This is a genomic window from Bacillus tequilensis KCTC 13622 (assembly GCF_000507145.1).
In the GTDB taxonomy this organism is placed as follows: domain Bacteria; phylum Bacillota; class Bacilli; order Bacillales; family Bacillaceae; genus Bacillus; species Bacillus tequilensis.
This window is the reverse complement of the sequence record NZ_AYTO01000001.1, coordinates 115,344-173,014: the sequence shown is the minus strand read 5'-3', so window position 1 is coordinate 173,014 and position 57,671 is coordinate 115,344. Positions and strand designations below refer to the sequence as shown.

Here is a 57,671-nt window from a genome sequence, read left to right as displayed (position 1 = left end):
GCTTGTTTATCTGCGGATTCTGTTAACATTTTTTCCAATCATCACAAATTGATTCTTTGTTCTGTTGGAAGTTTCTCTTTATTCTACTATAATCAACACATAAGTTAAATGTTATGGAGGTTTTCATATGGCAAAAGAAAGTTCATTTGATATTGTATCCAAGGTGGAATTGCCTGAAGTGCAAAATGCGATCCAAATCGCTCTGAAGGAAATCAGCACACGCTATGACTTTAAAGGAAGCAAAAGTGATATTTCTTTAGATAAAGAGGAGCTTGTCCTCGTTTCTGATGATGAATTCAAATTAAGCCAGCTGAAAGATGTGCTTGTCGGTAAATTGATCAAACGAAACGTGCCGACAAAAAACATTGAATACGGCAAGATTGAAAACGCTTCTGGCGGAACGGTGCGCCAGCGTGCAAAGCTTGTTCAGGGCATTGACAAGGACAACGCCAAAAAAATCAATACGATCATCAAAAACTCCGGACTGAAAGTAAAGTCTCAAGTTCAAGATGATCAAGTGCGCGTCACCGGAAAAAACAAGGATGACCTGCAGCAGATTATCACAGCGGTCCGAGGAGCAGATCTGCCGATTGACGTCCAATTTATAAATTTCAGATAAATTTTCTGAATCCTATTGATTATTGTCTTTATTTTCGGTAAATTTGGAGAAAGGGAAAACGTCAGGAAGCTTTTGGCACTTCCCGAACACAAAAACTTCATATCCGTTCTTATCAAGAGAAGCAGAGGGACTGGCCCGACGAAGCTTCAGCAACCGGTGTAATGGCGATCAGCCATGACCAAGGTGCTAAATCCAGCAAGCTCGAACAGCTTGGAAGATAAGAAGAGACAAAATCATTGACAAAGTCTTCTTCTTAAGAGGACTTTTTTTATTTCTCTTTTTTCCTTGCTGAATGTGAATAAAGGAGGCAGACAATGGGACTTTTAGAAGATTTGCAGAAACAGGTGTTAATCGGCGACGGCGCCATGGGGACACTCCTCTACTCCTATGGCATTGACAGGTGCTTTGAGGAGCTCAATATTTCAAAGCCGGAGGAAATTCAGCGCATACATAAAGCGTACGTTGAGGCGGGAGCCAACATCATTCAAACGAATACGTACGGGGCTAATTATATTAAATTATCCAGACACGGCCTTGAGGATGACATTAAAAAAATGAATCAGGAGGCAGTCAAGATTGCGCGGGCTTCAGCAGGCGATGCGTACGTGCTTGGAACGATGGGCGGCATCCGCACCTTTAATAAAAATGCGTACAGTCTTGACGAAATCAAACGCAGCTTTCGCGAGCAGCTGTACCTGCTGCTGCACGAAGAGCCGGATGGCTTGCTGCTGGAAACATATTATGATTTGGAAGAAGCCCGTGAAGTCCTGAAAATCGCCCGAAAAGAGACTGGACTTCCGATTATGCTCAATGTCTCCATGCATGAGCAAGGCGTGCTGCAGGACGGAACGCCGCTTTCTGACGCATTGCGGTCGATTGCGGATCTCGGGGCTGATATCGTCGGCATTAACTGCCGGCTAGGCCCTTATCACATGATTGAAGCGCTCAGCGAAGTGCCGATTTTTGATGACGTGTTTTTATCAGTTTATCCGAACAGCAGTCTTCCTTCGCTCGAAGAAGGCCGGCTCGTCTATGAAACAGACGACACGTATTTTCAAAACAGCGCGTCAGAATTCCGCAAGCAAGGCGCGCGAGTTATCGGCGGCTGCTGCGGCACTACGCCGAATCACATCCGGGCGATGGCGGAAGCGGTTGGCGGGCTTGCACCGATTACGGAAAAAGAAGTCAAAACCCGGGCGAAGGAATTCATTTCTGTTCAGCACGAGCGGACAGAGCCCGGCTTGAACGAGATCGCGGCGGAAAAACGCTCCATCATCGTAGAGCTGGACCCGCCGAAAAAATTGAGCTTTGATAAATTTCTGTCCGCCGCTGCTGAACTAAAGGAAGCGGGAGTCGAAGCCCTGACACTCGCCGACAATTCCCTTGCGACCCCGCGAATCAGCAATGTTGCCTGCGGCGCCCTCGTGAAGCAGCAGCTCGATATACGCTCCCTTGTCCATATTACGTGCCGTGACCGAAATATTATCGGCTTGCAGTCCCATTTAATGGGCCTTGATACATTGGGGCTGAATGACGTGCTGGCTATTACGGGGGACCCTTCTAAAATCGGGGATTTTCCGGGTGCGACGTCTGTATATGATTTAACATCCTTTGATTTAATCAGGCTGATCAAACAGTTCAATGAAGGGCTGTCCCTGTCTGGAAAGCCGCTTGGCAAGAAAACGAATTTCTCAGTTGCCGCCGCATTTAATCCTAACGTCCGCCATCTGGATAAAGCGGTAAAACGGCTGGAGAAAAAAATAGATTGCGGCGCCGATTACTTTGTTTCACAGCCTGTCTACTCCGAGCAGCAGCTTGTCGATATCCATAACGAAACAAAGCATTTGAAGACGCCGATCTATATTGGCATTATGCCGCTCACAAGCAGTAGAAATGCTGAATTCATTCACAATGAAATTCCCGGAATAAAGCTGTCTGACTCAATTCGTGAAAAAATGGCCCTCGCCGGCGAAGACAAAGAGAAACAAAAAGCGGAAGGCCTTGCGATTGCACGTTCCTTATTGGATACGGCATGCGAGCTGTTTAACGGCATCTATTTGATTACGCCTTTTCTCAGATCAGACTTAACCGCTGAGCTCACTTCGTATATCCAGCAAAAAGATGAACAGCGCCAAAATATATCCTTGCATTAACACCTGAAAAACCGCCTGAACCAATCGGGCGGTCCTTATTTGACTGATCCGTGTTACGATAAAGAAAATCAGTTTATAAGGAGGAACATCATGCTCGAAGTTAAAACCATTCCTGCGGAAGATACATACGACATCCTGCGTCCCCATCAATCCATCGAACAATGTAAATTTGAGCAGGATCACGCGGAAGGCGCCTTTCATCTCGGTGCGTTTTATGAAGGAACACTAATCAGCATCGCTTCTTTTTCCCCACAGAATCAGCCATTATTAACAGAATCTCCTTCATATCGGCTGCGAGGCATGGCAACACTTGAAGAATATCGTGATCAAAAAGCGGGCAGCACGCTGATCAAATACGCTGAGCAGAACCTGGCAGATAGAGGTGTGCAGGCGGTCTGGTGCAATGCGAGACACCACGTCAAAGGCTACTACGCGAAGCTTGGCTGGGAGGAGCTTGGCGAGCCATTTGACATTCCCGGCATTGGCACTCATATCGCCATGTACAAAACACTCGGAACAAGCAGGTGATCTGATGGGCGTAATGGATGAGCTGATTGAGCTTCATGAAGAACATGTCCCCGGATTATTGCGGCTTTGCAGGCAAGCCGATTGGCCTGATTATGGCGAACAAGAACTGACACTGCTTGTCCGGCAAGGACGCTTTTTCGGTTATCAAAATATCAGCGGAGACATCATTTCCTGCATCGGCTTATTTTTGTTTGGCGGCCTTTCTTCTATCGGCCTCGTTATCGTGGACAAAGATTACAAACGGCTCGGTCTCGGGCGACGGATGGTCCGCGCGTGCCTCAGCAGAACCGACGAAAACACGGCCATCAGGCTTTGCGCCACAACAGAAGGTTTGCCTCTTTATGAAAAAGCAGGTTTTCATACGGCGGGTTCAGTGCGAAAGTATGGCTGTCACAGCTTTCATCAGATCGAAAAACAAGAGGATCTTGACGCTGAACTGTCGTCCTTTAGAAAACAAGACTTTCAAGAATTGGCCGCGGCCGATTTGGCAGCCTTTGGCGGAGATCGATCAAACCTTTTACAGCAGCTTATTTCCGCCTCAGAGGAATGCGTCATCGCCAGAAACAATGACGGACATCTGATTGGCTACGGTTTGTCCGTACAGACACCAGCTAATTTGAAATTCGGCCCCATCATCGCCTCTTCATCAGACATTGCTGCACAAATCGTGAACAGGTTGGCCGCTGGCACTCAAGATCCGATGCGCATCGATATACCGGCTGAACACACATCTTTTCATGACAGGCTGACAGAAATGGGATTTCACGCAGTCGGAGCGCAGCCGCTTATGCTGTACCAGAAAAAGATGCTTCCCAGCCAAAATGGACACTTATACGCATTGATTTCCCAGGCGCTCGGTTAACCCTCCTTTTTCCCGAACAGGCATTTTCTGTTCGGTTTTTTGCTGTCTGAACGTTGAATAAACGAAGCTATCAGGGACATTCTAAACAGAAGAAAAGGAGTGTGCTCTGAGATGGAATCATCAAAACAAAATAACGGAATGACGATTGTTGCAATTGGTTCAATCCCTTTAATCTTAACCCTTGGGAACTCAATGCTTATTCCAATTTTGCCAAAAATGAAATCTGAACTTCATTTATCACAATTTCAAGTCAGTCTCGTGATCACCGTTTTTTCCTTGATTGCAGCGTTTGCGATTCCGATTGTCGGTTATCTCGCAGACCGATTCTCAAGGAAAATCATCATTATTCCCTGCTTAATATTGTATGGTGCCGGCGGTTTGCTAGCCGGGTTTGCGGCAGGTTTTTTTGACAATGCATACCCTTGGGTCATGGCAGGACGGGCGCTCCAGGGAATCGGGGCGGCGGGGACCGGCCCAATTGCCATGGCACTGACGGGGGATCTGTTTAAAGGCGCCCAGGAAAGCAAGGTACTCGGCCTCGTTGAAGCTTCAAACGGCATGGGGAAAGTGCTTTCTCCGATCATCGGCTCGCTGATCGCTCTGCTTGTCTGGTATGGCGCGTTTTTTGCCTTCCCGGTGTTTTGTATCATTTCGATCGTGCTGACTTGGATTTTTATTAAAGAAAAGAAAAAGGAAAAAGAACCGCCCCCGATCGGAAAATATGTGAAAGGGCTGTTAAGTGTTTTTAAACATGAAGGCAGATGGCTATTTACCGCTTATTTAGCGGGAGCGACCTGTCTGTTTACTTTATTCGGCATCCTCTTTTACCTGTCAGATGTCCTTGAAAAAACATACGATACCGACGGCGTCAAAAAGGGCTTGATTTTGGCGATCCCGCTTTTGGTCATGTGTGTGACGTCTTATACAACCGGCAGCAAAATCGGGCAAAAGCAATCGTTAATGAAAAAGCTGATCGTACTCGGGTTGGCATTTATGACCGTTTCTTATGCGGCATTGTCTTTCATTGAGAATCTTGTGCTTTTTATTAGTGTCCTTGTGCTGAGCAGTATCGGATCAGGACTGGTTCTTCCTTGTGTGAACAGCTTTATTACCGGAGCTGTCGGCAAAGAAAGACGGGGATTTGTGACATCGCTGTACGGATCGGTTCGTTTCTTAGGGGTGGCGATTGGGCCCCCGATTTTCGGCCGCCTGATGCAATGGTCCAGACCCGGCATGTTTTTAAGCATTGCGGGTTTGACGCTTGTTGTCGGCATTCTCGTGATCTTGCTGATCCATGTGAAGCAAAACAAAGAAGAAACAAAAGAAAAAGAAGAACCTAAAATGGCTGGCAATCGCCTTCAGCCTGCTGAGGAAAGGTAGATTCCAGTTTGAAAATTGTACAGGTTGAGACCTTTCCGCTTTTACACCGTTTAGAAAAGCCCTACGGAGACGCGAACGGGGTTAAACGATATCGAACTTGCTATCTCATCAGAGTTGTCACAGAAAGCGGGATTGACGGCTGGGGCGAATGCGTTGATTGGCTCCCGGCTCTCCATGTCGGCTTTACCAAACGGATCATCCCGTATCTTCTAGGAAAACAGGCTGGCAGCCGCCTGCCGTTAGTGCGCACAATTCAAAAATGGCATCAGCGGGCGGCCTCCGCTGTGAGCATGGCGCTGACAGAAATCGCGGCCAAAGCGGCGGATTGTTCAGTTTGCGAACTTTGGGGCGGGCGGTACAGAGAAGAAATCCCTGTATACGCCTCATTTCAATCGTATTCAGACGAGCCGCAATGGATCAGCCGTTCTGTTTCCAATGTTGAAGCTCAATTAAAAAAGGGCTTTAAGCAAATCAAAGTCAAAATCGGCGGGATGTCGTTCGAAGAGGATGTCCGGCACATCAATGCGCTGCAGCACGCAGGCGCAAGCTCCGTTATGTTGATTCTGGACGCAAACCAAAGCTACGACGCCGCAACAGCTATGAAATGGGAACGCTATTTCACTGAATGGACGAACATCAGCTGGCTTGAAGAGCCTTTGCCCTTTGATCAGCCAAAGGATTACGTTTTGCTGCGCAGCCGTTTGTCTGTTCCTGTTGCCGGCGGAGAAAATATGAAAGGTGCGGCCCAATTTGCCCCCCTCCTTTCACAGCGCTGTTTGGATATCATTCAGCCTGATGTCATGCATGCCAACGGAATCGATGAGTTTCGGGACTGCCTCCAGCTCGCGCGTTATTTCGGTGTCAGAGCGTCCGCTCACGCATATGACGGGTCGCTTTCACGGCTCTATGCTCTATTTGCGCAAGCCTGTCTGCCTCCATGGTCTAAAATGGCGAACAATCAAATTGAACCAATCGAGTGGGACGTCATGAAGAATCCTTTTACAGATATCATCAGCCTTCAGCCTTCAAAGGGAAAAGTGCACATCCCGAAAGGAAAGGGCATCGGCTCAGAAATCAATATGGAGATCGTCAATCGCTACAAGTGGGATGGCTCAGCATATTAGGCTGGGCCATTTCTTTTATTTACAGACATAAATGATGGACAGCCTCATAAAATGGAAACAGCGGACAAGTCTTTTCATAAAGGAGCAAATGACGTAATGGCTGAACTGCTGATGAAAGCAAAACTTACGTTTATGATTGTCGTAGGCGGCGTATTACAGGGACTCGGCATGTCCTTGTTTTTATTTCCGCACGATATTCCGACTGGCGGGGCAGCAGGTATTGCGGTGCTGCTGCATTTTCTGTTTCACATTCCCCACGGTTTTTCCGTATGGGCTGTGAATGTGTCGATGCTTTTTACCGCTTTAAAATGGCTGGAGATGAGAACTTTCACCGGCACCCTCGCTTCGATTACGGTTACATCCGTCTCGGTCTTGATCTTTGATGCGATTTTTCCTGATATCACATCAAACCTGTGGCTTGATCTGGCTAGCGGCGCTGTGTTATTAGGACTCGGCATCGGGCTTTTATACAAATACAAAATTTCAAACGGAGGATTCGGGGCCCTTGCTCTGATGATTTCCATTTACCGCGGCGGGAATCCCGGAACGATCCTGCTGATCATGAATTGCATTATTTTTATGGTGACCGCGTCTATTATCGCTTGGGGCATTGTGATTCAAGCCTTGATATGTCAAGTGATATCAACAAGAGTCATCGACTTCATCTATAACATCCGTCTGACCTCCCTCCCCTATCTCACGCCTATGTACCGCCATAAAAAATAATAAACAGAGGCTCTCTTCACGGCGAGAGCCCCGCAGCCGCAGTGTTACAAATAAAACGTATCGGATCTCAGCCCTAAGCGCAGCGTCTCCAACGCAATCGCATCATGAAATGGGATATTGGCCAGATTCACATTCGACCCGATCCTTTGAATAAATCCTTGCTGGAGCGTTTTATTCGGCGCTTCAAAAATCAGCCTGGTGATATCAATATCCGAGGACATGATGTCATCGACAATTTGAAACCTGACATCCCCGCTGCTGGAACAGATCCCTCCTGTCCCGCTTTCTCTCGCCTCCGTAATCACTTTTTCCGCCCCCGCTTCCATATCCTCAACGATATACTCAAGCCATTCCTCAGAGCTTTGCCGGCTTGATAATTCCGCATCCTTGCTGCCCACCTCGCTGAGTACAATAAATTCATCGGAAAAATCCGCGATGTAAGCCGCTTTTTCCTTATTCGTCATCGGGAGCGTACCGTTTGAAATCTCAATATATTCACAGCCGAAATAGGTGCAGTACCGATGAAATTCATTCACTTTTTTCTGGCTTACATACTTCTCAAACAATGTGCCGCCAAAGAAATATTTAATGTCATGCTCTTTCAGCGCGCTGATTTTTGTTTCAAGTTCTTTCGTAAGTAATGATGTGCCCCAGCCAAATTTCACAAAATCAATATAGTCGGATGCTCCAGCTATCACATCCTTGAAAAATTGCAAGGGATAGCCGTTATCAATTAAAATGGTCTGACCGGCTTCTCTCGGCTTGCTTGTTCTCACTGGCAATTCTAGTGAAAAATCATTCATATTCTGACCCTCTCAATCGTTGGAACTTCTCTGTCTTGTTTCACTTTCATCACAAAATCGCCCGGCAATTCTTTTGTACAGTATGCTATGTCTTCCGGATCAAACAATGGCTGGCGGCGGTCAAAAAACTTCTCCGCAACAGAGGAGCGTTTGATTCTTTCAATCGCCCCCGCGGCCGTTACCTCGTTCGTCCCTTCAATAATGCCCTTTATATACTCCGCACACGCCGCGTCGTCATCGCCTGACGGATGGGAAGCGACAATGTTCATGATACAATCCTCACCAGCCAGCGTTTTCACATACTCTGCCGTTGTTCTGGCGTTGGAAAATCCGGTCACGAACAGATGCTTGGCGTTCAGCGCTCCTAATGCTGCTGTGACGCCGTTGGTTGTTTTCTGGATCAGGCGCTTATTCCCCATATCCTGCTTCGCCATGCGTTTTGGCGAATTGTCTAAATCAAATCCGCTGATACCGACCCCCTTTTCCTCCCCCGTCAATACGTAATCAGGATAAGTGTCTTTCAGCCTAAAAGCTTCCTTTGCTGTTCCGGCCAATAAAATCTCTTTCGCCCCGCCGATAAAGGCATAATGGGCGACTGTAAAAGCTCTGATGACATCAATGACGATGTTAATATCCGCCGGGGCAAGCGAATGATGACGCCCCTGGTAAATGGCAATCGGCATACTACCTCTCCTTGGGCAAAAAACCATTTTGCTTAAAAGCATATTCAGCCGGTTTCTTAATGGTTCCGCTCCTCATTTTAGCCGGGTGCCGCATCCAAAAATCTGAACCTTTATGCAAAAAATGAATAGTCTGCCTATAACTCGATCAATAGATCATAAAAGCAGATGCAAACGGGGGGAAAACGTTGAACGAACAAATCATCACATATGACACATGGAACGACAAACTGTCCAAACAGATAACGGACCAATTGATCGATGAGCTCGACGTGCTGAAATGGGCTTACCGAACATACGGGGAAAAGATTGTGTACGCGTGCAGCTTTGGCGCAGAAGGGATGGTGCTTCTCGACCTTATATCAAAAATCAGCAAAAACGCCCACATCATCTTTTTGGATACAGGGCTGCATTTTCAGGAAACATACGAGCTGATCGAAACCGTCAAAGAGCGATATCCGGGATTTACAATCCAGCTTCTCGAACCTGAGCTAAGCTTAAAAGAACAGGAGACGCAATACGGAGGAGAGCTTTGGAAGCATAACCCGAACCTCTGCTGCCAATTACGGAAAATCGAGCCGCTGAAAAAGCACCTGTCCGGCATGACAGCTTGGATTTCAGGGCTGCGCCGGGAACAGTCATCTACGAGAAAGCATATTCAATATGTGAATCTGGATCAGAAGTTTAAGCTCATCAAAATTTGCCCGCTCATCCACTGGACATGGGATGACGTTTGGACGTACATCCGCCTGCACAATTTGCCTTATAACAAACTGCACGACCAACATTATCCGAGCATAGGCTGTGAAATGTGCACATTGCCTTCCTCGGACCCGAACGATGAAAGGGCTGGAAGGTGGGCCGGACGTGAGAAAACAGAATGCGGCCTGCATCAAGAATAATGGCCTTTGTGCCTGTTTAAAAGCTTTCAGCAGACGCAGAAAAACAAAGGAAACGTAAAAATGGAGGTTGAACGCGTTGAATGGAAATGAGCCCCATGGAGGGGTGTTAATCAACCGCTGCGATCCCGCATGCCATTTTGAGGGGTGCACGTGCGAAGCAGAGCTGGATCAGCTTGCACTGAGCGACCTGGAGCTTATCGCGATCGGCGGCTACAGCCCGTTAACAGGCTTTTTGGGAGAAAAGGATTATCATTCCGTTGTGAAAGAGATGAGGCTGGCAAACGGCTTGCCATGGAGCCTGCCGATTACGCTGCCTGTCGGAGAAAAAACAGCAAAACAGCTGTCTGCCGGCGATTGCGTCAAGCTTGTGAAAGACGGCATCACCTACGGCATGATCACAGTCACTGATATCTATCAGCCTGATAAAACACAAGAAGCACTGTCTGTTTTTAAAACAAACGACACTGCCCATCCCGGCGTAAAAAAACTGCTGGCGCGTCCGGATTACTATATCGGAGGGCCTATCACGGTCAGCCGCCTTCCCGACAAATCCTTCGAACAATTTTATGCAGCACCCGAAGAAACAAGAGCGGCCTTTAAAAGACTCGGGTGGAAAACGATTGTCGGCTTTCAAACCAGAAACCCCGTTCACAGAGCGCACGAATACATTCAAAAAACAGCGTTAGAAACGGTCGACGGTCTGCTGCTTCATCCGCTTGTGGGTGAAACGAAGTCAGACGATATCCCGAGCGATATCAGAATGGAGAGCTACCAGGTTTTGCTTGATCACTATTATCCAAAGGATCGTGTCATGCTGTCAGTTTTCCCTGCCGCCATGCGATATGCAGGTCCGCGGGAAGCGATTTTCCATGCCCTCGTCCGCAAAAATTACGGCTGCACCCATTTTATTGTAGGCCGTGATCATGCGGGGGTCGGCAGCTATTACGGAACCTATGACGCGCAAAATATTTTTCAAGCATTCACTGAGGAGGAGCTCGGCATCAAGCCATTGTTTTTCGAGCACAGCTTTTACTGCCGGAAATGCGGAAACATGGGCACTTCAAAAACATGTCCGCACAGCCAAAGAGACCATATCCACTTATCAGGCACAAAAGTAAGGGAGCTTCTCCGCCAAGGCAAAAAGCCCCCTAAAGAATTCAGCCGGCCAGAAGTCGCAAACGTGCTGATCAAGGGGCTTCATCAACAGCCCGTCGCCATCCAGCAAAACAGCGGGGGATTACAGTGACACACAATCCAAACATCATTTGGCATACCGCTTCCATCTCAAAGTCTGACAGACAATCCTTAAACGGACATAAAAGCTGCGCCCTCTGGTTTACCGGGCTGTCCGGTTCAGGAAAATCAGTGCTGGCCAACGCTGTTGATGAAAAGCTTTACCGCATGGGCATTCAAAGCTATGTGCTGGACGGTGATAATATCCGCCACGGATTAAACAAAGATCTTGGTTTCCAGACTGAAGACAGGATTGAAAACATCCGCCGCATCGGAGAAGTGGCGAAGCTGTTTGTTGACAGCGGGCAAATGATTTTAACGGCTTTTATTTCTCCATTCAGAGAGGACCGCAACATGGTCAGAGCCCTCTTTCCTGAAGGGGAATTCTTCGAAATTTATGTGAAGTGCCCGCTGCATGTGTGTGAAGAGCGCGATCCGAAAGGACTTTATCAAAAAGCGCGAAACGGAGAGATCAAACATTTCACCGGGATCGATTCCCCGTACGAACAGCCGCTTTCACCCGATTTCATCATTGAGTCAGACCAGACATCTATTTCGGCTGGAGCTGATTTGATCATTAGTGAACTGCAAAGCAAAGGAATCATATAAAAAACCCGAGCCATATCGGGTTTTTTCTTATGATCCGGCAAACTGCGCAATCAAACTGCTGATCTTCTCTTTTTCTTCATAAAAAGCCCCGTGCCCGCTGCTTACAAATGGAACCAATTCCGAGTGTTTGATGCCGCGCCTTAATTCTTTCGCAAAATCAAACGGCGCAATTTTATCCTTTCTTCCGTGGAGAATCAGCGCCGGAACCTTGATTGACGCAAGATCCTTTCTGAGATCCTCGTCTCTTAATGCAATGCCCGAGTGGATCGTCCCGTAAGAGGAAGCCTCCAGCATCAGATTAAGAAACCATAGCCTGAGCTCCGGAGACACTTTTTTCTCAAAAAACTGTGTCCCTAGATCAGCCAGTGTTTTCGGCCGATCCGTTTTAAATTGTTCAATCATATCGTCAATATCCTGCTTCCTCATTCCGTACGGATAACCCGGGCGTTTTGTAAATGCGGGCGCCGCTGCAGACAATAAAATGAGCTTGCCAATATCGGCTCCTTCATGTCTTGCCATATAACGGATGGCAATAGCGCCGCCCATTGAAAACCCGGCAAGAACCGCGTTCTCAAGCTGCAGCGTATAAATGACAGCCTTCACGTCATCGGCCATCGTGTCATAATCGTAGCCTTCCCACGGGCGGTCAGATTGCCCATATCCACGTAAATCAACGCCAATGAAACGGAAACCTCTTTTCGGAAGCTCATTCATTTGATATTCAAACATCTTATGATTCAGCGGCCACCCGTGCAAAAAGATGATCGGCCTTCCGTGTCCGATATCCTCTACAAACAGTGTCACATGCTCCTCGGTTTTGACGTAATGCCCCATTCCGCATTCCTCCTGTTCCCTTTTCTTTCCCGGCTTAAAACGTCTTGACGTACAGGAATCTTTCCATTTATGCTTACAAAACAAGCGGGCTGCTGTCTCAAGAAAAGGTTCTTTACGATTTACTATATGTATCAATCTCTATAACGATTTATTAAATTGTTCCCGGAAGCTTTTGGTTTTCGGGCAGTAAAGGATGTCATCATATGAATAAAATAGCCATTCAAAAACCGAGCATACCTGAAAATCTGCAAACCGCAGATTTTCAGGAAACCGCGACGCAGGACGATGTGGTCAGCATGTGTTTGTTTGAAAATTGTACAATCTTCAGCGAAGATATCGACAGACTTTGTGTGGAAAAAACGGTTTTCAAAAATGTCATGTTTATCGATGTGTCTTTCCGGCATATGGAGCTGACTGATGTGATCTTTGAAAAATGTGATCTGTCAAACGCAGATTTCAGCGGGGCTGTCATTCACAGAACTTCAGTTAAACAGTCAAAAATGGTTGGAATGAATTTGGCGGAATCAACGCTGCGGAATGTTTCATTCGAGGAATGCCACGGACATTTCAGTTCATTTTCATACTCAAATATGAAACAAGTTCGCTTTGAGCACTGTGCTCTTATGCAAAGTGAGTGCAGCAATATGGCGCTCCAGCACACACACTTTGACGGGTGCGAGCTGGAAGGCGCGAACTTTTCCGGAACGTCTCTTCAAAACATGGACATCAGCACGTGCCGCTTTGAACAGCTACATGTCTCCCTCGACAAATTGAAAGGCTGCAAAATCGCACCGGAGCATGCGATTGCTTTCGCCAGAGCGCTGGGAGCTGTCATTGTATAACAAATGCTTAGGACATCAGGCGGCGTGCTGTCTCGGCTGCCGCTTTAATGCCCGTTTCCAAATCGCCAAGAGATGCATAGGAATATGAGAGCCTGATGCTGTTTCGGTCTTCACCGTCATAAATGGAACCGGGATTCACAAGCACCTGCCGTTTCAGCAATTCATAAAAGAAACGGCTGACAGGCAAGGTTTTATGAAATGTCACCCAAATATAAAAGCCGCCGGCGGGAATTCGCCACGAGGCGATGTCACCCGCATACCGCTCGAGAAAATGAACAGCGGCGTCTCTCCTTTGTTGGAGCACCCTGCGTACCCAAGTCAGATGCTCTTCATAATACCCCTGTGACAGCCACTCGGCAGCCGCCCATTGGGACAGGCCGCTTGATCCGTAGTCTGTCTGCATTTTAATGTCCGCCAGCCTCTCAATAACCGGTTCCGGACCGGCAAGCCAGCCGATTCGCAGGCCTGGGCTGACCGTTTTTGAAAACGTACCCAGATACAGAATATTGCCCTCATGATCCATTGCTTTCAACGGCTGCGGCGGTTTTTCTTCAAACCATAAATCACCGTACGCATCATCCTCAATGATGGGCAGCTGCTCTTTTTTTGACAGGCTGATGATCTCTTTCCTTCGCTGCTCTGACATAACGGTGCCTGTCGGATTATGAAACGACGGATTCGTGTAAAGCAGCTGTCCTCCGTATTGTTTTCGGTAAGAAGAAACAAGCCCCGCCTTCATTCCTTCTTCATCCATCGGCAAGCCGCGAAGCCGCATACCCGCTGATTGAAACACATACAAAGATTGAAGATAAGAGGGTTTTTCAGTCAAAATGACAGATCCCCGTTTCAAAAGTCCGATTGAGATGAGCTGAAGCGCCTGAAGTGCACCGGACACAATTAAAATCGATGACGGTGATACATGGACCTGCTTGCCTTTTAAATGGTCCGCCACCGCCTCCCTCAGCTTAAGATTTCCTTTCGGCTGCTCATATCCTAAAGACAGGTCGGGCGGATTGATCTGCTGAAACATCCGGAGTATTTTTTCAGCAGGCAGCAGATCCGGCGAAAGCTCTCCTGTGCCTAATCTGATGATATCCGCTCTTGGTTCGTTTTGATTAATAGCTTGAATGATTGAAGAATTAGGGTGATGAATGCCTGCATGGACGTAATCGCTCCAGTCAAGGGGAGGCTCAGCTGCCAGCATGCTCCACGTACTGTTTACAACCTTCGTGCCGCCTCCTCTTCTCCCCTCTAACAGGCCTTGAGACGTGAGTTCATCAATGGCTGCAGTCACTGTGCTGCGGTTGACTTGAAAGATGTCGGCCAGCGTTCTCTGTGAAGGGATTTTCGTCCCCACAGCCCACTCTCCGTGAAGGATTTTGTCTTTTATGTATTGTTCGATCTGCCGATGGAGCGGAACATCCGACCTTCGGCTTGGCTGCCACTGCGACATGGTCATGCCTCCTTTTTTCACATTATACATTTGGCTGGGTCTAATCCCAACCAAATGGCTGGAGACTTAGGAAACAATCTCCCTTATGATTGAAAAAAACAGATATGAAGGGAGTTTTTTCAGCATGAATGCAATCATTCATGGAGCTGTGCTTGCGTTTGGCTTAATTTTGCCGCTGGGGGTGCAGAATGTATTTATTTTTCAGCAAGGCGCGTGGCAAAGGCATATTTGGCTGGCACTCCCCGCCGTGATCAGCGCTTCCGTCTGCGATACCCTATTAATCGTTTTAGCCGTTTCGAGTGTATCAGTCATTGTGCAGCAAACGCCTATTTTTGAAACGATAATGATGGCCGGGGGATTTTTGTTTTTGCTTTATATGGGCTGGATAACTTGGAACAGCCGTCCGAAAGCAAATCAAAATGAGAAAAATACGTTCACAGCTAAAAAGCAAGCTGCGTTTGCGGCCGCCGTTTCTCTTTTAAACCCGCACGCTATTCTGGACACGATCGGCGTCATCGGCACGAGCTCGCTCCACTATTCCGGGCTTGAGAAATGGCTCTTTATGGCTGCCTGCATCGCTGTCTCTTGGATTTGGTTTATCAGTCTAGCGATAGCGGGGCGGCTGTTTCAGACAATAGATACGAGCGGCAGGCTTATGCAGATCGTAAACAAATGCTCTGCGGTGGTGATGTGGGCTGCAGCAGGGTATTTCGCGGTGTCTCTTTTCAGCAATTGAAGGAATAACAATTGAGACAGCGAATGTCTTAGAAAAGGAGGCAATGCTGATGACTGATGCAAAACAGTTATATGACTATCATTCTTGGGCAAACGAGCGAATCTTTCACCATATCGAAAACCTGCCGGAAGAAACGGCTTATCAAGAAGTAAAGAGCGTATTTTCTTCTGTCAGTGACGTGCTGCTTCATATGTGCAGAGCTGACTACTTTTGGCTGAACATTCTTTCCGGATCAGCCTACCAAGAGATTATAGACAGCACAGGCAAATTTGAGTCCGCGAAAGGTAATATGGCAGCGATTAAACAGCACGCCGCCGAGTTGGTGCCACAGTATCATGATTTCTTCAGCCGCCAGACGGACTTAGAGCAGACCTTCTCCATGCAGCATCCGAAACTCGGGACACTTGAATCAACCTATGCAGACACCATCCAGCATGTCGTCAATCACGGCACTTATCACAGAGGGAATGTGACCGCCATGCTGAGGCAGCTTGGCCATTCAGGCGTGCCTACTGATTATGTATTTTATTTATATGAAAAGAATGAAAGCAAAGGCTGACCTGCCCTTGCTTTCATCGATTAGCATGTTTGCAGGAGTGCAGAAGGCGCATTGATGATGCTGACCGCTCCGATAAACAATCATAGGCACTCGTCAATTCTATTTACTGTGTTGTTGTTTTATCCATTCCTTCTTTAGCAGTGCGTATTGGAAAGTGTTTTCATATTTAGGTGTTCCATCCTCGTATTTCGTAAATGAAATAAATTCAAGAAAATAACCTTCTTTACGCATACCCGCTCTCTCACATAATTTTTGTGACCTGTAGTTGTCATCCTCAACATATGCATAAAGCCTTCTTGCTCCTTTTTGTATAAAGAGATACTTAAAAAAAGCCTTCACACTTTCACTTGCATACCCCTTCCCTTCAAACCGAGCATTGAAGTTCCAGCAAACAGCATAGGTATCTTGTTCTTCTTTCACATAATATAGTTCTCCGATTAGAGCATTGCTGTCTTTTAAGCACACTGCAATATAAGAGTCATCATTGCTTCTTTCTTGAACTCTCAAGGCAGCTTCTTCTAGCGTAGATATTTTGTCATCAAGAAAGCAATTCACTCTTGGATGAGCCGAATATTCTAACAACCCTTGAGCATCTGTTACGGAAAAATTTCTTAATATTAATCGATCGGTTTCAATTTTTTTCATATAGACCTCCTCATTTACATGTAGCCGACTCATTTCTATGAACAGATTGCACCATATCCTGTTAATGGTCAATAAGAAAACAACGTCTATTTTCCGAAAAAAAGAGCCCGCTCATTAGCAGGCCTTTGTGCAGGACAAGTTTTATTGGATCTTTCGTGTTTTCTTCGATAGCTTCTCGCACTCCGCCCCATAAAACGCCCGCCGCCCTAGATTGTTGTTTTCATATCCGCCTCTCGTCCGGTTATTGAACTTTTCGGCTGGCAATTTTCCGGTATTCAATTGGTGAAATGCCTTCTATCTGCTTAAAAAGCTTTGAAAAGTACGTCGGGTCTTCCATTCCGACCGTTTCCGCAATGACGCCCATTTTATCATTTGTAGAGGATAGCAGGCGCTTCGCTTCCGTCATTCTCACACGATTCGTATATTGTGCCGGCGTGACACCGAGCACCTGCTGCATGCAGCGGCTCACATAATCCTGGTTATAATGAAGGGCGAGCGATAGGTCTTTGATTGTTGTTTTTTCTTTATAATGCTCCTGTAAGTACTGGGCCGCCTCCCAGGCTACCCGCTCTTTCGCGGACGGTATTTGAAACGCCTCCTTTTGAAGATGCAGCATCAGCTCCTCAAATAAGATTTGTTTTCTTAGCGGCAAATCGGAGTTTTCCGCCGAGTAATCAATCAGTCTTTTAAACTGCTGCGCCATGAACTGCGGGCGCTGCACCTTGCCTTTTCTCGGCAAAGCCAGTCCGTAGCGGGACGGCTGCTCAAAGCTCCCTTTTTCCTGCTGAAGCTCAGACCAATTGCTTCCTCCCTTTGCCGTAAATTCATATCGATGTTCATCAAAGTGAAGCCAATAATAGAAGGTTGCTTCATCACTGCCCTTCGTCCCATAGTGTTCAAGGCCGGGAGAAAGCAAGATGTACTCGCCGCCTTCAACAGAGAACGATTTTTCATTTTCCGTGATATAAAGCGTCCCCTGCTTGACGTAAATCAGATCAAACACAGAAAAAACGCGCTTCACATGGGTTTCTCCCTTTTTAAACATCCCTTCTCCGGCTGCGATAAATACAGGAAAAGGCGGGACTGTAAACAGGATGCGAGGCATGTTGATCATCCTCCTTTTTAAGTCGGATTTTTGCAAGAAGTTTCGTTTCTCTCCCTTTTTATTATAAGGAAATGGAGGTACACTTTAAAACGTTGATTTTATTTACGAAAGGGGTTAGACACAATGAAACAAGCTGTCTTCAAATCAACCGCTTTGAAAAAACCCGCTGACAAAACGTTCTCATTATTTTCGCTTACTTGGCCAATCTTTATTGAGGTCTCATTATATATGTTTATGGGGAATGCCGATACACTGATGCTCAGCCAATACTCGGATAACAGCGTGGCAGCAGTCGGCGTCAGCAACCAGATTTTGAATTTAATTATCGTGATGTTCAGCTTTATTGCAACAGGAACGACCGTTATCATTTCACAATTTCTAGGGTCACGGAAAAAGAAAGAAGCCGTGGAAGTCGCTTATGTATCAATCGGCGCCAATTTCTTCATCAGCCTTGCCATCAGCGCCGCCATCTTTTTTGCAGCCGTCCCTCTGCTTCATATGATGGGATTATCAAACGAGCTGATGCCTGATGCGAAAGTCTTTTTACAAGTTGTCGGAGGTCTGTCCTTTATTCAGGCTTTAATCATGACATTCAGCGCGATCTTAAAAAGCTACGGCTACACAAAAGATACAATGTTTGTCACGATCGGCATGAACATTTTAAACATCGCCGGAAACTTTGTTGTTATTTTCGGTTTGTTCGGCTTTCCTGTTCTCGGCGTTGCCGGTGTGGCGATGTCTACGTCTATCGCCCGCGTCATCGGATTAATTGCGATGATTGTGATTGTCAACAAACGCATTCAACTGAAGCTGTCGTTGAAAAAAGTCTTTCATATGCATAAAGACCACTTGCGCAAGCTGCTGAAAATCGGCATCCCTTCTGCCGGAGAACAGCTTTCATACAACCTGTCACAAATGATTGTTACGTATTTTATCGCCATCATGGGTGCGCAGGCGCTTACAACAAAAGTGTATACGCAAAATATTACGATGTTTATTTTGCTGTTCGGCACTGCCATCAGCCAGGGCACACAAATTTTAATCGGCCGCTTTATCGGCGGCAAACAGTTTGATGCCGCGTATGAGCGCTGCATGAAGAGTTTATATTGGGCCCTCGGAATTGCTGCGGCTACATCAATTTTAATGACGATCTTTTCAAAAGACCTGATCGGCATCTTTACACAAAGCCCTGACATTATTGCGACTGCGAGCCTTTTGATAGCCATGACGATTATCCTTGAACCGGGCCGCTCGTTTAATGTCATTATCATTAACTCCCTGCGTGCTGCCGGGGATGCGAAATTCCCGGTTTACATGGCAATGATTTCGATGTGGGGCATCGGCCTCCCGCTTGCTTATCTGTTCGGCATCCACCTTGGTTTCGGCCTTGCCGGCATTTGGATTTCCTTTATCGCGGACGAATGGGTCCGGGGAATCTTAATGTACAGAAGATGGCGCTCCCGTATCTGGATTCAAAAAGGTATGGCGTAACACCCGGCTCAACAAAGCCGGGTGTTTTTTTATCGTTCAGACAGAATTCGCTCTGCTTCGCTGCGCCTGTTCAAACACATTGTACTGCTCAGTCCTGATTTTTTCTAAAACAGCTCGGTACAGGTGAGCTGCCGTTTCCACCGCCTTTTGCGAATACTTAGGGAAAAGCGGCAAGGCATCCAGGCACTCTTCAAGATAGGCTTCCGCTTCAAAAGCGATATACTCCCACGTCATCGTGAACGCTTTATTTACAGTGCCTTTTTGGAGATCAGCCTCTGTATAGCCGAATTGCTGCATGACCTGGCGGGGAATGCGGTTTTTTTGCTGATCTGAGCCAAGATCACTTAAGAAGCGAATCAGCTGTATGGCCAAGCCGAGAGAGACGGCTGCTTGTTTGAGCTGATCTTGTTTGCGGCGTGTCAGTATCGGCAGCAGCATCAATCCGGCAGCACCGCCCGTCTGATATGCGTACATGAGCAGTTCATCAAGGCCATCATACGGCTTGGCATCTTCTTTTTGTGCGGCAATAAACTCCCGAAAAGGTTCGCTGTCCAATGTAAAGGTCTGATACGCATGATCAAAAGCCTTCCATATATGGTGATTACCGTTATTTGTCCTTTTGTAAACATGATCAGCCTCAGCTTCAAATGAGGGCAATGCCTTTTCGTCTGCACTGGCCGCCGTGTGGCAAAACGACAATACTGCCCAAGCGGCTTGTCTTTGCTTTAGCGGGAGATATGATAATGCTTTGAAACAGGCTGGCGCGTATTCGCCAACAATCTGTCCGCATTGCTGGTAAGCTTCTTTTATCTCTTTCATTTTTCTCACTCCTATGTATCACTGCTTCTTCAAGTCTAGTATGTTTTTTCTTAATTGTATATGAAGAAAATGCCGATTTTTCCTTTGTAAAAGTAACCATACGCAGCATGCTGCTAAACCTCGGATACCTAGTCTGAACAGAATCATCGACGAGATATGCTTTTTTATTTTTAATGCTATACAACAGATAGAATGTAAACATTTCTCGATCATTACTTCAATAAAAGAGGAATCATGGAAAAAAGGGCTAATTGTTATTTGATACATGATAGGATTGGAGTGAGTTCAGTGATAAAATTTTTCGAATATAACTGGCAGGTTAGAGATCAATGGTTTGCTTGGTGTCATCAACTAACCACTGAAGAATTACTTAAAAACCGTCTTGGCGGAGTAAAGAATATTTTATATACCCTTTTTCATATTATTGATGTGGAATATAGTTGGATTCGTGCGATCCAAGGAAAAGAAGATATCTCTGTTCAGTTCGCTGATTATCAAACACTCAATAAAGTGAAATCTCTCTCAAATACATTCCGAAGTGAAATAATTGATGTTTTAGAAACATATTCAGATCAAATAAAAGATGAACTTGTAAGCGTTCCTTGGGAGAAAAGTGTTTTATATACGCGAGACGAAATATTACACCATATCATCGCTCACGAAATTCACCATATTGGTCAACTTTCTGTATGGGCTAGGGAATTAAAGGTAAGCCCGGTATCAGCTAGTTTTATCGGCAGAACATTAAAACCTATTCATTCTTATTGAAGGAACGCGGGGACAATTCGATCGTGCTGTTGTACAAAAAAAGATAGATAGAGCATATATTTCTCTGCCCATCTATCCTTTTATTTAAATCTATACATCTCTGGCTTTTCATCACATTTGCATTGAACCTATCTCTCGTCAATATCAATGCGGTACGCTTCAAACCATGTATGGATTTGGGCGAGGTGGGCGATCAGCTGAGGCCCTTTCATGAGCTGTCCGAACCACGGAACCTTGAAGGAGGAGCCTTCCGTTTCTAAAAGCTGATCCAATTGTTTTCTGTCCAGCAGGGTATGGAGCACGGAGTCCTTTTGGCCTCTGATCGTTTTCAGCCATTCGCTGACGCCTTTTGTATATTCCGGGTGGTGTGTCTTCGGATATGGGCTTTTTTTGCGATACAGGATATCATCAGGCAAAATGCCTTCAAGCGCTTTACGCAAAATGCCTTTTTCCCGGCCGTCATGCATTTTCATTTCCCACGGAATATTCCAGACGTATTCCACGAGCCGGTGATCGGCAAACGGCACCCGCACTTCCAGGCTAGCCCCCATGCTCATGCGGTCCTTTCGATCCAAAAGGTTCGTCATAAACCAAAGCATATTTAAATAGAACAGCTGCCTTCTTGCTTTGTCCACGCCGGTTTCTCCGTCTAACAATGGCGTTTCCGCCAAGGTTTCTTCGTATTTGGCATTGACATATTCTTTGAGATTCAATTTGGTCTGCCATGAATCAGAAAGCAGCTTGATCCGCTCCTCTGTCGACCTCATCCACGGAAAGCCCGACTCAGCGTCTGCCATATGGAACCACGGGTACCCGCCGAAAATCTCATCCGCGCACTCTCCCGACAGGCTGACGACAAAATCCTTTTTGATTTCCCGGCAAAACCACAGCAGAGATGAGTCGACATCCGCCATACCAGGCAAGTCTTTGACAAGCACGGCTTCCTCCAAATGATCGACGAGATCCTGTTGGCTGATGATGCATCTGTGGTGGGTCGTGCCGAAGGCCTCTGTCATTTTTTCAATCCAAGGCCCATCGTCATTCGGTTGAAAAGCGCTTGCTTGGAAAAATTTATCGTTCTCTTCGTAATCAATCGAATAAGTATGAAGCGGCGCTTTTCCTTCCTTTTCAAAATGGCCCGCCGCAATCGCTGTAATCGCGCTTGAGTCAAGTCCGCCGGATAGGAACGTACAAACCGGCACATCAGACACAAGCTGCCGCGTCACCGCGTCCTGAAACAGCGATCTGACATTTGCAACCGTGTCATCAAAGCTGTCCGTATGTGTTTTGCTTTCGACATTCCAATAACGCCACATATTCAGCCCGTCTTTAGAAAACGTAAGCGCATGAGCTGGCCGGACTTCTTCTATGCCTTTAAATACGCCGGTCCCAGGGGTTCTGGAAGGTCCGAGCCCGAAAATTTCAGAAAGCCCTGTTCTGTCCACCCGCGCTTTTACCTCAGGGTGTGCGAGAATCGCTTTGATTTCTGACCCGAAGAGAAAAGAAGATCCTTGCTCCGTATAAAAAAACGGCTTCACGCCGAGACGGTCTCTCGCGGCAAACAGCAGATCACGCTTTTCATCCCACACTGCAAAAGCGAATATGCCATTAAGATGATCTACACAGTCCTCCTGCCATTCAATGTAGCTGTGCAGCAGCACCTCGGTATCTGACGTCCGCTCAAACCGATGGCCCCGCGCCTGCAATTCTTTGCGCAGATCTTCCGTGTTATACAGCTCACCGTTGTAAATAATGGTGTACGTATCCCCTTTATAGGTGCATGCCATCGGCTGGCGCCCGCCTTCAATATCGACAACCGCAAGCCTTTTATGTCCGAATAAAACATGATGCTCTCCCCAAACGTTAGAATCATCAGGACCCCGTTTGGAAAGAGTGTCTGTCATTCTGTACATCGTTTGTTTTTCCTGGACGAGCTGCTTTTTAAAATCGACCCAACCCGTAATTCCGCACATGTGATATCAGCTCCAATCCCGTTTCTTTCGCCACAATTTCGTTTCTTTCAGCACCTTAGTAAGTTTATGCAACTATAGGCAGATAGTTGATTTGTCCACAAAAGAGTTGTATGGAACAGGCTTGAATTGGAAAAAAAGGAGAGGAAAGAAGAAAAAGGAGACGGCTTGCATGAAGCGGAAACAATTGTTATATCAAGAAGAACAAAAATGGGAATACGGCACCATCCTCATCGAAGACGGCCTCTGTTTAATCGAAAACGGAGAAGGCGATATCCTGCTGGCGGACAGTATGCGCCACAGCTCAATCTGGATACAGCATAAAGGAAAATGGGAACAGGCCGGCTTTCAGGGTCAAATGGCACTGACTTGCGGCGGCGAAAACATCTCCCTTTCAGGCGGAGAACGCATCCGTTATGAAAAATCGGTCAAGCGGCCTCTCATGGCGCTTTTAGATTCGCTTGATGACGAAACCTTTCTCGCATTTTTACAGCATTTGCACAGCTTCGGCTTATCGGTATTCGATTGCGTGTTTTCTTATAATAAAGGAGTCTTTTCGCATACATCGGAGGAGCAGGGTGTTTCTTTTTATCACTTTTCAAACGACACCGCCCAATGTGCCATGCAGCATCACTACAGCCATGACGGGAGAGGAGACCGATTCGAATGGACGGCTTCAAATGGAAAGAGATCCATTATGTATTCAGCGGTGCAGCGGGGCCGCAAATAAAAAAAGCGGTGCAGCGAGCACCGCTTTTTGATTACTTTTCAACGACGACTTTTACATCCTTGCTTTCTTTTTTATCTGTATCAGCAGCTGTGACGTACAGCACGGTTCCGGCTTTTTGTTTTTTGATTTTCACTGTGAACGTTCCTTTCGCGTCTGCTTTGGCAGAAGCAATGACTTTCTTTGCTTTGTTTTTCACTTTGATCATCGCCTTGCTGTTCGCTTTTCCTTTCACTGCCGTATCCTTCGTTTTCACTGCGTTTACTTTCGGTGTTCCGGAAGGTTTTCCTTTGACAACGACAACTTTATAAGAGGTTTTCGCATCGCCTTTTGCCGCTTTCACATACAGGACTTGATCCTGTTTTTGAATCGGGATATTGACTTTGAACGCACCGTCTTTCCCGGCTTTGGCGCTGCCGAGTTTTTTCTTGCCGTTCATTACCTCGATCAACGTGCCTTCCTTCGCTTTTCCTCTTACGGCTGTTTGTGTGCTTTCCAGTTTGTTGACCTTGAGCTGCAGATCAGCTGCACTGACAGCCTTCATGACATTCAGCCGTCCGTAGCCTGAGTGCCAGTCTACACCAGGCGTCTTCGGAATGACGATTGGATCGCCATTATCGTCATACAATTCCTCTTCTTCGCCATCGACGCTTTCAAAGGAAATATCGTCCGCCGTCTTTTTCAACATATCCTCAACTTCTGTTCTTTTCAGCTTAGGGTTTTGAGCAAACAGCAAGCCTGCAGCTGCGGCAGCATATGGCGTTGCCATGGATGTTCCGCTCATGTACGTGACATTTCCGTTCGGCACTAAGCTCGGGATATCAGACCCTGGAGCGGAGATGTCCAGACCTTTTCCATAGTTAGAAAAATCCGCGGTCATATCCATGCGGTTCGTTGCGCCGACTGACATTACATATTTAGAAGATGCAGGATAGGATAATGAATTGGCTCCGTCATTCCCGCTGGCTGCGGCAACCAAGACATTTTTGTCAGCTGCATATTTCAAAGCAAATTCAAGCACGCGGCTGTAGCCTCCGCCTAAACTTAAATTAATCACCTTTGCTCCTTTGTCAGCAGCATATTTGATGCCGAGGGCAATTTGTTCAGTATCTCCGGAGCCTGTTGAATCAAGCACTTTGACCGGAATAATTTTCGCTTTGGCGTTCAATCCAGTCATTGAATAGCCGTTATCGCTTTGGGCGGCAATAATGCCGGCGACGTGTGTCCCATGCCCCTGATCATCCATTGCGCTGTTATTCCGGCCGACAAAATTGTGTCCGAGATCTGTTCTTACTTTTCCTTTTAAATCAGCAAGGGTGCTGTCCACACCTGTGTCTACTACCGCAATCAATGTATCGTTCAGCTTGCGTTTGGACAGCAAGCTGCTGGCAGGTTCGTATTTCAGATCCGCATTTTTGACCCCGCCGTTTTCACCGTTGTTTTTAAGCGGCCATTGGTAAGGATACTGAATATCGTTTGAGAGGCTTTTGTATTCCTGCACAGGCTCCGCAAACTCTACATTAGACATCTTGGATAATGTCGCGGCAGCGCTTTTGACCCGTTTGGCACTTGCCGTATATGCGCCGTTCTGTTTCTCGTCTTTTGGAATTTCAAATGAGTATAGATTGTCAAACAGTTTCTTTGCCTTTTTCACATTGGAAATGTCTTTTTTCGATTGCGCGCTTGCAGAGAAGCCCTTCATTTCATTATGTACGGATGAGAGGCTTTTATTGTTCTTCACCTTGAAAATGACCTTTGTTGTCTGAACTTCACTTTTCGCGGCAATATTGTTTTCTGTTAAAATTGCCCCTGCTGTTTTGCCTTGCAGCTTGTTGATATTTAATCGTTCCGCCTGTTTCTTTATCTCCTCTTTAAGGAAAGACGGGACTGATTGTAAAGCTGTATCGTAAAGACGATTGATGGCTTTTTGATCCTTTTCAGTCACCTTATATGATGATGACGCACCGTTTTCTGACACATCATCAAACATCGGTTTTAATGTCACAAGATCCTGATAGATTTCATTTCTCGCTGTTTTATTGAGTGCGAGTTTCGCAACGATAAACGGCGCCGCTTTATAGTAAAGGCTTGTCAGCTCTTTGCCTTCTGCTGTTTGGCTTAACTGCTCATCACGAATCGCTCTCAGCTTGTCGAGGATGCTTTTTCCTGATTTCTTCTGATCGACACTCATTTCCACCGGACAAGATTCTTCCTCTTCTAAATCTGACGGCTGTTTTTTGGTGCCTTTATATCCAATCGAATACTTGGCTTCCGCAGCTGCTTTCGCCGTTCCGCCGTCCTCTGGTTCTTCGTCTCCAAGGTATTCAACTTTTACATAGTAAGGGCCGCTCCACGCGTATGGAAAATTGATTTCGCTTTTTCCATCCTCCGCTGTGTAAGAACGGTACATCTCAAACGTTTCATCTTTAAGCGCTTTTTCCTTACTTGGATATACAGATACATTCAGTATGGAATCACTCTTTACAGTCAGTGCCATATGTGAGTTTTTCTGAATATCTGCTTTTCCCGGGGTCACTTTGTACCATTTCACCTGTTCCGGTTCTTTCATAGTCCCTGTCTGCTCTTTTCCGTTTTCCAGAGCAGGCGCCTGATCGATTGCACCGGCAGCAGCCGCTTTGGTTCCCGGAGAAAAAAGGCTGAAGATCAGTGCAATAATGAGCACTGCCGCCACAAACGAACTGAATTTTTTACGTTTCATGATATCCCTCCTGCAAAATAATGAATCTTCTTGAAGGTATCATAAATTCATAGGACGAGATACCGCTTACAGGGAATTTTAAGGTTATTTTAAATGATTTGGAATATACGGGAGTAAACACCTAAAAACCCGACTCCATCAAAGGGCCGGGTTCACGTTTTTTCTATTAAAACAATTGAAAACCGATTGGCAAATGCAGACCGAGCAGCACTGTCAGGACAAGAACGATGACGAAGGCGATCCATAGGCCTCCGGTTGATTTTTCTTTTTTCTTGCGGATGAGGAGCATTTCCATCAGGCAGATGGTGATAATGCCAAGAATCATTTTGCCGGCGTATTCTCCGTTCCAATTGGCAAAACGGACAAACAGCTCAGCTCCTGTCAAAATAATAAGGATATAGAATAACCGCAGAATCATATGAGTGATTTTTGCGCCCTTCGCACTTCCTGACGCATACAGCGAGTAGCTGACGAAAAGCAGAATCAGCGCTACCACCCATGTCGTAATATGTATGTGTGTCATACAGGTTCCCCCTATCAGATAAAATTACCCCACTTATAGTACCATGAACTTGTCCTCTGCCACAAAGATGAATCTCAGAAAAAACGAGCGGAGCCGAAACCGCCCTCCTGTTTGGTTCAGCCGATTTGGTTTGACAGCGTTCCGATCCGGTCTATCGTAATGTCGATTTTATCGCCTGACCGCAGGAATTTAGGCGGCGTAAAGCCCTTTCCGACCCCAGACGGCGTCCCGGTGGCAATAATGTCTCCAGCTTCAAGCGTCATCCCTTTTGAGAGGGTTTCAATTAATTCCGGAATGGAAAAAATCATATCGCTTGCCGAACCAGATTGGCGCAGCTCGCCGTTGACTCTCGTTTCAACTTTAAGGCGGTCAGGCTCCTGAATTGATGATTTATGTACAAGCACGGGTCCCATCGGACATGTCGTATCCAGACTTTTTCCGATAAAAAACTGCTTATGCCTTTTTTGCAGATCACGCGCCGTGATATCATTCACAATCGTATACCCGAAAATATGGTCATATGCGTCTTCTTTTGATATGCGGGTGCCGCTTTTTCCGATGACGACAGCAAGCTCTCCTTCATAATCGAGCTGAGAGGTGACCTCTTCATGACTGCTTACGATATCACCATGCCCTGTTACGGTTACCGGCGATTTTGTAAATACCATCGGATGCTCTGGAATGTCAGCCTCACTCCCCATTTCAATCGCATGATCCCGATAGTTTTTGCCGATGCAGATGATATTTTTTGACGGCCTGGGAATGGGTGCATGGAGCTTCACCTCAGATAATGAATACATAAATGACCCCAGCTCATCATTCGGTTTCTTTGCCCACTCGGCCAGCTGCCTTGCATGCGCAACAAACTTCTCCCCTTCTGCGATACATTCAATCAGCGATCCCGGAATCGTCTCAAGTTCAAACAGTTTTTTTTCAGCCTTTTGTAAATCCATAATTTTCTCATCATCAATGATCAGGCCGACAAACATTCGGTTGTAAAGTTCCCCTGTCGCAAATTTCATGTTATTCCTCCATCATCTTTTAAATCAGAATGCTCCTTCATGTATTCTCTGTCGAATGCTGAAATTCCTTTTTCTCATATCCGTTTTCATTTCGTTTCAGGACGGGCCTGCTGCACATATCATACAAATGTCGTTTTGAGGAGGAGGTAAGAATATGGAGAACGTACATTTATTTTTTCATCGGCAGCAGCTGAATCATAAAGGCACATCCAAGGGGCTTCTAGTTACAGACCGAGCAGTTTCTCCCATTCTTCTCACACAGCGTGACAGAGCGGAAAAGGCATCCTATGAAATCAGCTGGGAAAAGTCCCTGCTTGGCGAACGCACACTTTTTTTGAATGCGGAACAGGATGATCCGTCACTGATGCGACGCAGGCTCGCCTATTGTTTTTTTGATCAGATCGGCGTTCCTGCTCCCGCTGCCTCGTACAGTTTTTTGAGCATCAACGGCCAGCCGGAAGGTATTTATTTGAGCATCCGGAACCATCACTTGGCCCATAGAGCAGACTGCCTGTTGAAGACCGTCGATCCGAGGGTACCTCTTTCCATTTTTAAAGAGGAAGCTTCCGCGTTTTCACACGAATTTCGCACGCTGATCTGTACAGCAGAAGATGACGAGTTGGCTGACCGGATTAAAATGTATCTGGATGTCAAACGGTTTTTCCTGTGGCTGATCGGCAGCGCCTGCACCAGCCAAGGCTTTTACTATGCATTTTGCGCAAACGAATCCGGACGGCTCCTTGTTACCCCGATGGAGACAAGAGCACTGGCGGCACCCGTCAGATCTGATGATGATCCTCTGCTGACTAAAGGACGGACGCTGGCGGCAAGGCTGCTCTCCATACCCGCCTTCCGGTCGCAATATCATACTTTAATGAAGAACGTACTGAACCGCTCGTTTACCATTGAACGATTGGCTCCTTTCATCAGCAATTGGCTCTTTGACATTTGTCAAAAATCTGATGATGATCCTTTCATAAAAAAAAGCCCCTCGCAATTCGAAAAGGAGCAGACAAACATACTTAGAGAAATTGAAGAGCGGCAGGACTGTCTACAAGCACACTTAGCCAGACTATAGTCCTTTATTCATGAAAAAGGCCGCAGCAAAAAATGTCGCTTTTTTAGTCAAATTGACGAAAGGCAACCTATTCAGCAAAAATGGGTTATACTAACCATATCCTGTATTTATCAAAATAAAATCTGGAATTGGAGATAGTGTAATGGATAGTAAAATTGAAGAAATGAGAACCACACTAATTGAAACAGCACAAAAATATGGCATGAATTCAGAGGAAACGATTCAATGCAGCCAAGCGCTTGACAGTTTACTAAACAGCCGAATTAAAGAAGAAACGATCTTTGGGGGATATGCTGAAAACTCCTGTATGTGAATCTTTTTCTATAACGGTTTGAATACTGCTCCGCTTTTTGCTCTGCACTTCTGGGATATACCTCGGGGCTAGAGTGTGCCAGCCCAAAAATGAAATCCGCAACACGATATACTCCAAAAAGCATTTCTACACGCCAAAGGAACTGAATCAAAAATCACGCGGCGGATATGCGGCAGTCACTGCCGTATTTCTGCTCAGTCTAGACAATACCCGCTTTGAGAAATATGTAAATGTAACGGCCGAAAAAAATAGTCCAAGCTGATATGCCCCTTTAAATTTTTCTCACACATATGTGCGTTTGTCATAAGCTATCGTGAAAAGCCCAATTGAAAACAAATTCTATTTTTACTTTACTTGGCTTTTTTCAATTTTACAACAAAGGATGTGCTCGTATGCCGGCCATTGTCGGGGCGTTTAAAATTAATGCGATTGGTACGAGCGGAGTCGTTCATATCGGGGACTGCATTACGATTTCTCCTCAGGCACAGGTCAGAACGTTTGCCGGTGCCGGCAGCTTTAATACCGGCGACAGCCTCAAGGTGATGAATTACCAAAACGCGACGAATGTGTATGATAACGATGCGGTAGATCAGCCGATTGCAGGCAATGCGTAAAAGGAGTGAGGCTCATGAATTTCTATATTAATCAAACGATCCAAATTAACTATATACGCCTGGAATCAATCAGCAACTCCTCCGTTCTGCAAATCGGAAGCGCCGGATCAATTAAATCCCTGTCAAACCTGTATAATACGGGAAGCTATGTCGAACCAGCACCAGAGGTTTCAGCCTTAGGGCAGCCGGTTCAGCCGCAGGCACCCGATGCAAGTTCATTGGTCCCTCTCCAGCCACCTGGCCGTTAATTATATGAAAGAGGTGAAGACCATGTATGATCAATCTGTTTCCTCTTACTTACAAAACTTGAATTCCTTTGTTCAGCAGCAGGCACTCCATATTCAGCAGCTCGAACGCCAGCTGAATGAGATTCAATCTGAAATGAATTCGATGAAGCAGCGGCCGGCCACTACCATTGAGCGTGTGGAGTATAAATTTGATCAGCTGAAAATCGAAAGGCTTGATGGGACATTAAATATCGGTTTAAATCCGACTGATCCGAACAGCGTTCAAAACTTTGAAGTCAGCCAATCGACACCTGGAATCGGAATGATGCAGCAGGAAGAGGGCGCCCAGCTCATGCAGCAAATCCGCCAGAATGTCGACATGTACTTAACCGAAGAAATCCCAGATGTTTTAGAACAGCTCGAAAACCAGTACGACAGCAGGCTGGACGATACAAACAGACATCATATCATTGAAGACATCCGAAAACAAATGGACAGCCGCATCCACTATTACATGTCCCATATCAAAAAAGAAGAAAATATTCCGCCTGCACAATATGCGGAACATATCGCTGAGCATGTGAAGCGTGACGTAATCCGTGCTGTAGAACATTTTCTGGAGCATATCCCAGCAGAAATGAAAGGAGATGAGCAAGCATGATCTTTACCGTCATCAACCGCAGCCTGGAGGTCGGGGATATCCGGATGAATGGTGTGTCCAGTTCCTCTGTATTCCACATCGGAGACACTGAATCCATCTATCTCTCTTCGATTTTTGATACACCGCCTGAATCTCTTATTATCGGGCCGCTTGCTCCGATTTCGCCGGCATAATGTTAAAACGTATCCCACGCATCAGAATGATTAAATTCAATTCACTTGGTATAGCAAGCGTGTTTCAAGCCGGTGATACAAACGAAATCGACATGAGTATAAGAGTATTTGCTGTTCAGCGCTCGCTGGCTACGTTTTACTATAACGAAGGCTCATTTAACAGAAAGGAGTACCCGATTTTTCAGCAGCAGGTATTGAGGCAGATTCCTGAAACTAGCGTACAAAGCGCATTTTGCCACGAGATGCCGGCTATTTTTGTTCGCAATGTCAAAATTCAAGGGGTCTCCGCTGCTTCTGTTTTTCATGCTGGATCAGCTTCGATTGTTCGCGGCGACGCGAGAATCAAACATATTAGGCAGATTCAGTCTCCGCGCTCACAATCGCCCGCCAAGAGCATATAATAAACAGAGACTTCGATAAAGGGTGTCGTTTATGCCAGCAATTGTCGGGCCTATAGCTATCAATTCCATATCGGGCGGAGTCGTAAACTTTGGTGATTCCTTTTACTTATCTCCGAAAAGCTCTTCAAAATCTGCGCTCGGTTCGGGAGCAGGAAATACGGGAGATTTCCTTCTATTAAACAACGCAGTCAACGCGACAAATTATATAGACCCCGATGTCAGCGATCAGGATATGGTTGGAAACGGATAAAAGCAGCCACTCTGCAAAGAGAGGGCTGCTTTTTAGTCATGTTTTCTTTTGTCGATCATTTGATTTTTTTGTTTTGATCAGCTTCTCTGACGGCTGTTTTCGGATCCATTTGACAAATCGGGCAAGCTGCGGGTCGCTTCTGAGTTCATTGATTCCGTTTAAGCGAACCGCAAGCTCTTGATTGGTATATAAGGCATGAATTTGTTTATGGCAAGGAATACAGAGCATTGCTGTCGGCAGAAACGTTCCGCCTTCCTCTTTCGGTGTGAGGTGGTGCTCTGTCAGCTGGACATCGCTCCGGCCGCACAGCTCACATATTCCGGCAGTCTGCTTTGCCATTTCCGCTGTCCTCCTTACATCAATTCAAGTGACACCCGTGTGCCGCGTCCGCTCGGTTCAGCCGGATGGACGATCAGCTTTTTCGGAAGCCGTGCCCGCAGTTCCTGCACATGGCTGATAACACCGACAGACAGATTGTCTGACTGCAGTTTTTCCAAGGCTGTCACAACCGTATCAAGCAGATCTTGATCCAAGGTGCCGAACCCTTCATCTAAGAAAAAGAACTGTAGCGGGTATTCTCCGCGAAGCTGGATCTGGGCAGACAGCGCAAGAGCGAGAGAAAGCGAGGTGAGGAAGGTCTCTCCTCCAGACAAGCTGGATACCGGGCGTTTGACGCCTCCATTTGCGTCATCACGCATCACGAATCCGCCTTCTGAATCCACTTCGATGGCATAGCGCTGTCTCGTCAGCATGCCAAGTCTTGCTGAAGCGTCCCGCGCTACGCTTTCAAGCTGCTCCTCAGCTAAAAATTCGACGAATGTGTTCCCTTTAAACACAGCTTGCAGCTTGTCCAGCCTGTTGATATGCGTCTGCCATTTTTTCAGCTCTGCCTCAATTTCGTTAAACCGTTTATGATGGTCGCGAATAACGGCCAGCGCTTTCACTGCCGCGCCTTTTTCCTCTATCGCAGCGCCAAACGCGTCCTCAGCTTCCTGTAAAGCCGTAACGGTTTCGCTCCATTCACTCTCTGACAAGGCTCGGCCGGCAAGTCTCTCCGCTACACGCTTTAAGTTTGCGGCATTTTGCTTCAGTTTATCCATAAACTGGTCTATGCCCGTTTTTATCTTTTCAAGCTCTTCCGCTGGGATAAGACTTCGCTCCACCTCTTCAGTCCAGGTAAAGCGAGTGCCTTTCGCATGCTCATGCCAATCGGATTCGGCCTTTTCCAACCTGTCCTTCGCCTCTTGAAGAGTCAGTTCGCTTGCTGAAGCGCGGCTTTTCGCCTGATTGAGCCTCATTTGTGCGCTTTGCAGTTCTTCATATAGAGATTGTTCTTTTTCTCTTAACAGCTTAAGATCTTGCTGAACAGAGCGGAGTTTGGCTTGGATCGAATCTCCTTTAGCGTAATCTCCTAGTTCGCGCTCATAATCAGCTATCACGTTCTTGATGCGTTCAGCCGCATAGTGAAGCTCCAGCTTTTCCCGTTCAAGCCGATGTCCGGATTCACGCAGCTTTTCCTTTTGTGCTTCATGCTCAGCAAGAAACGCGATGCTCTTCTCAATTCGTTTTTCACAATCTTCTGCAGCCCGGTCCTTTTCTTCAATGGCTTCCTGCCATTTCTCTGCTTCATTGATAGATTGATCCTGAAACGCTTCGTCAAACGCTTTTAGACGGCTGTCCAACGAGGACTGAAGCTCGGCGATGATGCTTGCGATACGATCCGCCTCTCTTTTTTCAAAACCGATTTTTTCATTAAGCTGCTCGGCCTTTTTTAAAGACTCCTGATAAGCGCTGATCATTTGAGCCATTCGTGTTTTCACAGAAAGAATATCCTGCTTGACTCGTTTCCATTCAATGTAGGCAGTATTGAATGCCTCATGCACCGGCTGATTCTCGTAAGAAGCTGCCGCTTCAAGGTTTGGTGCTTGCTGAATCTTTTGCAAGAACGGACACTGTTCAATAAAACGCGCAGACTGTTCTTCAAGCGTGATTTTGGCTGAAAAAATCTCCTGGCTGAGAGCTGCCGCTTCCGTCAGCAGCATATCTGTCTGTTTGATGTTCTCTTCAAGGCCGCTGTCGAGCTCATATGTTTCGTGTACTGAGGCAGACGGATCATGATGTGTTGAACCGCAGACAGGACAAGGCTTTCCGGCTGTCAGCTTTTCGGCTAACTCTTTTGTCAGCAGTGCCACCCTTGCTTTTTCGCGCTGCATCTGAAGCGTCTGTTGTGTCTTTCTAGCCTGTTCAGTTATACGTGTTAATGACCGCTCACTCTCGCATACCAAATGGTACACGGTTTGTACAGCCTCATACGCTTGAATGATGTTGTTTTCTTCCGCTTTCGTCTTTTCGACGAGTGTACTCTTCTCCTCATTCAGCTTCTGAAGCACAAGGTTCAATGCGTCACTTCGTTTTTGCTCTTTTGTGATTTGCTCCTCAGTCTGCCTGATGCGTAATGCCATCTCTGCAGCCTGCTGGCAGCTTTTTCGCTCATCTGATGTCACCTGCAGGGATTTGAGCTGCTGCTTCAATTCCGTCTGCCTGTTTTGTCCCCGTGTCAGACGGTCTGTTACAGCCTCCAATTCATTCATGACAGAGTGAAGAGCCTCTTCTTTTTGATGGAGTTCAGCCTTTTTGCACTCTTCCTCTTGCTTGGCCTCACTCAGTTTGATTTCAATCTCCTGCAGGCGGGAAAGCTGTTCCTGCTCGGTTAAAAGCTCAGGCTCTTTCTCGCTTTTATGCCGGCGCCACGCTTCATGCTCTTCATGTTTTTGATGAAAGAAAGCGGTCTGGTCTGCTAAATCTTTTTGAGCAAGCATTTGTTCCTTTTCAGCTTTCTCCTCCTGCTGGATGGCTTCTGCATACCGATTCGCATAGGGCTTCAGAGCAGCGGCTGTTTCAGCTTCCAGCAGACGCTTTTTCATGTCGTCTACGTGCGGCTGTTCCTCTTCGAGACGTTTTTTCTCTTCTTCATATACGGCTTTTTCCTTTTGAACATTCCAAATCTCCTGATGTTCAGTAAACCGCTCTTTTGCCTGATCCCGATTCTTCTTCATCGCTTCCAGCCGGGATTCAGCTTGTTCGAGAGCCTGTTCTGCCTGCTCAACCGCTTCTGAACTCGCTTCCCCAAGACCGGACTGTTCAGCAAGCATTTCGTTTTTTCTCGCATTGGCTTCCTGTGCCTGCCGTCTTAGTTTTTTCACGAGCCGGTCTCCATACTGCTCCAAATGAAATAAGCGCTGGAGCATATGCCTGCGCTCCGCTCCTTTTAAAGACAAAAATTCAGCAAATTTCCCTTGCGGCAGGACCACCGCTCTCGTAAAATCGTCAATCGTCAGCCCCAAGAGCTCCTCGACTCTTTTATTGACTTCGCTGGCTTTATCGGCCAGCACTGTATGCTCATCCTTAATCTCAATGAAGCGGCAAAGTGCCGTTTTCACCTTCATTTCATCCGTTCTTTTAAACACGCGCTCGACTTTGTAAGAGATTTGATGGTTTGTCTGAAGCGCAAAGGTAAAGGAAACAGACAGCGTATCTTCCGCATGGTTTAAAATTCCGTGTGTATTGTTCGCCGCCCGCTCCACCTTTCCGTATAAAGCAAGCGTCATTGCGTCGAGAATAGAGGATTTACCGCTTCCTGTCGGGCCGAAAATGCCGAAAACACCGGCGCCGGAAAGGCCTTCGAAATCAATCGTCTGCTCCTCTCTAAAGCTGTGCAGCCCCTTTATCGATAAGGCGATCGGCTTCATTTCGCATCCTCCTCTTCAACGCCGGATGCAAGCTCTAAAAACAGCTTCACCATTTCTTCATCCGGCACCGCGCCGCCAGTTTGTTTTTCATAAAATTTCTTAAAGCGGTCTTCGATCGACACATGCTTCACCTCGACTCGCTCCCGCTCTTTGTTTTGTTCTTCAAAAACCGGCCTGATATGGATAAAGCCCGGGTGCGCCTTCCGCAGCCTATGAATTTCTTCAAGTGACAGCTGGTCCGTCACACGGATTTCAAGGTCAATCCAGGCATTCTCATCCCTGCCTTCATCCAGCCAGCTGTACACCTCGCTCAAGCCATTTGCCGCTTTCCACTTCACAAGAGGCTTGCCGCTAGATAATAACACTTCATGCCAAGACGCCTCTTCTCCCGGCTTCGCGTCCACGATTGTCACCGATTTGGCGTAGCCCGCTTCAGAAAAGCTGTAGGCGAGCGGAGATCCGGAATAACGTGCAAGCGTCCGCGCCCGCTTGATCGTTTGCGGGCGATGCAAATGGCCGAGCGCCACGTAAGCGGCATCCGCCGGCAGGCTTTCAGCAGCCACCGTATATGCGCCGCCGACTTCAATCGGCCGTTCTGAATCCGTTTGGTTTCCGCCTGCGACATAAATATGGCTTGCGGCAACCTTTACTGCGTCTTTGCGAAACCGGCTCGTCATATGCTCAAACGCCTGCCTGATTTTCACATCATAATGATCGCGGAGCAGCTTTTCATCAAATGTATCGGAAAGCACTTCATTTAACCGCGCTTCAGATGGGTACGCCAGCGCCCCCACCGCCAAAAGCTCACCTGCTGAAGGCACTTCGATATGAAGCGGTTCCGTTGTCGGATAGCCGATTAAATAAATGCCGTGTTCATGTGTCAGCGGTGAAGCGGCGGACAAACGGTCAGGATTATCGTGGTTTCCGGCAATGACAACAATCGGGCGCTTCCCTCTGTCGCTGAGCGCAGACAGGCTTTCATAAAACAGCTGCTCCGCTAAAGCCGGCGGGTTCACGGTGTCAAACGCGTCCCCTGCCATTACGATGGCATCGATCTGCTCTTCCTTTACAATCGTATTCAATTCATCAAGCACATCTGCCTGTTCACTCAGCCTGCTTCTTCCTTCCAGCGTTTTTCCAAGATGCCAGTCAGCCGTATGTAAAATCCGCAAATGCTTTCACCTCTCTTTTATATGGAAAACGAGATCCGCTCCGCCTGAAATCACCGGAGCTTACGGATCTCGCTATAATGTCAGAATGTGCCCTCCGTCAAAGAAATAAAGCGCACATCCCTTTACCTTTGTTTTTGCAATTTGCTCAACTGCCTTCGTGTACAGCTGAATTTGCGTTTCATATCGTTTCTTCAAGATCGGGGCCGCTCCTTCAAATCCGTGCTGGAATTTGCCCTCAATCCGGTCCGATTTATAGTCCAAAAGATATAAACCGCCGTCAGTTTCATAGAGACAATCAATGATTCCCTGCACTAAAAGCGGCTCATCCGCCTCCTGTGCATCAGGATAGATCTCCTTGGCTGGAAGCGCCAAACTGAACGGTACTTCCCTATTCTTCCATTGCGCGCTGATCAGCTGTCCGCCGATTTCCGTATGGAAGAATTGCACGATTTCTTCTATATATATAGCGGCTTTTTGTTCTTCCGTAAGCAGTTCTTTTTCATAAAGCTTATGAACCGTCTGCTCCGCTTCTTCTATCGTCGGCACATGTGTCAGCGGGATATGCTGCATCACCGTATGCATGGCCGTTCCTTTCTCTGCCGCCGTCAGGCCTTTTTTCATCATGAAAGCAGGCCGTCTGTACAGCATGCTGCCGTCAGCCGGTTTAACAGGGGCCCTGCCGCTGTATTCATCCTCGTACTCTCTTTTTCTCTTGATCTCAGACACCGACTGCTTTGTACGAATTTGCGTCACCTCGTGATGCGGGTAGGTCCAGTTCAGCTGCTCGCGGGCTTTTTCATCAAACATAAACGAGCCGGGAACTGGTTCACCTTGGCGAATCGCTTCTAGGCGCTCGCTTTTTTCTTCCATTCTTTCCTCCAAATCATCATCCAGCAAATCATAGGAATGGATCATTCGGACGGCAAAACGAGCCGGGTGTCCTGATATATCAGGACGCGCTGTCGCACCGTTTTCAGCCAAAGTCTCCATATCTCTGTGTCTGGCAAGAGCCGGCCCGATGAAATCTAAATACGTTTTTGCCTGATAGCGGTCAAACTCCGGAAGAAGCCAGTCAGTTTGTGACGCGGATGCCTGCCATTTTGCGAGCTGTTTCTGATGATCCTTGCACGAGCCAAGCAGAAACAATTTTTCCTTTGCTCTTGTTAATGCAACATAGAGTACCCGCAATTCCTCTGACAGCAGCTCCCTGCGCATTTTTTTCTTCATCGCAATGAGCGGAAGCGTCGGATAGCTGATACGCAATTGCGGGTGAATATACTTCGTGCCAAACCCGAGCTCCTTGTCCAGCAGGTACGATTTGTTTAAGTCCATCATGTTGAAATTGCGGCCGAGACCCGCTGCAAACACAACAGGGAATTCAAGCCCCTTGCTGCTGTGGATCGTCATTAAGCGGACAACATCCTCCTGCTCGCTGAGCGCTCTCGCCGTACCAAGATCATCGCCCCGCTCCTGCATGCGTTCGATAAATCGCAGGAAACGGAACAGGCCGCGAAACGCCGTTGATTCATATTGGCGCGCCCGGTCGTAAAGGACGCGCAAATTGGCCTGGCGCTGTTTTCCGCCCGGCATCCCGCCGACATAATCCATATATTTCGTGTCGCGGTACACTTCCCAAATCAGCTCAGATACTGAGTGGTTTTTCGAAAACGCGCGCCATTTTTGCAGATGCCCGTAAAAGGTTTGCAGCTTTTGATAAAGCTCGCCGTTCCGGTCGCCGGCTGCCAAGTAGTCTTTCATCGCTTCATAGTACGGCGCTTTTGTGTTTTCAAGCCGGATCAAAGACAGCTCGTTTTCATCTGCTCCGACAATCGGTGAGCGCAGCACAGAGGCAAGCGGTATATCCTGATACGGGTTATCGATCACCTTCAGCACCGAAATCGCGACGGCGACTTCGACCGCTTCAAAATAGCCTGACGTTAAATTGGCGTAAACCGGTATGCCCTGTGCTCTCAGCTCCTCCATGATTTGCGGCGCCCACGGCATGGAACGCAGTAAAATCACGATATCGCGGTATTCAATATTGCGGTGTGTTTTCGTTTTTCCGTCATACACCTTAAAAGGTGATGAAATCAGTTTGCGAATTTCCTTAGCGATCGCTTTCGCCTCGAACTGCACCGTTTCCAGCTCTTCTGCTTCCTCGCCTGCATCCGTCTCTTCTGTGTTGTCGATCAGCAGCAGCTCCGTTTCCGTCTCGCCACTGTCCGGATACGCCGCGCCAAGCTTCAGCTCAGCCTGCTCGTCATAATCCACCTCACCGATTTTGCCGCCCATCAGCTGTTTAAATAAAAAGTTTGTGCTGTCTAAAATATCAGCCCGGCTTCGGAAGTTTTTATTCAAGTCGATCTTCCGTCCCGTTCCTATTCCGCTCTCTGTAAACCGTTTGTATTTGGAGAGGAAAAGAAGCGGCTCCGCAAGCCTGAATCGATAAATCGACTGTTTGACATCTCCTACCATAAACAGGTTTCCAGTCTCCTCCGGCCCGCTTGTGACAAGCTGCAGGATCGATTCCTGCACGAGGTTGGTATCCTGATATTCGTCAACGAGCACCTCATGAAACTGCTCCTGATAAAATCTTGCTGCCTCGCTCGGACCGCGTTCGCCTTTGTCATTTTCAGCTGTCAAAATCGCCAAACAGTAATGCTCCAAATCAGAAAAATCAATGATTGATTTTTCCTGCTTCGCGGCTTCGAATCGCTTTCCATAGCTAATGACAAGCTGTACGAGTGTATCAATGACAGGCTTCATCTCGGCTAGGCTTTTCAAATGCTGTTCAGGACTTCTTGTGAAGTAGTCGGTTTTGAGCTTTTCAAGCAGTTTTTTCGCGCCATTTCGCAAGTCTGTCGCTTCATCAAGCAGCGCGGGATCAAACTCGTCCCCTTTTACCGCCTTCGCGCGCTTAAATGAGACGGCAGGCACCCGCTTATAAAGTTCATTGAAATCGTCCTGATGCTGAATCAGTTCATCAATCTGCGCAAGATCATCAAGAAAATTGTCAGCGCGCGGCGCCGGTCCGCCCGGCGCTTTTGTCAGTTCAAGGGCGCGCAGGAGCTTTTCCCTCGCTCCGTTAAGCACCATTGCAATATCCTCTTTGACATATTGATAAAACGAAAGCTCTTCGATCGCGCTCTTTTCAGATACATCATATAAATGAACAAAGCTTTCCAGCCATGCCTCCGGGTTTGGGTGGGATCGGGAATACTCGTACACCTGTTTGACGAGAAATTGCAGATCCAGATCATGCCGGTCTGTCGTGTAGCGGTCAACCAGCTCAAAAAACGCCTCGTCACCCTTTGCGTATTCGTCTTCGAACAGCTCATCCAGCACTTCATCCCCAAGCAGCTCGCCTTCGGTCTGATCGGCAATCCGAAAGCCCGGATCAATATCGATCAAATAGTAATATTTTTTCAGCACTTGCAGGCAAAAGGAATGAAGTGTCGAAATGCTGGCCCGGTTTAAAAGAGACAGCTGGCGTCTGATATGCAGCGAGCCGGGGCGCTTTACGAGCTCTTTTTCCAAGGCATCCGCAATTCGGTGTTTCATTTCTGCCGCCGAGGCGTTTGTAAAGGTCACAACGAGAAGCCGGTCTACATCAATCGGGTTTTCTTCCGCTGTGATTTTCCGGATCATTCGCTCAACGAGCACAGCGGTTTTCCCGGAGCCCGCAGCAGCCGCCACAAGAATATCCTGGCCGGTTGAAACAATGGCATTCCATTGGTCATCTGTCCACGTGCTGTCTGCCGGTTTAGGAATGTTCATTGCCATCCGCCTCCTTTTTTATCCACTCAAGTATCGTCTTGTCCTTTTCAGCCTTTAATGTGCGATACTCGTTTTCTTCTAATGATTCATCAAATTGGCATACTGATTTGAACGCACAGTATGTGCATGGCGTCTTGTTCTTCATTTTATAAGGCTCAATCGATACGCGTCCGTCGGTGATTTGTTCGCCAGCTTCTTGGAAGGTGCGGCGCACATGCTTCGTCAGCAGCTCAAATTCCTTTTCGCCGACTGCCGCCGAGTCCGATCTGAGAGAGCCGTCTTTTTTCAAGCCGGCGTTGACGATATTTGACCGTCCCTCTTGAAGCGTCGTATCCATGAGGCGAACCGCTTCCTGATCACCGAGGAGCAGGCCCTTCATTTTAAATTTCTTAAAGATCTCCTGTTCAATCTCGTCAAGCCCGAGCGGGAGATTAGATTGAATCATCGGGTCATGAATATGGAAATACAGCACCCCCGCAGGCGTCGCTCTCATTCCGAGCCAGTCGGCTGAGTGTGTAATCGATAAATCAAGGTATGTCAGCATTTGCAGCGCCAGGCCGTAATAGACTTCCGCTAAGTCAAGGCCTTTGTCGCTTGATTTATAATCGACAATCCTTAGAAGCAGGCCTTTTGAGCTTTCCGCTTTATCAACGCGGTCAATTCGCCCGACGAGCTCCATCGTGCAGCCGTTTTTCAGCTTAAAGGTCAGCGGCGGGAGCGGCCCTTTTCCTCCAAAGCCCAGTTCAAGCCCAATCGGCACGAATCCGCTCGCTTTCGCATGCTCGCTTAAAATGCCGGACACGCGTGTCACAATTTTTTGCAGTTTTTCCTTCACATAATAATGCCGGTTTGAGCTGAGCAGAATTTCTTTTTGCAGTTTTGGCGCCAGCCGCTCTACCGCATCATAGGAAAACAGCTCACACTGCTCTTTCGTTAAATCGCGCCAATCCAGCTTTTGCTCCCGCAGCCGGTCTGAAATCAGCTTTAAGCTGGAATGAAACAGCTGGCCGATGTCCGGTGCTTCAAGCTTAAAAAATTGCCGTTCCTTCAGGTGCAGCCCGTGTGACGCAAAATGGGAGAACGGGCACGCGTTAAAGGTTTCCATCCTCGACACACTGCCTTGAATGCGTTCACCATAAAGCTGCCTTGACACGCTGCGTTCAAGCTGCTTTACTTCATTACGGAAAAACAGGCTTGAAAACAGTTTTTTCGATTGCAATTTGTCCGGGTCGCTCATCAGCACATTGTACGTGCTCCACCAAACGTCGCTGATCTCGTATTCCCGTGTCCATAATCTAAGCTGGCTCGCAGTAAAGGACTGTGCCACGCTTTTATTGACGACATACATCAGCTGTTCCTCATCGCTGACCTGTTCAGGTTCATTTGTCAACAGGCGCTCCTTATGGTGCGGAAACAGTTCTTCCAGCCGCTTAATAACAATCGACGGCAAAAGCGTTTTTCCTTCCGCATCGGCAATCGGATACGATACGTAAAGCCTGTCAGACGGACTGGAAAACGCCATATAGATGAGGAAATGCTCGTCAAGCAGACGCTCTCGCCCGCCTGAGGAAAGCTCAACCCCAACCGTTTTCAGCCATTCCCGGTCATCGTCCGACAGCACTCCGTTTTCATCAGGGCGCGCCGGGAGAACACCATCGTTTGCCCCCAGCACAAAAGTGCAGGAGGTGTCATACATTCTGGACAAATCCATATTGCCGACAAACACCTGGTCAAGCGCAGGCGGAATGAGAGAAAATGTAAGCGACTCCGCGCCGGCTTCCATCATTTGCTGAAACAAATCTAGAGAAATCTCATCATCTCCCATCATTTCAACAAACTCCTCAAGCAGCTGAACGACTGCATCCCACGCCTGCTGATGCTGCTGCGCTTCAATGATTCTGCCGTCTTCTTCAGCACGCTGTCTTTCCTGATCCAGCTTAAGCGGCACATCCGTCTCTTCTAAATAGCGGTAGAGCGCCTCCGCCTTCTCCTGAACCGTCTTTGCTTTTTTCATTCGTTTCTGGAGCTGAAAAAGCGGCGGAACAATCCAGTCGCGTGTGTCATTCAGCATGTTTTCCATTTCGATTTCCTGGTCGGTCTGCGTAAAATCATCATCCAATGACACAAAACGTCTGTAATGGAAACGGTCGCCCTTTGTCCAGCGATCGCCTTTGATCCCGTAGGCGATACAGTAATTTTCAAGCTGATCGACCTGTTCTCTCACCTTATTCTTCGGCTCGTTAAGCGGGAATAACAGTTCGGTTTTCACGCAGCGAAACACCGCTTCATAACGCCAATTCCCTTTCAAAACATCAAGGCTCGAGCGGATAAATTCAATTAACGGATGGTTCAGCATAGATGCTTTTCCGTCAATGAAATAAGGAATCTCGTAATCAGCGAACACTTCCTTCACCATATCTTTGTAGTCTTCCGGCTGGCGTGCAAGAATCGCTACATCCTTATAGCGATAGCCCTTCTCTCTGACAAGGGCGTGAATTTCCCGGGCAATGCCTTCAAGCTCTGCTCGTCTGTTTGCGGCCTGCATCACAGTAACAGCCTCTTGTTTTTCTGCATATGGGATGGCCGGACGCGTTTCATACTGCGCCTCTAGATGCGCCAATTCCGGTGTGCGTGTATGCCTTTCACTCCCGCTAGGCTCTTTATACGTAATGTCCAGATTTAATTCCTTCGCCTTTTCGTGCAGGCGGTAATAGGTTTTTCCCGTCATTCTGAATAATTCCAGTTCATGCGGCTCCCGTTCGTCAGACGGCTTGTCCGCTGTCAGCGAAAACGTGATGTGCTCTGCGTGAACCATAAGCTGCTCCAACACCCTGAATTCCTGCGGCGTAAATTGATAAAAGCCGTCCACATAGATATGTGCGCCCTTTACATCCTCCGAAAGAGGAATATGCTCCGCCAGCAATGTTAAATAATCCTCTGAGTGAAGATATTGCCCTGCGAGGCTTTTTTCCATCTGCTGATACAGAATCGATAAGTCATGAAGCTTTTCAGATAAAACACGTTCCCCGCGATACTCGGAAGCCGTTCCGCTTTCCGCCATCCGGCGGATATCTTCCGGTTCCAGACAATACCGCTTAAATTCTGTCAGCATCCGTTCAACCTGGGCGGTGAATCCGCTTTTGTCACTCGCTTTTTGATAAACTTTGAACTCCTGTTTATGCTCCTCAATGAGTTTTCGCAGGAGCATCTGTACACCTGTGCTCGTCAGAAACGGCCTGCTCATTCCTCCCGTATGCTGGAGAATGCGCCATGCCAATCGTGAAAAGCTGAACACTTGAGCGCGTATCATTCCGCCCATATCAGGCGTTTTAGCAAGCTCGTATTCCATTAAAAACGTCATTTGATCCGGGACTAGAAAAATGATCGGTTTCCCGAATGGAGCCCGGCGCAGTTCATCCTGAATGCTGTCGATGATCAGCTTCGTTTTTCCACTCCCGGACCTGCCTACTAAAAACTCTGCTCCCAAATTAGAAGACCCCTCTCTTTTTATCTCTATATATTTTATCGAATGTTGACGAAAATGACCAATCTCATCTATTGGTAAAAAACGGCCTTTCACATTGAAAAAACTGAATTTCTCAGCACATGTCTCTCTGCCCTACATATACTTTTTACAGAAGCCCAATTCTTCAAGAATGGAGTTGAATCCCCTTGTACTACAACTATTATCCATATCCGGCGCCATACCGGGATGATCCTATTTTGATTCAGAATCTGAAAAAGGCCATTAACGGAGAATTCAGCGCGGTTCAATGCTACCGCAAGCTTGCCAAACTTGCCAGCCGCGATGACGCCAGAAAACAGATTGAAGAAATCAGGCGTGACGAAATGCGCCACCTCCGTGAATTTTCCACATTGTACGGGACCATTACCGGCAAACACTTCATGCCGAAACAAACGGAAGAATGCCCAGACAATTTCACGAGAGGACTGGACGCCGCTTTTAAAGATGAACAAGAAACAGTCGACTTTTATTTGCGCGCGGCGGAGGAAACCTCAAATGTAAAAGCGAAGGGCATCTTTATGCGCGCCGCTCGTGATGAACAAAATCACGCTGTCTGGTTTCTGTACTTCTTAATGGAACGTTAAATATACCCGCACAGTGAATCCACACATATCCCCTCATCCAAAAAACACACTCACCTGTTTTTTTCACATGCAGCCGGGAAACATAAAACTATACACTGGCATACAGGGGGAATCTGCCATGGAGCAATATTCAGAAGCTTGTATCGAGGCTTGCATGAATTGTATGAAGGCTTGCAATCATTGTTTTACAAAATGCTTGGAAGAAAGCGCACACCACAAGCTAAGCGGCTGCATCCGGCTTGACAGAGAATGCGCGGATATTTGCGCACTGGCGGTCAAAGCCATGCAAACGGACAGCCCGTTCATGCAAGAAATTTGCGCACTTTGCGCCGACATTTGTGAAGCGTGCGGCACAGAATGTGAAAAACACGAGCACGATCATTGCCAAGCGTGTGCGATGTCCTGCTTTAGATGTGCTGAACAATGCCGTAATATGGAAGCGTCATAAAGGACGGAGAGGGTTCAAAAAAGGAACCCTCCTTTTTTATTTGGACAGCCACACGGCGTACAAATCAACCCATCCCTCTTCATCAAGCATGAGGCCTTTCACATTCCCGCTTGATTCCACCTGAAGCACACTTTGATACAGCGGAATCGCATTGAACTCCTGTACAAGCCGGCGGTCAATGTCATGCAGCAGCTGGATTCTCGAACAGCGGTCAGGGATCGAAAAAATCCGTTCTGTCATTCTAGAGCATATTTGTTCCAGTGTTTCAGATAGATGCTGGAACAAAAAACTGTTCTCCGACAGCAGCAAATGCAGAAAACCAAACTCACTGTCTTGATAAAACGTCGCACTGTCATGAATGATATCCGCCATTTGCACAATTTCCGGCCGGCGGAGATCAGCAGAATCACAGAATTGAAGTGTAAGCCTGATGCCATGCCGGGCGCAAACATTTTGAATCCACTCGGCGTCCTCACGATGATCAGCTTCCGAAAAGGTAGACAGCACAAGCGTTTCTCCCCCGTACCCGCTCTGCTTCAGCAATTCAAAAGGTGATACGTCTTCCCGTTCAAAAGGGTTCTGATGTAAAAAAGACGAAACCGGAATTCTGCGGTGCCCTCCCGCTTCCTTAACGAGCCGTTCAGAGGAAATCAGCAGGCGGAGCGCTTTTCGAAAGCTTCGGTGCTGAAGAGGCCCATTCTTTTTCAAATTGAGCGACAAGTACTGGACATGCCGTTCATCAAAAACAGTTTGCCGATCAGGACCTGTTTGTTTTTCTTGAATGGTAAAGCCATTCATCTCTCCGGCTTGCTCAGAAAACACAAACTCAACGCGATCCAAAAAGGGGCGTCCTTTGAAGTAACGCTCATTGGCTTCAAGCACAAGCATCCGGCTGTGATGCTGATTTACCCGAAAAGGACCTGTTCCGTTGATCGCGCCGCCCTGTTCTGCCGGCAGAATAGACAGCCGTTCATCACAAAGAACATACGGCAATAGCTCATTCGGCTGATCGAGTATGAACTCGACACAATAAGGGCTGTTTTCCAGAACTTGCTTCACCCCGTGTAACAGCCATTTATACGGGTTATCAGCACGTGTCAAAAATCGCTGAAACGTAAACGCAACATCCCTCGCTGTCAGCGGCTGTCCGTTATGAAAAGACACACCCTTCCGAAGAAAAAACCTCCATCGTTTTTTTTCGTGCTCTTCCCATCCGTGAACCAAATGAGGCTTCGGCTCCCGCACAGTTGGATCATACGTGAGCAATGTATCAAATATCTGCTTAACGAAATGCCCTTCAGATCGCAAAAATATTTGGCAAGGATCCAAACTGCTGACATCTTCAGGCGTGATGAACAGCCGGAGCACATCCTTTTCTCCATCCCCGCCGGTCTCTGTCACAAAGCCGAACACCTCAGAAAACCACATATCATATTCGTTTTGAAGCCCCGGAAAAGCGGACTGATACTGCTGAAGCAGTTCCTTTGCTTTTTTAAGCTTTCCAGCCATTGTATAATCCTTGGCTGTTTGAAGCAGCAGCTCCTCAGGACGGCGAAGAAACGCGATTTTAGATTTACGGCCTCGCCCCGCCCCGCTTTTCCTGATAATCCAATCCTTGTTCTCCAGCTTATGTAAAATGAGCTTTGCATTTCTTTCTGTACAACATAAGCAGTCTGCAATTTCTGTGAGCGTCATTTCGTTCATCTGCCCATACGCAGCGCATCCCGCTTTTACAAGTTCCACATAATGCTCAATCAGCTTCAATCCCCGCACCTCCCGACAAAAGGGGAAACTTTTTCTCTTTTTTTCTTCACTTTTTGGGCCGCCTCCCCTTCTATACACTACTACTATACCAAACAGCGAAAGGCGGCGATCACATGCTGACCAGCTTTCAATCTATAAAATCGAGATATACCGCTCCCGTTTGGCTCCGCTTTTTCGGCGAAATGCTGACAAGCCTGACAGGTGCAATGATGGGACCTTTTATGGTGCTGTACCTGCATGAACAATTAAACGGCAGCGTCATGATTCCAATGCTGATCATCAGTCTTCAGCCATTTGCCGATATTTGTCTGACCCTGATTGCCGGACGGGTGACGGACCGGCTTGGGCGGCGAACAGCGATTTTGATCGCATTGCTTCTGCAAGCAGCAGCCATGACGGGGTTTGTGTTTGCAGATCAAGCGTATGTTTTCGCCCTTCTCTACGTCATGAATGGCATCGGAAGATCGTTGTATATCCCTGCTTCCCGCGCTCAAATTGCCGAAAGCACGCCGGAAAGCAGACGTTCAGAAGTGTTTGCGGTTATCAATGCGATCTATTCAGCGGGCCTGACGGCAGGGCCGCTAGCGGGGATGCTGCTGTACAAACATAACCCCGTGTGGATATTCGCTTTAGATGCCGCGGCATTGTTCAGCTACTTTCTGGTTGCCGCACTAAAACTGCCGGAAACAAAGCCGATCATAACAGCTGGCACACCGGCGTTTTCCGGAAGCTTTACGATATACAGGCCTGTACTGCTTCTTTTGCTGCTTTCTCTCCCCATCAGCATGTTATATGCGCAAACAGAAACAACCTACAGGCTCTTCAGCAAAAACATGTTTTCTGATTATCTGTCCATGCTGACCATCTACTCGGCGGTAAAAGCTTTATTCAGCTTTGTTCTTCAGGTTCCTCTTGTAAAAGCGACCGAAAAGCTTTCGATGAAAACGATCCTTTTGATCGCTTATATCTGCTACGCCCTTGCGGCTGCCGGCTTCGCATGCTCAACCTCCCTGACAATGCTTTTAGTGACGGCAGCGGTGATGACGGTTGGCGAAAGCATCGGACTCACCCACATCCAGACCTTCATTTCAAAATTGGCGCCGCCTCATCTGCTCGGCCGGTTTTATGCGATATACGGCCTGCATTGGGATATTTCCCGCTCAATCGGACCTTTGGCAGGCGGGATGATCCTGACATCGTTTGGCGGAGAAGTGATGTTTTACGCCCTTGCCGTGTGTATACTGGCAGCATGCTTATGCCTGACTTACACAATAGATAGGCTCGAACAAAAAGTCATAAGAAAAATGAATGGTTAATCGAAAATAATTCCTAATTTCTTTATCACCGAAAATATATTATAGTAATTATACATTCACTACGTGAACCATTTGGAGTGTTACGTGAAAAGGAAGAAGGGTTTTACATTGAAGAAAGACGAAAATCTCCTCAAAGATCTATGGTTTATCGCAATCAGTGCAGCCGGGGGGTTTATTCTTTCATTAACCGGAATATCGATTGGATGGATGATCGGAACGCTGATTGTCGCCTGCTGCCTCGCCATGATACGGCCGGCATGGCTGATGATGGCGCCAGATCAAAAAGGAATTAACCGCCGGTGGCTCGCTCTCGGGCAGATGATCCTCGGCATCGAATTGGGCCAAAAGCTGAACTTATCCGTTCTCTCTGTTCTCAAAGATCATTGGTTTTCAGTCAGCGTTATGCTGATATTGTCTATACTGCTTGCCATGCTGTCAGGATATGTGCTTTGGCGTTTCAGCAAAACGGACATGTTAACAAGCTTTGTCGGCACTGCTCCAGGCGGACTGTCTGCCATGCCGAGCATCGCGCAAGAGGTCGGCGCCAATACCGCCATTGTCAGCCTCGTTCAAATGATGCGGGTGCTGCTCGTGGTGCTTTCCATTCCGTTTTTAGTCATTTTGATCTATACAAAACAAGATTCTTCCGCTCGTGCCGCAGCAGAATCGCTTTCCACAGCAACGACTGATATCAGGCTCGCTCCCCTTTTGTGGACCGCTATTCTGATTCTGGCTGCCTGGGGAGCTTGCAAAGCTGCTAAATTTTTAAAATTTCCGGCCCCATGGCTGCTCGGAAGCATGCTCGGTGTAGCAATTGTACACGTTGGCGGCGCTGCGGTGACAGGACACGACATGACGGCATGGTGGCCGTCACAAGCTAACCATGTGTCCCAAGTATTTCTCGGAGCAACGATCGGCTCTAAAATGTACAAAAGCATGTTTGTCGGCGTCACCCGTATTGTCATCGTCGGGTTTGTCTCGTCCGTCGGTTTAATCGCAGCTATGTTTTTAAGCGCCGTAATCGTTTCCGAGCTGACAGGAATCTCGCTCATCACTTCTGTTCTGGCATTTGCGCCCGGCGGCATTGCAGAGATGGCGACGACGTCTGTTACCTTGCATGCTGATTCCACCTTTGTCGTTGCGGTTCAGGTCATACGCGTTATTTTAGTCATTGCCCTGCTGCCGCCGTTTTATCGTCTGCTTCACCATCTTCATGGTGAAAAAAAAAATCATGAAAGCCCGATCAGCCGCAGTAACGCCTAATGAAAAAAGGGTTCAAGAACTTTTAAACCGCAAACCATCAAGATGGGGACATATAAGTGTGAAAAGCTTCGAACAAGATGATTCGAAATATATTAACGCCAAATTCATTTGATAAAAAATGGATCAGATTTGAAGTGAGTGCTGACAGAAGGCGAAATGAGAGACGAAGAAATCGTTGACGACTTTGGTATAGAAGCGTTTATGAAAATTCCAAAAAACAGGCTTCCTGATAGAAAAAGAGGTTATATATGAATAACCTCTTTTTCTATACAAGGAAGGCGAAATCTCTAGTTAAGTTGATTCTCTTATGATAAGACTTGTTGGCAGTTTAATAATGTTTCTGTTTAAAGAAATGTTGCCCGAAATATACTCGATTATTTTCAACACAGCCTGTTGACCTAATTCTATGATGGGAATATCAATTGTTGTTATGGTCGGAGTCACTACTTGGCAAATCAATTGGTTGTCAAAACCTATTACAGCTAAGTCTTCTGGAACATGAAAGCCGTTTTTTATCGCCTGTTTAATAATCCCTGCGGCGACTTGATCATTTCCCGTAAAGATTGCTGAGGGTCTGTCCTTTAGATCCTTTATCTTATGAAAAACACGAAAGCCATCCTCGATATTAAACAATTCACCGAATATCCATTCGTTTCTATGATGTAAATTGTAATCTTGTAAAGCTTTCAAGTACCCCTCTTTCCGCTGACATTGAGCTTCGCTATATGGCGTGTCAAAACAAAATCCAATTTTTTCATGCCCTCTTTCAATTAAATGTACCACCCCCATGTATGCAGCTTCAAATTCATCATATCCAATGATCGTGATGTCCGCTGAGTGATGATATTCATTACATAATAAGATCGGACCATACCTTAAAAAATGCGATATCTTATCCCAGTCATTTTCTAAAGTTCCAAGAATAACACCATCAACTTCTTTGTGCTTCAATAACTCTAATAGTTCCAGCTCTGTCTGTTTGTCATAAAAGGTTTGAAATACAATTACCTTGTAATTCTTAGACAGTGCTTCATGAGAGACCCCTTTTATTAATTGTGCAAAAAATGGATGGTCGATACTCGGAACCGATAAAGCTATCGTTTGTGTCTTATTTCTCCTAAAATTCCGAGCTAAATAATTGGGAGTGTAATCAAGTTCGTTAATCGCCTTTAAAATCATATCTCTTTTTTCTTTCGATACATAAGGGTGATTATTCAATACTCTTGATACTGTGGTTTTAGACACGTTACATAATCTTGCTATTTCATCAATTGTAGGCATATTTTCCCTTCCTCAAAAAAGTTATTGACATGTTACCGGTTTCAGAAATTAGGATAAATTTGTATCAAATTTTCCACATTATAAACTCATTGGAGGTACTGTTCATGCAAAAACAAGTCAGAGTTTCAGGTAAAAGTAAAGAAAACATGTTACTGCTAAAGCACTTAAAAGGTGACGTACAAGGAAAAGAACTTGTTATTGAAGACAGTATTGTAAACGAGCGTTGGAGACAAGTATTAAAAGAAAATACCGATATTGAAAATGACCTTTTCAACTACCAAAAAAATCGTGAAATCAGTAAAGTCCCTTTTATGCCTGTAGACAGATTAATAACCAATGATGAAGTGGATGATATCTTAACTGCATTAACTAGCGTTTTGCCAACTGGAAAATTTACGAGTGGTTCCTATTTAGAGAAATTCGAAGACGTTTTATCTACATATTTACATAAAAGGTATGTAATTGCAACCAGCAGCGGAACGGATGCTATTATGATAGGATTATTGGCTTTAGGGTTAAACCGCGGGGATGAAGTGATCATGCCAGCTAATAGCTTTTCAGCTACTGAAAATGCTGTGTTAGCTGTGGGAGGCGTGCCTGTCTATGCAGATATTACCCCACAAACATTCTGCCTCGACCCTAACAAAATTGAGGAAGCAATAACGCCTTATACAAAGTTTATTCTCCCTGTGCATCTATACGGAAAACATTCAGAAATGAAGCAGATCCGCCAAATAGCAAATCGTTATAAATTGAAAGTAATTGAAGATGCTTGCCAAGGAATTGGGCTGACAGACTTAGGAAAGTACGCAGACATCACTACATTAAGTTTTAATCCATATAAGAATTTTGGTGTATGCGGTAAGGCTGGGGCAATAGCAACTGATAATGAAGAACTCGCCAAAAAATGCATTCAATTCAGTTATCATGGTTTTGAAGTAAATGTGAAAAATAAGAAAGTCATCAATTTTGGATTTAATTCAAAAATGGACAATTTACAGGCTGCAATTGGTTTAGAGAGAATAAAGCACCTTTCATTAAACAACTTCAAAAGACTATTCTTGGCTGATAGATACATTACTCAATTAGCAGAATTACAGAATAAAGGCCTTATTGAATTACCGGAATTAAGCGAAGATCATGTGTGGCACCTGTTTCCTATTAAGGTAAAAGCAGAGGATAGGACAGATATCATGACGAAATTAAATGAAGATTATGGTGTTCAAACAGATATATATTATCCAGTACTGTCTCATATGCAAAACACTCCTTTAGTACAGGACAAGTACACAAAACTCCAATTGGTCCATACGGAAAAGGCACATAGTCAGGTACTGCATTTGCCTTTATATCCGTCATTTACTTTAGAAGAACAAGACAGAGTAATGGAGGGACTGTTCAGTGTTATTAAGCAAAAAGCTGGAGTATAAAACGTTATCCAAGGTTGAACATCCTCAGTATATTGTTTTTTGTGATTTTGATGAGACGTATTTTCCGCATACAATCGACGAACAGCAACAACAAGACATATATGAACTCGAAGACTATCTGGAACAAAAAAGTAAAGCTGGGGAACTGCTAATTGGATGGGTTACTGGGAGCAGCATAGAATCTATTCTCGATAAAATGGAACGAGGAAAATTTAGATATTTCCCGCATTTTGTCGCTAGTGATCTTGGAACTGAAATCACGTACTTTTCAGAGCATAACTTCGGACAGCAAGATCATGAGTGGAACAGCCGTATAAATGAAGAGTTTAGTAAAGAAAAGATAGATCGAATTGTGAAACAGCTACACGACAATTATAACATTCTGTTGAATCCTCAAACTCAATTAGGAAAGTCACGGTATAAGCACAATTTTTATTATCAGGAACAAGATGAAATAAACGACAAGAAAAACCTGTCATCCATTGAAAAGATCTGCGAGGAATACGGAGTTTCAGTTAATATCAATCGATGTAATCCGTTAGCAGGTGATCCGGAAGACAGCTATGATGTAGATTTTATCCCCAAGGGAACAGGAAAGAATGAAATTGTAAAGTTTATGTTAGAGAAATACAGCCTAAATGCCGAAAAAGCTATCGCATTTGGAGATAGCGGAAATGATGTTCGTATGTTACAGGCTGTAGGGAATGGATATCTGCTGAAAAATGCAACACAGGAAGCTAAAAACTTGCACCAACTTATAACTGATAGTGAGTACTCAAAAGGAATTACTAATACCTTAAAAAAATTAATTGGTTAATAAGGAGGAAAATAGATATGAAGAAGATTGGTATCATAGGTGCAGGTGGTATTGCCAGAGCGCACGCAACTGCTTTATCTACAATAAAAAACGCAGAGTTAGTAGGGGTATATGACATAAATCAACAAAATGCGGAAAGCTTTGTGAAAACTTTCGGTGGGAAGACATATGAAAAAGCAGATGAACTCATTGATGCCTCAGAAGGTGTAATTGTAGCATCACCAAACTTTTGCCATAAAGAACACGCTTTACAGGCATTGGCAAAACATAAGCATGTATTGTGTGAAAAGCCTATGGCTATTTCTCTCGAGGAAGCAAGCATAATGAAAGATACCGCTGAAAGGTCAGATGTAAGAGCTAGTATGGGATTTAATTATCGATATTTATCTTATGTAAATATCTTAAAAAGCTTAATTATCAATAATGAACTAGGTAACATACTGTCCATAAAAGTACACTTCAAGAAAAATAGTGCAATTAGACGCAAAAAGTTTACTTGGAGAGATGACGCTAATAGTAAAAAGACAAGTGGATCATTAGGGGATCTGGGTATTCACCTTATCGACTTGGTATGGTATTTGTTTGAGAGTGATTTCATCCCAGAATCAGTAAGAGCAAAGATGAACACAAATGTAAAAACAAAAGAGGATAAACAGGTACTTGTAGATGACTATGCAGAAATTTATGGTCAACTGAAGAACAAGGTATTTGTAAATATCATCACATCAAAATGTTCTGTGCCTGAAGACTGCGGTTTTAGCATTGAGGTAGTTGGACACAAAAAAGAGTTTAAATATCATACAGGCAATCCTCATGTTTACAAGCTCATAGATGGCTTGAATGTGGCAGACTGCTCAGTGCCGCAAAGTCTATTAAACGATCCGCCAAACGAATTTTATGGCTGGGCTGATTCTTTTAGAAGCGAGTTAATCAATTGGATTGAATCAACTCAGAAAGAATGGGTGGAGATCCCTTCTTTTCACGATGGTCTTAGATCTCAGAAAGTATTAGAAATGTTCTTTGAGAAAGATTGCGACTCTCAAACAAGGTCTGCTTTAGCAGTCAATTAGTATTTCGAAGAGGGAAGTTACTAAAAAAGCAGGAATCTATTTTCCTGCTTTTTCATATAGGGGTGTGATGAATGTTAAGAGGGACATATTTATTTGGATATGCTTTCTTTTTCACAGTAGGTATTATCCATATATCAACAGGGAGTTTGACACCATTTCTATTAGAGTCTTTTAACAAGACAACAGATGATATTTCGATCATCATTTTCTTTCAGTTTACCGGATTCCTAAGCGGAGTGTTAATCGCACCGTTAATGATTAAGAAATACAGTCACTTTAGGACACTTACTTTAGCGTTGACAATCATGCTTGCAGCATTAAGTATCTTTTTTCTAACTAAGGATTGGTATTATATTGTCGGAATGGCTTTTCTCTTAGGCTATGGGGCAGGTACATTAGAAACGACAGTTGGTTCCTTTGTTATTGCTAATTTCGAAAGTAATGCAGAAAAAATGAGTAAGTTGGAAGTCCTCTTTGGATTAGGCGCTTTATCTTTCCCATTATTAATTAATCCCTTCATCGATAGCAGTAACTGGCATCTACCGTATTACTGCATATTTACCTTTTTGTTCGTCCTATTAGCAGGGTGGTTAATTTTCTTGTCCAAGAACCGAAAGCATGCTAAAAATCATGCTAACCAGCAAGTGGCCTTGCCACATGCAGGAGCGTTTCAATACTTTATAGGAGATAGAAAAAAATCAAAGCAATTAGGCTTTTTTGTATTTTTCGCTTTCCTATATGCTGGAATTGAAACGAATTTTGCCAACTTTTTACCTTCCATCATGATAAACCAAGACAATGAACAAATTAGCCTTATAAGTGTCTCCTTTTTCTGGGTGGGGATAATCATAGGAAGAATACTGATTGGCATAGTAAGTAGAAGGCTTGATTTTTCTAAGTACCTCCTGTTTAGTTGTAGCTGTTTAATTGTTTTGTTGATTGCCTTCTCTTATATAAGTAACCCAACACTTCAATTGAGTGGTATTTTTTTGATTGGTCTAAGTATAGCGGGCATATTCCCCATTGCTTTAACCCTAGCATCAATCATTATTCAGAAGTACATTGACGAAGTGACAAGCCTATTTATTGCTTCAGCAAGTTTCGGAGGAGCCATCCTCTCTTTCTTAATTGGATGGAGTTTAAATCAGGATACGATCTTATTAACAATGGGAATATTCACAGCTATGGCGGTCATTCTAGCAGGTATTTCTGTAAAGATTAGAAGAACGAAAACAGAAGACCCTATTCACTTTGAGAGCAAAGCTTCAAAAACACAGTAAAAAACCCATAAATGAAAGATACTAATAGACAAACCAAAGGTAAATACAAGTGATCGAGAAGCCCATAGTTGAACATCAAGAAATTGAAGGAGACGTGGCAGAGTTATCAGAAAACGCAGTTGTATACTTTTAAAAGAAAAGTAATCCCAAAAATCCTCTCGAAGTATTTTGAGCATTCATCTAAAGCCAAAGATCGATTCATGTAAACTAAAGGAGAAATCTTGAAATTAATGCGGCGTTATGATGAAAAAAATGGTAAAGGGGCGTTTTCTGCGCGACAATCCCGGCAAGGCAATGCATTTATATTACGGATTATGTTTAGGCATCTGGCTGATTTACAATTTGGTGACATCCGGCTCCCCCGGACTGCCGCTTACGATTTTAGCCGGAGGAAATTTGATTTACCTCGCCATCCTGAAAAAGAAAGAAGAAACGTGAAAAACACGCACCACAGTGCGTGTTTTTTATTTAAAAACGCTGTGCAGACCCTCTTCTATTTCTCCTGACGACGGATACCATTTTGTCACGAGATCACGAAACAGCCGTTCCGCAAAAAGAATCTCTTCCTCTGTATACTGGTCAAAAAAAGACAGAAAACGCTGCTCGACCTTCTGATGATAATACTTGTGCAGCCCATGCAGTTTTTTCCCAGCCGGCGTCAAACGAAAGTAAACTTCCTTTTTATTATCGCTGAGCTGAGTTCTGTGAAGGAAGCCTGCGCTGAGCAATTTTGTACTGATGCGCGACACTGTCGCTTTTGTCGTATTCATTTTTTCTGCTATCGACGTGACATTGATCGGCTCATTGTCTCCAACACAAGAAAGAACATGAATTTCTGTCATCGACAATTGAGATTTGCTCCCATGCTCGGCATCAAGCTTCTTCAATTCGTCAGCCAAAAAAGCTTTAATAAGCCCCTCCCATTTCTCCTGCTGGTGAATGAGCTCCGCATACAATTCAAAAAGTTTGTGTTTCGTATGATCTGTGTTCATCGGGTTTTTCACCTTTTCCATTCGATTGTTTCTTCTATCATACCGTTTTGTTACAGATGAAACAATCGAATTGCGTTACACCCGGCTGGTGACGGAAAGCCAGCGGCTGACCCCTGTTTGAATCATACCGGCACAATCAGGCGCCGATGCATCTATTGCCCATGCAACATGTCCATCAGGGCGAATCAATATTGTATGCACGTCCCGCAATTTTCCATCTGGTTCTGCAAGCGAGGCGGTTACCGTGCGCAAGCCTTTTATTCGGCTATGATCATCAGCTTCTTGTATCAATGACAGCAAAACGAATGTCCCGTTTTGGAGAAAGCTGTACAGCCGTTCCGAACTGCCGTCGGAAAGAATCAGCTCCATGTCAGGAAGCCTTGACCCGTTCAAACGATGCGGCGGCATATCGGGATCAGCTTCATACCTGACATCGAGCGCAGAAATTTGCCCCGCTATATATCGATTTACTTCAGGGAAGGCAAGCAGCTCAGACATCATACTTCGCAAATGGAGGCCTGCTTGAGAGAAATCGATCAGCTTCGTCTGTGCCTCCGCGTTTCTCAGAAGCTCTTCCGCAGCAGGGTGCCGCTCCTCATGGTAGCTGTCCAAAAGCCATAACGGCGCAGTGCCCTTCACAGCTGCTGCCAGCTTCCACCCGAGGTTCATTGCATCCTGAAGGCCGACATTCAGCCCTTGGCCGCCTGCTGGAAAATGAATATGCGCCGCATCACCCGCAAGAAAGATTCTTCCGTCCCGATACCGCTTCGCTTGGCGTGCGGCATTCCCGAACCGCGACATCCACGAAGGCTCTGTTAGACCGAAGTCAGTCCCGCAGATTCGTATGAGATCGGCTTTCAGCTCCTCCTCAGTGACTGGCACATCTTTCGGCGTCTGCGTGCGATAAGGGCTGATCACGACGACTCGGTATTGTTTCGGAGAAAGCGGAACGATCATGACACCGCCTTCTTCTGTGCAAAGGGACAGCACGCCTGACGGCGGAGGAGAATGGAGCGCCGCATCTGCAAGGGCAGCGGTGATGGTGCTGTCTGTTCCCGGAAACTCAATTTGCGCCTGTTTCCGGACGGTACTTCTGGCTCCATCGGCACCAACAGCAAACTGGCTTGTGACCGTCCGCACACTGCCGTCACGATCCTTGAAAATCGTTTGCACCTCTGCCCCGTTTTGCGTAACCGACAGCGCCTCTGCTCCTCGAAACACCTCTGCCCCCAAGCTTCGCGCATGTTCCTCAAGCAGCTGCTCTGTTTTAGCCTGCGGAAGCAAAAGCGTGTAAGGACAGCTCGTATCCATTCCAGAAAAATCAAGACGGGTATCCAGCATCGAAAAGTGCCCGGAAGGTATTTTGCTTCCTTTGGATACGAAACGCTCCAGCAGCCCTCTCATCTCAAGCAGCTCCAGCGTGCGGGGATGCAGCGTCAACGCCTTGGAATGCGGAACAGGCTTTTCAAACCGCTCAATCACACATGTCTTCACCCCGGCTATCGCAAGCTCGGAAGCCAGCATAAATCCGACCGGCCCTCCCCCTATAATGACAGCTTCAACATTCATCGCGACCACTCCTTTTGTTTTACTTAAAACGATTATGAACCCTTTGAAAATAAAATCATATCAAATTATAAACATATTTTTTGT

General features: G+C 46.1%; 52 protein-coding genes, 2 pseudogenes and 1 riboswitch (1 of these 55 only partly in view). Of the genes and pseudogenes, 33 read left to right on the top strand and 21 right to left on the bottom strand.

The features are described from left to right. Nucleotides 1-29: pseudogene (locus V756_RS0100880) on the bottom strand (CvfB family protein); it reaches 869 nt to the left of the window's first position. Between the two features lie 98 nt (nt 30-127). Here V756_RS0100880 and V756_RS0100875 point away from each other — a divergent pair. The 7 genes from V756_RS0100875 to V756_RS0100845 all read left to right on the top strand — a co-directional run bounded on the left by V756_RS0100875 (nt 128) and on the right by V756_RS0100845 (nt 7,392). Continuing rightward, nucleotides 128-619, top strand: coding sequence for a YajQ family cyclic di-GMP-binding protein (locus V756_RS0100875; protein WP_024712986.1), 492 nt, complete (start codon nt 128-130; stop codon nt 617-619). 106 nt (nt 620-725) lie between these two features. After that, nucleotides 726-843: riboswitch (SAM riboswitch) on the top strand. 90 nt (nt 844-933) lie between these two features. Beyond that, the gene (locus V756_RS0100870) at nt 934-2,772 is read left to right on the top strand and encodes a bifunctional homocysteine S-methyltransferase/methylenetetrahydrofolate reductase (RefSeq protein ID WP_024712985.1); all 1,839 of its coding nucleotides are present in this window, start codon (nt 934-936) and stop codon (nt 2,770-2,772) included. A gap of 90 nt (nt 2,773-2,862) precedes the next feature. Continuing rightward, the gene (locus V756_RS0100865; protein WP_024712984.1) at nt 2,863-3,300 is read left to right on the top strand and encodes a GNAT family N-acetyltransferase; all 438 of its coding nucleotides are present in this window, start codon (nt 2,863-2,865) and stop codon (nt 3,298-3,300) included. A gap of 4 nt (nt 3,301-3,304) precedes the next feature. Beyond that, complete coding sequence (locus V756_RS0100860; RefSeq protein ID WP_024712983.1) at nt 3,305-4,162, top strand: GNAT family N-acetyltransferase; 858 nt, start codon at nt 3,305-3,307, stop codon at nt 4,160-4,162. A 111-nt stretch (nt 4,163-4,273) separates the two neighbouring features. Then, entirely contained in the window at nt 4,274-5,542 is a 1,269-nt protein-coding gene (locus V756_RS0100855; protein ID WP_024712982.1) for an MFS transporter, read from the top strand. A gap of 8 nt (nt 5,543-5,550) precedes the next feature. Then, entirely contained in the window at nt 5,551-6,666 is a 1,116-nt protein-coding gene (locus V756_RS0100850) for a mandelate racemase/muconate lactonizing enzyme family protein (RefSeq protein WP_024712981.1), read from the top strand. Between the two features lie 96 nt (nt 6,667-6,762). Then, nucleotides 6,763-7,392 carry a YitT family protein gene (locus V756_RS0100845; protein WP_024712980.1) on the top strand — a complete coding sequence of 210 codons (630 nt, stop codon included), beginning with the start codon at nt 6,763-6,765 and terminating at the stop codon, nt 7,390-7,392. 44 nt (nt 7,393-7,436) lie between these two features. Here V756_RS0100845 and V756_RS0100840 read toward each other — a convergent pair whose 3' ends face one another. After that, nucleotides 7,437-8,195, bottom strand: coding sequence for a phosphosulfolactate synthase (locus V756_RS0100840; protein WP_024712979.1), 759 nt, complete (start codon nt 8,193-8,195; stop codon nt 7,437-7,439). Beyond that, the gene (locus V756_RS0100835) at nt 8,192-8,878 is read right to left on the bottom strand and encodes a 2-phosphosulfolactate phosphatase (protein ID WP_024712978.1); all 687 of its coding nucleotides are present in this window, start codon (nt 8,876-8,878) and stop codon (nt 8,192-8,194) included. The genes V756_RS0100840 and V756_RS0100835 overlap by 4 nt, the downstream gene beginning before the upstream one ends. Nucleotides 8,879-9,063: 185 nt before the next feature. On the opposite strand from V756_RS0100835, the gene V756_RS0100830 reads away from it, so the two are divergent. From V756_RS0100830 to cysC, 3 genes are all read left to right on the top strand, one after another. Continuing rightward, nucleotides 9,064-9,777, top strand: coding sequence for a phosphoadenylyl-sulfate reductase (locus V756_RS0100830; RefSeq protein WP_024712977.1), 714 nt, complete (start codon nt 9,064-9,066; stop codon nt 9,775-9,777). Between the two features lie 76 nt (nt 9,778-9,853). Further along, a complete protein-coding gene (gene sat / locus V756_RS0100825) occupies nt 9,854-11,023 on the top strand; it encodes a sulfate adenylyltransferase (RefSeq protein ID WP_024712976.1) in 1,170 nt (389 codons plus the stop codon). Next, nucleotides 11,020-11,619 carry an adenylyl-sulfate kinase gene (gene cysC, locus V756_RS0100820; RefSeq protein ID WP_024712975.1) on the top strand — a complete coding sequence of 200 codons (600 nt, stop codon included), beginning with the start codon at nt 11,020-11,022 and terminating at the stop codon, nt 11,617-11,619. Before sat ends, cysC begins: the two co-directional genes overlap by 4 nt. A gap of 27 nt (nt 11,620-11,646) precedes the next feature. On the opposite strand, the gene V756_RS0100815 is transcribed toward cysC, so the two are convergent. Beyond that, entirely contained in the window at nt 11,647-12,453 is an 807-nt protein-coding gene (locus V756_RS0100815; protein ID WP_024712974.1) for an alpha/beta fold hydrolase, read from the bottom strand. Nucleotides 12,454-12,656: 203 nt separating this feature from the next. Here V756_RS0100815 and V756_RS0100810 point away from each other — a divergent pair, with 203 nt between their 5' ends. Next, nucleotides 12,657-13,295, top strand: a complete 639-nt coding sequence (locus V756_RS0100810) for a pentapeptide repeat-containing protein (protein WP_024712973.1) — start codon at nt 12,657-12,659, stop codon at nt 13,293-13,295. 7 nt (nt 13,296-13,302) lie between these two features. Here V756_RS0100810 and V756_RS0100805 read toward each other — a convergent pair whose 3' ends face one another. Continuing rightward, a complete protein-coding gene (locus tag V756_RS0100805; RefSeq protein WP_081719737.1) occupies nt 13,303-14,754 on the bottom strand; it encodes an aminotransferase-like domain-containing protein in 1,452 nt (483 codons plus the stop codon). A gap of 79 nt (nt 14,755-14,833) precedes the next feature. Here V756_RS0100805 and V756_RS0100800 point away from each other — a divergent pair, with 79 nt between their 5' ends. Both V756_RS0100800 and V756_RS0100795 read left to right on the top strand, forming a co-directional pair. Beyond that, nucleotides 14,834-15,484, top strand: coding sequence for a LysE family transporter (locus tag V756_RS0100800; RefSeq protein WP_172458988.1), 651 nt, complete (start codon nt 14,834-14,836; stop codon nt 15,482-15,484). Between the two features lie 49 nt (nt 15,485-15,533). Further along, on the top strand, nt 15,534-16,043 hold the full coding sequence (locus V756_RS0100795; RefSeq protein WP_024712970.1) for a DinB family protein: 510 nt from the start codon (nt 15,534-15,536) through the stop codon (nt 16,041-16,043). Nucleotides 16,044-16,142: 99 nt separating this feature from the next. On the opposite strand, the gene V756_RS0100790 is transcribed toward V756_RS0100795, so the two are convergent. Both V756_RS0100790 and V756_RS0100785 read right to left on the bottom strand, forming a co-directional pair. Continuing rightward, entirely contained in the window at nt 16,143-16,688 is a 546-nt protein-coding gene (locus tag V756_RS0100790; protein ID WP_024712969.1) for a GNAT family N-acetyltransferase, read from the bottom strand. A 241-nt stretch (nt 16,689-16,929) separates the two neighbouring features. Continuing rightward, complete coding sequence (locus V756_RS0100785; protein WP_024712968.1) at nt 16,930-17,793, bottom strand: AraC family transcriptional regulator; 864 nt, start codon at nt 17,791-17,793, stop codon at nt 16,930-16,932. Between the two features lie 123 nt (nt 17,794-17,916). On the opposite strand from V756_RS0100785, the gene V756_RS0100780 reads away from it, so the two are divergent. Beyond that, a complete protein-coding gene (locus V756_RS0100780) occupies nt 17,917-19,284 on the top strand; it encodes an MATE family efflux transporter (protein WP_024712967.1) in 1,368 nt (455 codons plus the stop codon). Nucleotides 19,285-19,320: 36 nt separating this feature from the next. On the opposite strand, the pseudogene V756_RS01000000121640 reads toward V756_RS0100780, so the two are convergent. Next, nucleotides 19,321-20,125: pseudogene (locus V756_RS01000000121640) on the bottom strand (phytoene/squalene synthase family protein). A 266-nt stretch (nt 20,126-20,391) separates the two neighbouring features. On the opposite strand from V756_RS01000000121640, the gene V756_RS0100770 reads away from it, so the two are divergent. Next, nucleotides 20,392-20,871: a DinB family protein gene (locus tag V756_RS0100770; protein ID WP_024712966.1), complete on the top strand. Its 480-nt coding sequence runs from the start codon at nt 20,392-20,394 to the stop codon at nt 20,869-20,871. Nucleotides 20,872-20,999: 128 nt separating this feature from the next. On the opposite strand, the gene asnB is transcribed toward V756_RS0100770, so the two are convergent. Then, nucleotides 21,000-22,844 (bottom strand): asparagine synthase (glutamine-hydrolyzing), encoded by a 1,845-nt coding sequence (gene asnB / locus V756_RS0100765; protein ID WP_024712965.1) that lies wholly within the window; start codon nt 22,842-22,844, stop codon nt 21,000-21,002. A gap of 169 nt (nt 22,845-23,013) precedes the next feature. Between asnB and V756_RS0100760 the strand changes: the two genes are divergently transcribed. Next, nucleotides 23,014-23,571, top strand: a complete 558-nt coding sequence (locus V756_RS0100760) for a DUF2777 domain-containing protein (protein WP_024712964.1) — start codon at nt 23,014-23,016, stop codon at nt 23,569-23,571. Between the two features lie 31 nt (nt 23,572-23,602). On the opposite strand, the gene wprA is transcribed toward V756_RS0100760, so the two are convergent. The 3 genes from wprA to V756_RS0100745 all read right to left on the bottom strand — a co-directional run bounded on the left by wprA (nt 23,603) and on the right by V756_RS0100745 (nt 27,832). Continuing rightward, nucleotides 23,603-26,287 carry a cell wall-associated protease WprA gene (gene wprA, locus V756_RS0100755; RefSeq protein ID WP_024712963.1) on the bottom strand — a complete coding sequence of 895 codons (2,685 nt, stop codon included), beginning with the start codon at nt 26,285-26,287 and terminating at the stop codon, nt 23,603-23,605. A gap of 166 nt (nt 26,288-26,453) precedes the next feature. Then, on the bottom strand, nt 26,454-26,810 hold the full coding sequence (locus tag V756_RS0100750; RefSeq protein WP_024712962.1) for a YisL family protein: 357 nt from the start codon (nt 26,808-26,810) through the stop codon (nt 26,454-26,456). A gap of 116 nt (nt 26,811-26,926) precedes the next feature. After that, nucleotides 26,927-27,832 (bottom strand): fumarylacetoacetate hydrolase family protein, encoded by a 906-nt coding sequence (locus V756_RS0100745; RefSeq protein ID WP_024712961.1) that lies wholly within the window; start codon nt 27,830-27,832, stop codon nt 26,927-26,929. Between the two features lie 154 nt (nt 27,833-27,986). Here V756_RS0100745 and V756_RS0100740 point away from each other — a divergent pair, with 154 nt between their 5' ends. The 8 genes from V756_RS0100740 (at nt 27,987) to V756_RS0100705 (ending at nt 31,549) form a co-directional block, all read left to right on the top strand. Further along, the gene (locus V756_RS0100740) at nt 27,987-28,910 is read left to right on the top strand and encodes a CotH kinase family protein (protein ID WP_024712960.1); all 924 of its coding nucleotides are present in this window, start codon (nt 27,987-27,989) and stop codon (nt 28,908-28,910) included. Between the two features lie 142 nt (nt 28,911-29,052). Continuing rightward, nucleotides 29,053-29,223, top strand: coding sequence for an aspartyl-phosphate phosphatase Spo0E family protein (locus tag V756_RS0100735; RefSeq protein WP_024712959.1), 171 nt, complete (start codon nt 29,053-29,055; stop codon nt 29,221-29,223). Nucleotides 29,224-29,615: 392 nt separating this feature from the next. Further along, nucleotides 29,616-29,837 (top strand): spore germination protein, encoded by a 222-nt coding sequence (locus V756_RS0100730; protein ID WP_024712958.1) that lies wholly within the window; start codon nt 29,616-29,618, stop codon nt 29,835-29,837. Nucleotides 29,838-29,851: 14 nt separating this feature from the next. Next, nucleotides 29,852-30,085, top strand: coding sequence for a spore germination protein GerPB (locus tag V756_RS0100725; RefSeq protein WP_024712957.1), 234 nt, complete (start codon nt 29,852-29,854; stop codon nt 30,083-30,085). 22 nt (nt 30,086-30,107) lie between these two features. Beyond that, on the top strand, nt 30,108-30,725 hold the full coding sequence (locus V756_RS0100720) for a spore germination protein GerPC (RefSeq protein ID WP_024712956.1): 618 nt from the start codon (nt 30,108-30,110) through the stop codon (nt 30,723-30,725). Further along, nucleotides 30,722-30,898, top strand: a complete 177-nt coding sequence (gene gerPD, locus V756_RS0100715) for a spore germination protein GerPD (RefSeq protein WP_024712955.1) — start codon at nt 30,722-30,724, stop codon at nt 30,896-30,898. The genes V756_RS0100720 and gerPD overlap by 4 nt, the downstream gene beginning before the upstream one ends. Then, a complete protein-coding gene (locus tag V756_RS0100710; RefSeq protein ID WP_032681529.1) occupies nt 30,898-31,299 on the top strand; it encodes a spore germination protein GerPE in 402 nt (133 codons plus the stop codon). Before gerPD ends, V756_RS0100710 begins: the two co-directional genes overlap by 1 nt. 31 nt (nt 31,300-31,330) lie before the next feature. Then, the gene (locus tag V756_RS0100705) at nt 31,331-31,549 is read left to right on the top strand and encodes a spore germination protein (RefSeq protein ID WP_010333667.1); all 219 of its coding nucleotides are present in this window, start codon (nt 31,331-31,333) and stop codon (nt 31,547-31,549) included. A gap of 36 nt (nt 31,550-31,585) precedes the next feature. Here V756_RS0100705 and hlpB read toward each other — a convergent pair whose 3' ends face one another. The 5 genes from hlpB to addB form a co-directional block, all read right to left on the bottom strand. Beyond that, the gene (gene hlpB / locus V756_RS0100700) at nt 31,586-31,888 is read right to left on the bottom strand and encodes an HNH nuclease-like protein HlpB (RefSeq protein WP_024712953.1); all 303 of its coding nucleotides are present in this window, start codon (nt 31,886-31,888) and stop codon (nt 31,586-31,588) included. Between the two features lie 14 nt (nt 31,889-31,902). Beyond that, a complete protein-coding gene (gene sbcC, locus V756_RS0100695; RefSeq protein ID WP_024712952.1) occupies nt 31,903-35,298 on the bottom strand; it encodes an exonuclease subunit SbcC in 3,396 nt (1,131 codons plus the stop codon). Continuing rightward, nucleotides 35,295-36,470: an exonuclease subunit SbcD gene (gene sbcD, locus V756_RS0100690; protein ID WP_024712951.1), complete on the bottom strand. Its 1,176-nt coding sequence runs from the start codon at nt 36,468-36,470 to the stop codon at nt 35,295-35,297. Before sbcD ends, sbcC begins: the two co-directional genes overlap by 4 nt. Nucleotides 36,471-36,542: 72 nt before the next feature. Further along, nucleotides 36,543-40,247, bottom strand: a complete 3,705-nt coding sequence (gene addA, locus V756_RS0100685) for a helicase-exonuclease AddAB subunit AddA (protein WP_024712950.1) — start codon at nt 40,245-40,247, stop codon at nt 36,543-36,545. After that, a complete protein-coding gene (gene addB / locus V756_RS0100680; RefSeq protein WP_024712949.1) occupies nt 40,234-43,734 on the bottom strand; it encodes a helicase-exonuclease AddAB subunit AddB in 3,501 nt (1,166 codons plus the stop codon). The genes addA and addB overlap by 14 nt, the downstream gene beginning before the upstream one ends. 185 nt (nt 43,735-43,919) lie before the next feature. On the opposite strand from addB, the gene V756_RS0100675 reads away from it, so the two are divergent. Next, complete coding sequence (locus V756_RS0100675) at nt 43,920-44,357, top strand: ferritin family protein (RefSeq protein WP_024712948.1); 438 nt, start codon at nt 43,920-43,922, stop codon at nt 44,355-44,357. Between the two features lie 118 nt (nt 44,358-44,475). After that, nucleotides 44,476-44,805: a four-helix bundle copper-binding protein gene (locus V756_RS0100670; RefSeq protein ID WP_024712947.1), complete on the top strand. Its 330-nt coding sequence runs from the start codon at nt 44,476-44,478 to the stop codon at nt 44,803-44,805. A gap of 36 nt (nt 44,806-44,841) precedes the next feature. Here V756_RS0100670 and V756_RS0100665 read toward each other — a convergent pair whose 3' ends face one another. Further along, nucleotides 44,842-46,569: an SgrR family transcriptional regulator gene (locus tag V756_RS0100665; protein WP_024712946.1), complete on the bottom strand. Its 1,728-nt coding sequence runs from the start codon at nt 46,567-46,569 to the stop codon at nt 44,842-44,844. Between the two features lie 113 nt (nt 46,570-46,682). Between V756_RS0100665 and V756_RS0100660 the strand changes: the two genes are divergently transcribed. Together V756_RS0100660 and V756_RS0100655 are read left to right on the top strand one after the other, a co-directional pair. Beyond that, nucleotides 46,683-47,885 (top strand): MDR family MFS transporter, encoded by a 1,203-nt coding sequence (locus tag V756_RS0100660; RefSeq protein ID WP_024712945.1) that lies wholly within the window; start codon nt 46,683-46,685, stop codon nt 47,883-47,885. Between the two features lie 108 nt (nt 47,886-47,993). Then, nucleotides 47,994-49,148, top strand: coding sequence for an AbrB family transcriptional regulator (locus V756_RS0100655; protein WP_024712944.1), 1,155 nt, complete (start codon nt 47,994-47,996; stop codon nt 49,146-49,148). A 291-nt stretch (nt 49,149-49,439) separates the two neighbouring features. Here the strand turns inward: V756_RS0100655 and ntdR are convergent, their stop codons facing one another. After that, nucleotides 49,440-50,429 (bottom strand): NTD biosynthesis operon transcriptional regulator NtdR, encoded by a 990-nt coding sequence (gene ntdR, locus V756_RS0100645; protein ID WP_024712943.1) that lies wholly within the window; start codon nt 50,427-50,429, stop codon nt 49,440-49,442. A gap of 104 nt (nt 50,430-50,533) precedes the next feature. Between ntdR and ntdA the strand changes: the two genes are divergently transcribed. The 5 genes from ntdA to V756_RS0100620 all read left to right on the top strand — a co-directional run bounded on the left by ntdA (nt 50,534) and on the right by V756_RS0100620 (nt 55,464). Further along, complete coding sequence (ntdA, locus tag V756_RS0100640; protein ID WP_024712942.1) at nt 50,534-51,859, top strand: 3-dehydro-glucose-6-phosphate--glutamate transaminase; 1,326 nt, start codon at nt 50,534-50,536, stop codon at nt 51,857-51,859. Then, on the top strand, nt 51,831-52,676 hold the full coding sequence (gene ntdB, locus V756_RS0100635; RefSeq protein WP_024712941.1) for a kanosamine-6-phosphate phosphatase: 846 nt from the start codon (nt 51,831-51,833) through the stop codon (nt 52,674-52,676). Before ntdA ends, ntdB begins: the two co-directional genes overlap by 29 nt. Nucleotides 52,677-52,693: 17 nt before the next feature. Further along, complete coding sequence (gene ntdC, locus V756_RS0100630; protein WP_024712940.1) at nt 52,694-53,746, top strand: glucose-6-phosphate 3-dehydrogenase NdtC; 1,053 nt, start codon at nt 52,694-52,696, stop codon at nt 53,744-53,746. A gap of 71 nt (nt 53,747-53,817) precedes the next feature. Next, complete coding sequence (locus tag V756_RS0100625) at nt 53,818-55,026, top strand: MFS transporter (protein WP_024712939.1); 1,209 nt, start codon at nt 53,818-53,820, stop codon at nt 55,024-55,026. 240 nt (nt 55,027-55,266) lie between these two features. Further along, on the top strand, nt 55,267-55,464 hold the full coding sequence (locus V756_RS0100620; RefSeq protein WP_024712938.1) for a hypothetical protein: 198 nt from the start codon (nt 55,267-55,269) through the stop codon (nt 55,462-55,464). 26 nt (nt 55,465-55,490) lie between these two features. Here the strand turns inward: V756_RS0100620 and V756_RS0100615 are convergent, their stop codons facing one another. Further along, entirely contained in the window at nt 55,491-56,018 is a 528-nt protein-coding gene (locus tag V756_RS0100615; protein WP_024712937.1) for a MarR family transcriptional regulator, read from the bottom strand. Nucleotides 56,019-56,093: 75 nt separating this feature from the next. Then, nucleotides 56,094-57,587 carry a monooxygenase gene (locus tag V756_RS0100610; protein WP_024712936.1) on the bottom strand — a complete coding sequence of 498 codons (1,494 nt, stop codon included), beginning with the start codon at nt 57,585-57,587 and terminating at the stop codon, nt 56,094-56,096. Nucleotides 57,588-57,671: the final 84 nt, after the last annotated feature.

What these genes read in the sequence shown, in the direction of transcription:
- V756_RS0100875 (WP_024712986.1), top strand. Translation starts at nt 128, where the DNA reads ATGGCAAAAGAAAGTTCATTTGATATTGTATCCAAGGTGGAATTGCCT.
- V756_RS0100870 (WP_024712985.1), top strand. Translation starts at nt 934, where the DNA reads ATGGGACTTTTAGAAGATTTGCAGAAACAGGTGTTAATCGGCGACGGC.
- V756_RS0100865 (WP_024712984.1), top strand. Translation starts at nt 2,863, where the DNA reads ATGCTCGAAGTTAAAACCATTCCTGCGGAAGATACATACGACATCCTG.
- V756_RS0100860 (WP_024712983.1), top strand. Translation starts at nt 3,305, where the DNA reads ATGGGCGTAATGGATGAGCTGATTGAGCTTCATGAAGAACATGTCCCC.
- V756_RS0100855 (WP_024712982.1), top strand. Translation starts at nt 4,274, where the DNA reads ATGGAATCATCAAAACAAAATAACGGAATGACGATTGTTGCAATTGGT.
- V756_RS0100845 (WP_024712980.1), top strand. Translation starts at nt 6,763, where the DNA reads ATGGCTGAACTGCTGATGAAAGCAAAACTTACGTTTATGATTGTCGTA.
- V756_RS0100840 (WP_024712979.1), bottom strand. Translation starts at nt 8,195, where the DNA reads ATGAATGATTTTTCACTAGAATTGCCAGTGAGAACAAGCAAGCCGAGA.
- V756_RS0100835 (WP_024712978.1), bottom strand. Translation starts at nt 8,878, where the DNA reads ATGCCGATTGCCATTTACCAGGGGCGTCATCATTCGCTTGCCCCGGCG.
- V756_RS0100815 (WP_024712974.1), bottom strand. Translation starts at nt 12,453, where the DNA reads ATGGGGCATTACGTCAAAACCGAGGAGCATGTGACACTGTTTGTAGAG.
- V756_RS0100810 (WP_024712973.1), top strand. Translation starts at nt 12,657, where the DNA reads ATGAATAAAATAGCCATTCAAAAACCGAGCATACCTGAAAATCTGCAA.
- V756_RS0100805 (WP_081719737.1), bottom strand. Translation starts at nt 14,754, where the DNA reads ATGACCATGTCGCAGTGGCAGCCAAGCCGAAGGTCGGATGTTCCGCTC.
- V756_RS0100800 (WP_172458988.1), top strand. Translation starts at nt 14,834, where the DNA reads ATGATTGAAAAAAACAGATATGAAGGGAGTTTTTTCAGCATGAATGCA.
- V756_RS0100795 (WP_024712970.1), top strand. Translation starts at nt 15,534, where the DNA reads ATGACTGATGCAAAACAGTTATATGACTATCATTCTTGGGCAAACGAG.
- V756_RS0100790 (WP_024712969.1), bottom strand. Translation starts at nt 16,688, where the DNA reads ATGAAAAAAATTGAAACCGATCGATTAATATTAAGAAATTTTTCCGTA.
- V756_RS0100785 (WP_024712968.1), bottom strand. Translation starts at nt 17,793, where the DNA reads ATGCCTCGCATCCTGTTTACAGTCCCGCCTTTTCCTGTATTTATCGCA.
- V756_RS0100780 (WP_024712967.1), top strand. Translation starts at nt 17,917, where the DNA reads ATGAAACAAGCTGTCTTCAAATCAACCGCTTTGAAAAAACCCGCTGAC.
- asnB (WP_024712965.1), bottom strand. Translation starts at nt 22,844, where the DNA reads ATGTGCGGAATTACGGGTTGGGTCGATTTTAAAAAGCAGCTCGTCCAG.
- V756_RS0100760 (WP_024712964.1), top strand. Translation starts at nt 23,014, where the DNA reads ATGAAGCGGAAACAATTGTTATATCAAGAAGAACAAAAATGGGAATAC.
- wprA (WP_024712963.1), bottom strand. Translation starts at nt 26,287, where the DNA reads ATGAAACGTAAAAAATTCAGTTCGTTTGTGGCGGCAGTGCTCATTATT.
- V756_RS0100750 (WP_024712962.1), bottom strand. Translation starts at nt 26,810, where the DNA reads ATGACACACATACATATTACGACATGGGTGGTAGCGCTGATTCTGCTT.
- V756_RS0100745 (WP_024712961.1), bottom strand. Translation starts at nt 27,832, where the DNA reads ATGAAATTTGCGACAGGGGAACTTTACAACCGAATGTTTGTCGGCCTG.
- V756_RS0100740 (WP_024712960.1), top strand. Translation starts at nt 27,987, where the DNA reads ATGGAGAACGTACATTTATTTTTTCATCGGCAGCAGCTGAATCATAAA.
- V756_RS0100735 (WP_024712959.1), top strand. Translation starts at nt 29,053, where the DNA reads ATGGATAGTAAAATTGAAGAAATGAGAACCACACTAATTGAAACAGCA.
- V756_RS0100730 (WP_024712958.1), top strand. Translation starts at nt 29,616, where the DNA reads ATGCCGGCCATTGTCGGGGCGTTTAAAATTAATGCGATTGGTACGAGC.
- V756_RS0100725 (WP_024712957.1), top strand. Translation starts at nt 29,852, where the DNA reads ATGAATTTCTATATTAATCAAACGATCCAAATTAACTATATACGCCTG.
- V756_RS0100720 (WP_024712956.1), top strand. Translation starts at nt 30,108, where the DNA reads ATGTATGATCAATCTGTTTCCTCTTACTTACAAAACTTGAATTCCTTT.
- gerPD (WP_024712955.1), top strand. Translation starts at nt 30,722, where the DNA reads ATGATCTTTACCGTCATCAACCGCAGCCTGGAGGTCGGGGATATCCGG.
- V756_RS0100710 (WP_032681529.1), top strand. Translation starts at nt 30,898, where the DNA reads ATGTTAAAACGTATCCCACGCATCAGAATGATTAAATTCAATTCACTT.
- V756_RS0100705 (WP_010333667.1), top strand. Translation starts at nt 31,331, where the DNA reads ATGCCAGCAATTGTCGGGCCTATAGCTATCAATTCCATATCGGGCGGA.
- hlpB (WP_024712953.1), bottom strand. Translation starts at nt 31,888, where the DNA reads ATGGCAAAGCAGACTGCCGGAATATGTGAGCTGTGCGGCCGGAGCGAT.
- sbcC (WP_024712952.1), bottom strand. Translation starts at nt 35,298, where the DNA reads ATGAAGCCGATCGCCTTATCGATAAAGGGGCTGCACAGCTTTAGAGAG.
- addA (WP_024712950.1), bottom strand. Translation starts at nt 40,247, where the DNA reads ATGAACATTCCTAAACCGGCAGACAGCACGTGGACAGATGACCAATGG.
- V756_RS0100670 (WP_024712947.1), top strand. Translation starts at nt 44,476, where the DNA reads ATGGAGCAATATTCAGAAGCTTGTATCGAGGCTTGCATGAATTGTATG.
- V756_RS0100660 (WP_024712945.1), top strand. Translation starts at nt 46,683, where the DNA reads ATGCTGACCAGCTTTCAATCTATAAAATCGAGATATACCGCTCCCGTT.
- ntdR (WP_024712943.1), bottom strand. Translation starts at nt 50,429, where the DNA reads ATGCCTACAATTGATGAAATAGCAAGATTATGTAACGTGTCTAAAACC.
- ntdA (WP_024712942.1), top strand. Translation starts at nt 50,534, where the DNA reads ATGCAAAAACAAGTCAGAGTTTCAGGTAAAAGTAAAGAAAACATGTTA.
- ntdC (WP_024712940.1), top strand. Translation starts at nt 52,694, where the DNA reads ATGAAGAAGATTGGTATCATAGGTGCAGGTGGTATTGCCAGAGCGCAC.
- V756_RS0100625 (WP_024712939.1), top strand. Translation starts at nt 53,818, where the DNA reads ATGTTAAGAGGGACATATTTATTTGGATATGCTTTCTTTTTCACAGTA.
- V756_RS0100620 (WP_024712938.1), top strand. Translation starts at nt 55,267, where the DNA reads ATGATGAAAAAAATGGTAAAGGGGCGTTTTCTGCGCGACAATCCCGGC.
- V756_RS0100615 (WP_024712937.1), bottom strand. Translation starts at nt 56,018, where the DNA reads ATGAACACAGATCATACGAAACACAAACTTTTTGAATTGTATGCGGAG.
- V756_RS0100610 (WP_024712936.1), bottom strand. Translation starts at nt 57,587, where the DNA reads ATGAATGTTGAAGCTGTCATTATAGGGGGAGGGCCGGTCGGATTTATG.